The organism is Sphingomonas citricola (assembly GCF_019429535.1).
GTDB lineage: Bacteria > Pseudomonadota > Alphaproteobacteria > Sphingomonadales > Sphingomonadaceae > Sphingomonas > Sphingomonas citricola.
Map to the genome: position 1 here is coordinate 560,286 of NZ_JAHXZM010000002.1, position 54,102 is coordinate 614,387.

Annotated in this window: 70 protein-coding genes (2 of these 70 running past the window's edge); 60 read left to right on the forward strand and 10 right to left on the reverse strand. The window is 67.0% G+C overall.

Annotation, left to right across the window (positions count from 1 at the left end; all coding sequences use genetic code 11):
- The 39 genes from tuf to KZ810_RS06840 all read left to right on the forward strand — a co-directional run.
- Positions 1-162, forward strand: partial view of an elongation factor Tu gene (tuf, locus tag KZ810_RS06650; RefSeq protein WP_219768194.1) — the 3' end only. 1,035 nt of this gene lie to the left of the window's left edge; the window shows 162 of its 1,197 coding nt (coding positions 1,036-1,197); its start codon lies beyond the left edge, outside the window; its stop codon occupies positions 160-162.
- A 205-nt stretch (positions 163-367) separates the two neighbouring features.
- On the forward strand, positions 368-676 hold the full coding sequence (rpsJ, locus tag KZ810_RS06655; RefSeq protein WP_019516011.1) for a 30S ribosomal protein S10: 309 nt from the start codon (positions 368-370) through the stop codon (positions 674-676).
- Positions 677-963: 287 nt separating this feature from the next.
- Complete coding sequence (gene rplC, locus KZ810_RS06660; RefSeq protein ID WP_219768195.1) at positions 964-1,728, forward strand: 50S ribosomal protein L3; 765 nt, start codon at positions 964-966, stop codon at positions 1,726-1,728.
- A gap of 2 nt (positions 1,729-1,730) precedes the next feature.
- Positions 1,731-2,357, forward strand: a complete 627-nt coding sequence (gene rplD, locus KZ810_RS06665; protein ID WP_219768196.1) for a 50S ribosomal protein L4 — start codon at positions 1,731-1,733, stop codon at positions 2,355-2,357.
- A complete protein-coding gene (locus tag KZ810_RS06670) occupies positions 2,350-2,664 on the forward strand; it encodes a 50S ribosomal protein L23 (RefSeq protein ID WP_219768197.1) in 315 nt (104 codons plus the stop codon). Before rplD ends, KZ810_RS06670 begins: the two co-directional genes overlap by 8 nt.
- Before the next feature lies 1 nt (position 2,665).
- Positions 2,666-3,499, forward strand: coding sequence for a 50S ribosomal protein L2 (gene rplB, locus KZ810_RS06675; protein WP_219768198.1), 834 nt, complete (start codon positions 2,666-2,668; stop codon positions 3,497-3,499).
- Positions 3,499-3,774, forward strand: a complete 276-nt coding sequence (gene rpsS / locus KZ810_RS06680; protein ID WP_019516016.1) for a 30S ribosomal protein S19 — start codon at positions 3,499-3,501, stop codon at positions 3,772-3,774. Before rplB ends, rpsS begins: the two co-directional genes overlap by 1 nt.
- A complete protein-coding gene (gene rplV, locus KZ810_RS06685) occupies positions 3,774-4,151 on the forward strand; it encodes a 50S ribosomal protein L22 (RefSeq protein WP_019516017.1) in 378 nt (125 codons plus the stop codon). Before rpsS ends, rplV begins: the two co-directional genes overlap by 1 nt.
- Entirely contained in the window at positions 4,151-4,858 is a 708-nt protein-coding gene (gene rpsC, locus KZ810_RS06690) for a 30S ribosomal protein S3 (protein WP_219768199.1), read from the forward strand. Before rplV ends, rpsC begins: the two co-directional genes overlap by 1 nt.
- Before the next feature lie 15 nt (positions 4,859-4,873).
- Positions 4,874-5,308: a 50S ribosomal protein L16 gene (gene rplP / locus KZ810_RS06695; protein ID WP_019516019.1), complete on the forward strand. Its 435-nt coding sequence runs from the start codon at positions 4,874-4,876 to the stop codon at positions 5,306-5,308.
- Position 5,309: 1 nt separating this feature from the next.
- Positions 5,310-5,522, forward strand: a complete 213-nt coding sequence (gene rpmC / locus KZ810_RS06700; protein ID WP_219768200.1) for a 50S ribosomal protein L29 — start codon at positions 5,310-5,312, stop codon at positions 5,520-5,522.
- Between the two features lie 13 nt (positions 5,523-5,535).
- Positions 5,536-5,808, forward strand: coding sequence for a 30S ribosomal protein S17 (gene rpsQ, locus KZ810_RS06705; protein ID WP_219768201.1), 273 nt, complete (start codon positions 5,536-5,538; stop codon positions 5,806-5,808).
- A gap of 250 nt (positions 5,809-6,058) precedes the next feature.
- Positions 6,059-6,427, forward strand: a complete 369-nt coding sequence (gene rplN, locus KZ810_RS06710; RefSeq protein WP_019516022.1) for a 50S ribosomal protein L14 — start codon at positions 6,059-6,061, stop codon at positions 6,425-6,427.
- Positions 6,427-6,750, forward strand: coding sequence for a 50S ribosomal protein L24 (gene rplX / locus KZ810_RS06715; RefSeq protein WP_258044512.1), 324 nt, complete (start codon positions 6,427-6,429; stop codon positions 6,748-6,750). The genes rplN and rplX overlap by 1 nt, the downstream gene beginning before the upstream one ends.
- Entirely contained in the window at positions 6,743-7,330 is a 588-nt protein-coding gene (gene rplE, locus KZ810_RS06720) for a 50S ribosomal protein L5 (protein WP_219768202.1), read from the forward strand. The genes rplX and rplE overlap by 8 nt, the downstream gene beginning before the upstream one ends.
- Before the next feature lie 18 nt (positions 7,331-7,348).
- Positions 7,349-7,654 (forward strand): 30S ribosomal protein S14, encoded by a 306-nt coding sequence (gene rpsN / locus KZ810_RS06725; protein ID WP_026325812.1) that lies wholly within the window; start codon positions 7,349-7,351, stop codon positions 7,652-7,654.
- Between the two features lie 11 nt (positions 7,655-7,665).
- A complete protein-coding gene (rpsH, locus tag KZ810_RS06730; protein ID WP_093005713.1) occupies positions 7,666-8,061 on the forward strand; it encodes a 30S ribosomal protein S8 in 396 nt (131 codons plus the stop codon).
- A complete protein-coding gene (rplF, locus tag KZ810_RS06735; RefSeq protein ID WP_219768203.1) occupies positions 8,061-8,594 on the forward strand; it encodes a 50S ribosomal protein L6 in 534 nt (177 codons plus the stop codon). The genes rpsH and rplF overlap by 1 nt, the downstream gene beginning before the upstream one ends.
- A complete protein-coding gene (rplR, locus tag KZ810_RS06740; protein ID WP_219768204.1) occupies positions 8,591-8,947 on the forward strand; it encodes a 50S ribosomal protein L18 in 357 nt (118 codons plus the stop codon). The genes rplF and rplR overlap by 4 nt, the downstream gene beginning before the upstream one ends.
- Positions 8,948-8,950: 3 nt before the next feature.
- Positions 8,951-9,772, forward strand: coding sequence for a 30S ribosomal protein S5 (rpsE, locus tag KZ810_RS17200; RefSeq protein ID WP_258044513.1), 822 nt, complete (start codon positions 8,951-8,953; stop codon positions 9,770-9,772).
- A gap of 6 nt (positions 9,773-9,778) precedes the next feature.
- Complete coding sequence (gene rpmD, locus KZ810_RS06750; protein WP_219768205.1) at positions 9,779-9,958, forward strand: 50S ribosomal protein L30; 180 nt, start codon at positions 9,779-9,781, stop codon at positions 9,956-9,958.
- 98 nt (positions 9,959-10,056) lie between these two features.
- Positions 10,057-10,575, forward strand: coding sequence for a 50S ribosomal protein L15 (rplO, locus tag KZ810_RS06755; RefSeq protein WP_219768206.1), 519 nt, complete (start codon positions 10,057-10,059; stop codon positions 10,573-10,575).
- 180 nt (positions 10,576-10,755) lie between these two features.
- Entirely contained in the window at positions 10,756-12,120 is a 1,365-nt protein-coding gene (gene secY, locus KZ810_RS06760) for a preprotein translocase subunit SecY (protein ID WP_219768207.1), read from the forward strand.
- Positions 12,121-12,162: 42 nt separating this feature from the next.
- Positions 12,163-12,810, forward strand: a complete 648-nt coding sequence (locus tag KZ810_RS06765; protein ID WP_219768208.1) for an adenylate kinase — start codon at positions 12,163-12,165, stop codon at positions 12,808-12,810.
- Between the two features lie 298 nt (positions 12,811-13,108).
- Positions 13,109-13,342 carry a hypothetical protein gene (locus KZ810_RS06770; protein ID WP_219768209.1) on the forward strand — a complete coding sequence of 78 codons (234 nt, stop codon included), beginning with the start codon at positions 13,109-13,111 and terminating at the stop codon, positions 13,340-13,342.
- A gap of 172 nt (positions 13,343-13,514) precedes the next feature.
- Positions 13,515-13,883, forward strand: coding sequence for a 30S ribosomal protein S13 (gene rpsM, locus KZ810_RS06775; RefSeq protein ID WP_219768210.1), 369 nt, complete (start codon positions 13,515-13,517; stop codon positions 13,881-13,883).
- Between the two features lie 120 nt (positions 13,884-14,003).
- Positions 14,004-14,393 carry a 30S ribosomal protein S11 gene (gene rpsK, locus KZ810_RS06780; protein WP_019516037.1) on the forward strand — a complete coding sequence of 130 codons (390 nt, stop codon included), beginning with the start codon at positions 14,004-14,006 and terminating at the stop codon, positions 14,391-14,393.
- 91 nt (positions 14,394-14,484) lie between these two features.
- Complete coding sequence (locus KZ810_RS06785; protein WP_219768211.1) at positions 14,485-15,549, forward strand: DNA-directed RNA polymerase subunit alpha; 1,065 nt, start codon at positions 14,485-14,487, stop codon at positions 15,547-15,549.
- Positions 15,550-15,769: 220 nt separating this feature from the next.
- Positions 15,770-16,189: a 50S ribosomal protein L17 gene (gene rplQ / locus KZ810_RS06790; protein WP_219768212.1), complete on the forward strand. Its 420-nt coding sequence runs from the start codon at positions 15,770-15,772 to the stop codon at positions 16,187-16,189.
- A 155-nt stretch (positions 16,190-16,344) separates the two neighbouring features.
- Positions 16,345-16,974 (forward strand): LysE family translocator, encoded by a 630-nt coding sequence (locus tag KZ810_RS06795; protein WP_219768213.1) that lies wholly within the window; start codon positions 16,345-16,347, stop codon positions 16,972-16,974.
- A 136-nt stretch (positions 16,975-17,110) separates the two neighbouring features.
- Positions 17,111-18,667, forward strand: coding sequence for a glutamine-hydrolyzing GMP synthase (gene guaA, locus KZ810_RS06800; RefSeq protein WP_219768400.1), 1,557 nt, complete (start codon positions 17,111-17,113; stop codon positions 18,665-18,667).
- Between the two features lie 203 nt (positions 18,668-18,870).
- Positions 18,871-19,689: a subclass B3 metallo-beta-lactamase gene (gene bla / locus KZ810_RS06805; protein ID WP_258044514.1), complete on the forward strand. Its 819-nt coding sequence runs from the start codon at positions 18,871-18,873 to the stop codon at positions 19,687-19,689.
- A gap of 14 nt (positions 19,690-19,703) precedes the next feature.
- Positions 19,704-20,039 (forward strand): ArsC family reductase, encoded by a 336-nt coding sequence (locus KZ810_RS06810; RefSeq protein ID WP_219768402.1) that lies wholly within the window; start codon positions 19,704-19,706, stop codon positions 20,037-20,039.
- A gap of 52 nt (positions 20,040-20,091) precedes the next feature.
- Positions 20,092-20,526, forward strand: a complete 435-nt coding sequence (locus KZ810_RS06815) for a hypothetical protein (RefSeq protein WP_219768214.1) — start codon at positions 20,092-20,094, stop codon at positions 20,524-20,526.
- A gap of 22 nt (positions 20,527-20,548) precedes the next feature.
- A complete protein-coding gene (gene panB, locus KZ810_RS06820) occupies positions 20,549-21,427 on the forward strand; it encodes a 3-methyl-2-oxobutanoate hydroxymethyltransferase (protein WP_219768215.1) in 879 nt (292 codons plus the stop codon).
- A 73-nt stretch (positions 21,428-21,500) separates the two neighbouring features.
- Positions 21,501-22,211 carry a tetratricopeptide repeat protein gene (locus KZ810_RS06825; protein WP_219768216.1) on the forward strand — a complete coding sequence of 237 codons (711 nt, stop codon included), beginning with the start codon at positions 21,501-21,503 and terminating at the stop codon, positions 22,209-22,211.
- Positions 22,208-23,545: an outer membrane protein assembly factor BamB family protein gene (locus tag KZ810_RS06830; RefSeq protein WP_219768217.1), complete on the forward strand. Its 1,338-nt coding sequence runs from the start codon at positions 22,208-22,210 to the stop codon at positions 23,543-23,545. Before KZ810_RS06825 ends, KZ810_RS06830 begins: the two co-directional genes overlap by 4 nt.
- Positions 23,546-23,622: 77 nt before the next feature.
- A complete protein-coding gene (der, locus tag KZ810_RS06835) occupies positions 23,623-24,990 on the forward strand; it encodes a ribosome biogenesis GTPase Der (RefSeq protein WP_219768218.1) in 1,368 nt (455 codons plus the stop codon).
- A gap of 99 nt (positions 24,991-25,089) precedes the next feature.
- Positions 25,090-25,500, forward strand: a complete 411-nt coding sequence (locus KZ810_RS06840; protein WP_219768219.1) for an Hpt domain-containing protein — start codon at positions 25,090-25,092, stop codon at positions 25,498-25,500.
- Here the strand turns inward: KZ810_RS06840 and KZ810_RS06845 are convergent.
- The 8 genes from KZ810_RS06845 to aroQ all read right to left on the reverse strand — a co-directional run bounded on the left by KZ810_RS06845 (position 25,497) and on the right by aroQ (position 34,234).
- Positions 25,497-26,708 (reverse strand): DUF418 domain-containing protein, encoded by a 1,212-nt coding sequence (locus KZ810_RS06845; RefSeq protein WP_219768220.1) that lies wholly within the window; start codon positions 26,706-26,708, stop codon positions 25,497-25,499. The genes KZ810_RS06840 and KZ810_RS06845 overlap by 4 nt on opposite strands.
- A 5-nt stretch (positions 26,709-26,713) precedes the next feature.
- Entirely contained in the window at positions 26,714-27,511 is a 798-nt protein-coding gene (locus KZ810_RS06850) for an enoyl-CoA hydratase/isomerase family protein (RefSeq protein ID WP_219768221.1), read from the reverse strand.
- A gap of 65 nt (positions 27,512-27,576) precedes the next feature.
- Positions 27,577-29,793 (reverse strand): phosphoribosylformylglycinamidine synthase subunit PurL, encoded by a 2,217-nt coding sequence (purL, locus tag KZ810_RS06855; RefSeq protein ID WP_219768222.1) that lies wholly within the window; start codon positions 29,791-29,793, stop codon positions 27,577-27,579.
- Between the two features lie 223 nt (positions 29,794-30,016).
- Positions 30,017-31,447, reverse strand: a complete 1,431-nt coding sequence (locus tag KZ810_RS06860) for a phospholipase D-like domain-containing protein (protein ID WP_219768223.1) — start codon at positions 31,445-31,447, stop codon at positions 30,017-30,019.
- Complete coding sequence (locus KZ810_RS06865; RefSeq protein WP_219768224.1) at positions 31,444-31,764, reverse strand: ArsC/Spx/MgsR family protein; 321 nt, start codon at positions 31,762-31,764, stop codon at positions 31,444-31,446. Before KZ810_RS06865 ends, KZ810_RS06860 begins: the two co-directional genes overlap by 4 nt.
- A gap of 141 nt (positions 31,765-31,905) precedes the next feature.
- Entirely contained in the window at positions 31,906-33,258 is a 1,353-nt protein-coding gene (gene accC / locus KZ810_RS06870; protein WP_219768225.1) for an acetyl-CoA carboxylase biotin carboxylase subunit, read from the reverse strand.
- A gap of 6 nt (positions 33,259-33,264) precedes the next feature.
- Positions 33,265-33,744, reverse strand: a complete 480-nt coding sequence (accB, locus tag KZ810_RS06875; RefSeq protein ID WP_373369145.1) for an acetyl-CoA carboxylase biotin carboxyl carrier protein — start codon at positions 33,742-33,744, stop codon at positions 33,265-33,267.
- 43 nt (positions 33,745-33,787) lie between these two features.
- On the reverse strand, positions 33,788-34,234 hold the full coding sequence (gene aroQ, locus KZ810_RS06880) for a type II 3-dehydroquinate dehydratase (protein WP_219768227.1): 447 nt from the start codon (positions 34,232-34,234) through the stop codon (positions 33,788-33,790).
- 180 nt (positions 34,235-34,414) lie between these two features.
- Between aroQ and thiS the strand changes: the two genes are divergently transcribed.
- Together thiS and KZ810_RS06890 are read left to right on the forward strand one after the other, a co-directional pair.
- Positions 34,415-35,449: a sulfur carrier protein ThiS gene (thiS, locus tag KZ810_RS06885; RefSeq protein ID WP_219768403.1), complete on the forward strand. Its 1,035-nt coding sequence runs from the start codon at positions 34,415-34,417 to the stop codon at positions 35,447-35,449.
- Between the two features lie 85 nt (positions 35,450-35,534).
- A complete protein-coding gene (locus KZ810_RS06890; protein ID WP_219768228.1) occupies positions 35,535-35,717 on the forward strand; it encodes a CsbD family protein in 183 nt (60 codons plus the stop codon).
- Positions 35,718-35,813: 96 nt separating this feature from the next.
- Here KZ810_RS06890 and KZ810_RS06895 read toward each other — a convergent pair whose 3' ends face one another.
- A complete protein-coding gene (locus tag KZ810_RS06895; RefSeq protein ID WP_219768229.1) occupies positions 35,814-37,475 on the reverse strand; it encodes a thiamine pyrophosphate-binding protein in 1,662 nt (553 codons plus the stop codon).
- A 99-nt stretch (positions 37,476-37,574) separates the two neighbouring features.
- Between KZ810_RS06895 and KZ810_RS06900 the strand changes: the two genes are divergently transcribed.
- From KZ810_RS06900 to nadA, 18 genes are all read left to right on the forward strand, one after another.
- Entirely contained in the window at positions 37,575-38,495 is a 921-nt protein-coding gene (locus KZ810_RS06900; RefSeq protein ID WP_219768230.1) for an SMP-30/gluconolactonase/LRE family protein, read from the forward strand.
- Positions 38,496-38,554: 59 nt separating this feature from the next.
- On the forward strand, positions 38,555-39,220 hold the full coding sequence (locus KZ810_RS06905) for an HAD-IA family hydrolase (protein WP_219768404.1): 666 nt from the start codon (positions 38,555-38,557) through the stop codon (positions 39,218-39,220).
- Between the two features lie 65 nt (positions 39,221-39,285).
- Entirely contained in the window at positions 39,286-40,020 is a 735-nt protein-coding gene (locus KZ810_RS06910) for a CoA transferase subunit A (RefSeq protein ID WP_219768231.1), read from the forward strand.
- A 140-nt stretch (positions 40,021-40,160) separates the two neighbouring features.
- Positions 40,161-41,000, forward strand: a complete 840-nt coding sequence (locus KZ810_RS06915; protein WP_219768232.1) for an HAD family acid phosphatase — start codon at positions 40,161-40,163, stop codon at positions 40,998-41,000.
- The gene (locus KZ810_RS06920) at positions 41,000-41,662 is read left to right on the forward strand and encodes a 3-oxoacid CoA-transferase subunit B (RefSeq protein WP_219768233.1); all 663 of its coding nucleotides are present in this window, start codon (positions 41,000-41,002) and stop codon (positions 41,660-41,662) included. Before KZ810_RS06915 ends, KZ810_RS06920 begins: the two co-directional genes overlap by 1 nt.
- A 43-nt stretch (positions 41,663-41,705) precedes the next feature.
- The gene (locus tag KZ810_RS06925) at positions 41,706-42,584 is read left to right on the forward strand and encodes an alpha/beta hydrolase (RefSeq protein ID WP_219768234.1); all 879 of its coding nucleotides are present in this window, start codon (positions 41,706-41,708) and stop codon (positions 42,582-42,584) included.
- A gap of 70 nt (positions 42,585-42,654) precedes the next feature.
- Positions 42,655-44,082, forward strand: coding sequence for a 3-isopropylmalate dehydratase large subunit (gene leuC / locus KZ810_RS06930; protein WP_219768235.1), 1,428 nt, complete (start codon positions 42,655-42,657; stop codon positions 44,080-44,082).
- 23 nt (positions 44,083-44,105) lie between these two features.
- Positions 44,106-44,228 (forward strand): hypothetical protein, encoded by a 123-nt coding sequence (locus KZ810_RS17205; protein WP_258044518.1) that lies wholly within the window; start codon positions 44,106-44,108, stop codon positions 44,226-44,228.
- Positions 44,229-44,233: 5 nt separating this feature from the next.
- Positions 44,234-44,863, forward strand: a complete 630-nt coding sequence (gene leuD, locus KZ810_RS06935) for a 3-isopropylmalate dehydratase small subunit (RefSeq protein WP_219768236.1) — start codon at positions 44,234-44,236, stop codon at positions 44,861-44,863.
- Positions 44,826-45,827, forward strand: a complete 1,002-nt coding sequence (locus KZ810_RS06940; protein WP_219768237.1) for an NADPH:quinone oxidoreductase family protein — start codon at positions 44,826-44,828, stop codon at positions 45,825-45,827. Before leuD ends, KZ810_RS06940 begins: the two co-directional genes overlap by 38 nt.
- 82 nt (positions 45,828-45,909) lie before the next feature.
- Complete coding sequence (locus tag KZ810_RS06945) at positions 45,910-46,233, forward strand: DUF1476 domain-containing protein (RefSeq protein WP_219768238.1); 324 nt, start codon at positions 45,910-45,912, stop codon at positions 46,231-46,233.
- A 5-nt stretch (positions 46,234-46,238) separates the two neighbouring features.
- Positions 46,239-46,472, forward strand: a complete 234-nt coding sequence (locus tag KZ810_RS06950) for a BolA/IbaG family iron-sulfur metabolism protein (protein ID WP_219768239.1) — start codon at positions 46,239-46,241, stop codon at positions 46,470-46,472.
- Between the two features lie 44 nt (positions 46,473-46,516).
- Positions 46,517-46,843: a Grx4 family monothiol glutaredoxin gene (grxD, locus tag KZ810_RS06955; RefSeq protein ID WP_219768240.1), complete on the forward strand. Its 327-nt coding sequence runs from the start codon at positions 46,517-46,519 to the stop codon at positions 46,841-46,843.
- Between the two features lie 339 nt (positions 46,844-47,182).
- Complete coding sequence (locus KZ810_RS06960) at positions 47,183-47,551, forward strand: BlaI/MecI/CopY family transcriptional regulator (protein ID WP_219768241.1); 369 nt, start codon at positions 47,183-47,185, stop codon at positions 47,549-47,551.
- Entirely contained in the window at positions 47,548-49,224 is a 1,677-nt protein-coding gene (locus tag KZ810_RS06965) for a M56 family metallopeptidase (protein ID WP_219768242.1), read from the forward strand. The genes KZ810_RS06960 and KZ810_RS06965 overlap by 4 nt, the downstream gene beginning before the upstream one ends.
- Before the next feature lie 56 nt (positions 49,225-49,280).
- Positions 49,281-50,150 carry an MBL fold metallo-hydrolase gene (locus KZ810_RS06970; protein WP_219768243.1) on the forward strand — a complete coding sequence of 290 codons (870 nt, stop codon included), beginning with the start codon at positions 49,281-49,283 and terminating at the stop codon, positions 50,148-50,150.
- Positions 50,147-50,842: a DUF4230 domain-containing protein gene (locus KZ810_RS06975; RefSeq protein ID WP_219768244.1), complete on the forward strand. Its 696-nt coding sequence runs from the start codon at positions 50,147-50,149 to the stop codon at positions 50,840-50,842. The genes KZ810_RS06970 and KZ810_RS06975 overlap by 4 nt, the downstream gene beginning before the upstream one ends.
- Before the next feature lie 37 nt (positions 50,843-50,879).
- Positions 50,880-51,878, forward strand: a complete 999-nt coding sequence (nadA, locus tag KZ810_RS06980; RefSeq protein WP_219768245.1) for a quinolinate synthase NadA — start codon at positions 50,880-50,882, stop codon at positions 51,876-51,878.
- A gap of 348 nt (positions 51,879-52,226) precedes the next feature.
- Here nadA and ppk2 read toward each other — a convergent pair whose 3' ends face one another.
- Positions 52,227-52,976 (reverse strand): polyphosphate kinase 2, encoded by a 750-nt coding sequence (gene ppk2, locus KZ810_RS06985; RefSeq protein WP_219768246.1) that lies wholly within the window; start codon positions 52,974-52,976, stop codon positions 52,227-52,229.
- A gap of 71 nt (positions 52,977-53,047) precedes the next feature.
- On the opposite strand from ppk2, the gene KZ810_RS06990 reads away from it, so the two are divergent.
- Positions 53,048-54,102, forward strand: partial view of a prolyl oligopeptidase family serine peptidase gene (locus tag KZ810_RS06990; RefSeq protein WP_219768247.1) — the 5' portion only. The gene runs 1,027 nt beyond the window's last position; only the first 1,055 of its 2,082 coding nucleotides appear in the window; it begins with the start codon at positions 53,048-53,050; the stop codon falls past the right edge of the window.

Here is a 54,102-nt window from a genome sequence, read left to right on the forward strand (position 1 = left end):
GTCGAGCTGCCCGAGGGCACCGAGATGGTGATGCCGGGCGACAACGTCGCGCTGGGCATCAAGCTGATCGCGCCGATCGCGATGGACGTCGGCCAGCGCTTCACCATCCGCGAGGGCGGTCGTACCGTCGGCGCAGGGGTTGTCAGCTCGATCGACAAGTAATATAGGCGCCAGCCTTACGGAGATCGGCGGTTGGACCGCCGGCCTCTGGCAAAGCGGCCCGCACCGGCGACGGTGCGGGCCGTTCGCTTTTAGTAGGGACACCCTCACGCCGCGGCATCGCCCTGCGTGCTCGTGTCCGGTTACTCGCGTATCAAACCAGCAAGAGCCGCTTGCCGCGGCCCGCTCTTTCGCATCGGTAGGGAACATGGACACCAACATCCGCATCCGCCTGAAGGCATTCGATCACCGCGTGCTCGACCAGGCGACCGGCGACATCGCCGACACCGCGCGCCGCACCGGCGCGCTGATCCGTGGCCCGATCCCGCTTCCGACCCGTATCGAGAAGTTCACCGTCAACCGCGGCCCGCACGTCGACAAGAAGAGCCGCGAGCAGTTCGAGGTCCGCACTTACAAGCGGATGCTCGACATCGTGCAGCCGACGCCGCAGACCGTCGACGCGCTGATGAAGCTCGACCTCGCGGCCGGTGTTGACGTCGAGATCAAGCTGGCCTAATGCGCCGGCTCCCGCGGTCGACGTGAGTCCCGCGGGTTCGTCGTTTTCGCAGGTACGGGAACGACGGTGACGGCTCCGCCACGGCGGGGCTTGCCACAACAAAGAGATACCGCCGGCGGCAACGCCTCCGGGACAGCGTCTCCCGTCACGCCCTGAAAGGGGTGACCAGCCCGGGACGGGGGCACGCTTCGCTTATCCGGGTTGAACGGTCGTCCGTGCGAGAGCGCGGGCGGCACAAGCACCTGCGGGATGGGCTCGTGGGTGCCTCTGTCAAGGAGCACAAGATCATGCGCACTGGCGTGATCGCGAAGAAAATGGGCATGACGCGCCTGTTCCAGGATGATGGCCGGCACGTGCCCGTCACCGTTCTGCAACTCGAAGGCTTGCAGGTCATCGCCCGTCGCGAGATGGATCGTGACGGCTACACCGCCGTCCAGCTTGGTGCAGGTAGCGCCAAGGCAAAGAACGTCGCCAAGCCGCAGCGCGGCCACTTCGGCAAGGCCGAGGTCGAGCCGAAGGCGGTCGTCCACGAGTTCCGCGTAACCGAGGACAACCTCCTCGACGTCGGCGCCGAGCTGTCGGCCGACCACTACGTCGCCGGCCAGTACGTCGACATCCAGGGGCGCACGCAGGGCAAGGGCTTCGCCGGCGCCATGAAGCGCTGGAACTTCGGCGGTCTGCGCGCCACGCACGGCGTGTCGGTCAGCCACCGTTCGCACGGTTCGACCGGTAACCGCCAGGATCCGGGTCGCGTCTTCAAGAACAAGAAGATGGCCGGCCACATGGGCGACAAGAACCGCACCCAGCAGAACCTCGAGATCGTCGGCACCGACGTCGAGCGCGGCCTGATCTTCGTGAAGGGCTCGGTGCCCGGCTCGAAGGGCGGCTGGCTGTTCGTCAAGGACGCGGTCAAGCAGGGGCGCCACGAAGGTGCACCGTATCCGGCCAGCCTGAAGCAGGCTGCCAACAACAACACCGCCGCTGACACGCCGGCCGAGAACCAGAACGGTTCCGGGGCCGACACGCAGGCGACCGACGGCCAGGAGGGCTGAACGTGAAGGTCAAGGTTTCCTCCTTTGCCGGCCCAGGTAGCAATGGGGACGCTGCAGAGATCGAGCTTAACGACGAGGTCTTCGGCCTCGATCCGCGTGCCGACATCCTGCACCGCGTCGTGACCTGGCAGCTCGAGAAGCGTCGCGCCACCGCGCGCGGCACCCGCGAGCGCGCCGATGTCGCCCGGTCGGGCAAGAAGTTCGGTCGCCAGAAGGGCGGCGGTACGGCTCGTCACGGCGATCGTCGCGCGCCGGTGTTCATCGGCGGTGGTAAGGCGCACGGCGCCCGCGTCCGCGACTTCAATCCGGGGCTGAACAAGAAGGTTCGCGCACTGGGTCTGAAGATGGCGCTGTCGAGCCACGCGAAGAACGGTTCGCTGATCGTCCTCGACGGCTTCTCGGTCGCCAAGACCGCCGAGCTGAAGGGCCACTTCGCGACGCTCAACGCCGGCAAGCGCACGCTCGTCATCGACGGTGACGCGGGCGAGGGCTTCCGCGCCGGTCGCAATCTCGTCGGCGTCGACATGCTCCCCGCAGTGGGCGCGAACGTCTACGACATCATCAAGGCTGACACGCTGGTCCTGACCCGCGCGGCGGTCGAGAAGCTGGAGGCTCGCTTCAATGGCTAAGCAGGCAAAGGCGATCGACAACCGTCACTATGACGTGATTGTCGCGCCGCACATCACCGAGAAGGCGACCCTTCTCTCCGAGCAGAACGCGGTCGTGTTCAAGGTTGCCGGCAAGGCGACCAAGCCGGAGATCAAGGCAGCGGTCGAGGCGCTGTTCGACGTGTCCGTGAAGAGCGTGAACACGATCGTCCAGAAGGGCAAGACCAAGCGTTGGAAGGGTGCGCCCTACCAGCGGTCGGACATGAAGAAGGCGATCGTGACCCTCACCGAGGGTCAGTCGATCGACGTCACCGAGGGGGCCAAGTAAGATGGCACTCAAGCATTACAACCCGACCTCGCCCGCGCAGCGCGGCCTGATCCTCGTCGACAAGTCGGCGCTGTGGAAGGGCAAGCCCGTCAAGGCGCTGACCGAGGGCAAGAACAAGACCGGCGGCCGCAACAACAAGGGCCACGTGACCAGCCGCGGCATCGCGGGCGGCCACAAGCAGAAGTACCGCTTCATCGACTTCAAGCGTCGCAAGTGGGACGCTGAAGGCACGGTTGAGCGGCTCGAGTACGATCCCAACCGCACCGCGTTCATCGCGCTGGTGTCGTATGCGGACGGCGAGCAGGCCTATATCATCGCGCCGCAGCGTCTCGCGGTCGGTGACAAGGTGATCGCGGCGAAGAAGACCGACACCAAGCCCGGCAACGCGATGGAGATCGGTCAGGTCCCCGTCGGGACCATCGTCCACAACGTGGAGATGAAGCCGAACAAGGGTGGTCAGATCGCGCGCTCGGCCGGCACCTACGTGCAGGTCGTCGGTCGCGACCGCGGCATGGTCATCGTTCGTCTGAACTCGGGCGAGCAGCGCTACATCCGTGCCGAGTGCATGGCGACGGTCGGTGCGGTGTCCAACCCGGACAACCAGAACACCAACCTGGGCAAGGCCGGTCGTTCGCGCTGGCTGGGCAAGCGTCCGCTGACGCGCGGTGTTGCGAAGAACCCGGTCGACCACCCGCACGGCGGTGGTGAAGGCCGGACCTCGGGCGGCCGTCACCCGGTCACGCCGTGGGGCAAGCCGACCAAGGGTGCGCGCACCCGCCACAACAAGTCTACGGACAAGATGATCATCCGTAGCCGTCACGCGAGGAAGAAGTAATGGCGCGCTCCGTCTGGAAGGGCCCGTTCGTCGAATTGAGCCTGCTCAAGAAGGCCGAAGCCGCACAGGACGCGGGTGGCCGCGCACCGATCAAGACCTGGTCGCGTCGCTCCACCATCCTGCCGCAGTTCGTCGGTCTGACGTTCACCGTGTACAATGGCCGCAAGTTCGTGCCCGTCTCGATCAACGAGGACATGGTCGGCATGAAGCTCGGCGAGTTCGCACCGACCCGGTATTTCCCGGGTCACGCGGCTGACAAGAAGGGCAAGCGCTGATGTCGAAGCCAGCATCCCCTCGCAAGGTCGGCGACAAGGAAGCCTTGTCCGTCGGCACGCAGATCCGCGGATCGGCGCAGAAGCTTAACCTGGTCGCGGGCCTGATCCGCGGCCGCAAGGTGAGCGACGCGCTCAACATCCTGCAGTTCTCGACCAAGGCGATGGCCGTTGACGCGCGCAAGGTGCTCGCCTCCGCGATCGCCAACGCCGAGAACAACCACAACCTCGACGTCGACGCGCTCGTCGTTGCTGAGGCGTCGGTCGGCAAGTCGATCACCATGAAGCGGTTCGCCACGCGCGGCCGCGGCAAGTCCACCCGCATCCTGAAGCCGTTCTCGCGGCTGCGGATCGTCGTGCGCGAGCAGGAAGAAGCCTAATGGGTCACAAGAGCAACCCGATCGGTCTGCGCCTGCAGATCAACCGCACCTGGGACAGCCGCTGGTTCGCGGAAGGCCAGGACTATGGTCGCCTGCTGCTGGAGGATTTGAAGATCCGCCAGTACATCATGGACACGCTGCCGCAGGCGGCGATCTCCAAGGTGGTGATCGAGCGTCCGGCCAAGCTGTGCCGCATCTCCGTCTTCGCTGCACGCCCCGGCGTGATCATCGGCAAGAAGGGTTCGGACATCGAGAAGCTTCGCAAGAAGCTCGGCACGATGACCTCGTCCGACGTGTCGCTGAACATCGTCGAGATCCGCAAGCCCGAGGTCGACGCCAAGCTCGTCGCGCAGGGTATCGCCGATCAGCTCGAGCGTCGTATCGCCTTCCGCCGCGCGATGAAGCGTGCGGTGCAGTCGGCGATGCGCCTGGGTGCCGACGGCATCCGCGTCGCGTGCGGTGGTCGCCTGGGCGGCGCCGAGATCGCGCGTTCGGAGAGCTATCGTGAGGGCCGCGTGCCGCTGCACACGCTGCGCGCCAACCTCGACTATGCCGAAGCGCAGGCGCACACCGCTTACGGTGTCTGCGGCGTCAAGGTGTGGGTGTTCAAGGGCGAGATCCTGGGCCACGATCCGATGGCGCAGGACCGGCTGATGATGGAGGCTCAGACCTCCGGCGTGCGCCCGGCGCGCGACGATCGCCGCTAAGGTACTGGACAGAACATGCTGCAACCAAAGCGCACCAAGTTCCGCAAGGCGTTCAAGGGCCGCATTCACGGCGACGCCAAGGGCGGCACGGCTCTGAACTTCGGCTCGTACGGGCTGAAGGCGATGGAGCCGGAACGCATCACCGCGCGTCAGATCGAGGCGGCCCGCCGCGCGATCACGCGCCACATCAAGCGCCAGGGCCGTCTCTGGATCCGCATCTTCCCGGACGTTCCCGTCTCGTCGAAGCCGGCCGAAGTCCGCATGGGCTCGGGCAAGGGTAGCCCTGAGTTCTGGGCCGCCCGCGTGAAGCCGGGCCGGATCCTTTTCGAGCTCGACGGCGTCGAGGGCAAGATCGCCGCGGAAGCGTTCGAGCGCGCCGCGATGAAGCTGCCGATCAAGACCAAGGTGGTGGCGCGTCTGGGCGACACGTCGCACCTGGGAGGCGAGTGAGATGGCTAAGGCAAAGACCAAGACCGATTTCGTCGGCCAGACCGATGATCAGCTCAGCGAGAGCCTGGGCCAGCTGAAGCGCGAGCAGTTCAACCTGCGCTTCCAGGCTGCGACCAACCAGCTCGAGAAGCCGAGCCGCGTGCGCGAGGTCCGCAAGGACATCGCCCGCATCAAGACCCAGCAGGCGCAGCGCAACGCTGCCGCTGGCAAGTAAGAGGACGAGAGACATGCCGAAGCGCGTGCTGACCGGGGTGATCGTCTCGGACAAGGGCGAGAAGACGGTGGTCGTCAACGTGGAGCGCAAGGTCAAGCACCCGCTCTACGGCAAGATCATCCGCCGTTCGAAGAAGTACCACGCCCATGACGAGGCGAACGAGTACAAGCAGGGCGAGACCGTGCGCATCGAAGAGACTGCGCCGATGTCGAAGCTCAAGAACTGGACGGTGGTCGAGCGGGTCAACACCCACGCGACGCCGGAACGGGTCGACGTCGACGCGTAACGCGTCGGGCGTGAGAGCCCTTCGGTCGTTTCGTGCAGGGTCTGCGTAACGCAGAGACCACATGAGCGGGCGGAGGGGCGACGTAGCGATCGAGGCGTAGGTCCACCACGGGCTTGCGTTTCGTTGCCGGGGCGGTTACCGGACCGCTCCCCCTGGTGCAGGCCCGTCAAGAACGGTCGCCCGCGCCGGGGGTCGTTATTTTAGGCGGGGTTGGGTCGGTATCCACCCCATTTGATGAGGAATTGGGTCAATGATCCAGATGCAGTCGAACCTCGACGTCGCTGACAACAGCGGCGCGAAGCGCGTGCAGTGCATCAAGGTGCTGGGCGGCTCGAAGCGTCGCACGGCCGGCGTGGGCGACATCATCGTCGTCTCCGTCAAGGAAGCACAGCCGCGCGGCCGCGTGAAGAAGGGCGACGTTCACCGCGCCGTCATCGTGCGTACCGCCAAGGACATCCGCCGCGCCGACGGCTCGGTCATCCGCTTCGACGGCAACGCCGCGGTGCTGGTCAACAAGAACGAGGAGCCGATCGGCACCCGTATCTTCGGGCCGGTCGTGCGCGAGCTGCGTGGCCGCGGCCACATGAAGGTCATCAGCCTGGCGCCGGAGGTGCTGTGATGAGCAACGTGAAGATGAAGATCAAGAAGGGCGATCAGGTCATCGTCCTGTCGGGCAAGGACAAGGGCAAGACCGGCACGGTCACGCTCGCCAGCCCGCGCGACCAGAAGGTCGTGGTCGGCGGCATCAACGTCGCGACCCGTCACCGCAAGCCGAGCCAGGCGCAGCCGCAGGGCGGCCTGGAGCGCATCGAGGCGCCGCTGCACGTCTCCAAGGTCGCGCACGTGACCGCCGACGGCAAGCCGACGCGCGTGCGTTACGAGACGCAGGACGGAAAGAAGGTCCGTGTCGCGGTCAAGACCGGGAGCAAGATCGATGGCTGATTACAAGCCCCGCATGAAGTCGATGTACGACGACTCGATCGCGAAGGCGATGACCGAGAAGTTCGGGTACAAGAACGTGCTCGAGGTTCCGCGGATCGAGAAGATCGTGCTCAACATGGGCGTCGGTGAGGCGACCCAGGACAAGAAGAAGGTCGAGCAGGCGGCTTCCGAGATGGAGCTGATCGCCGGTCAGAAGCCTGTCATCACCAAGGCGAAGAAGTCGATCGCGCAGTTCAAGCTGCGCGAGGGCATGCCGATCGGCGTCAAGGTGACGCTGCGTCGCGAGCGCATGTACGAGTTCCTCGACCGCTTCATCACGATCGCTCTTCCGCGCGTCCGCGACTTCCGCGGCCTCAACCCGAAGAGCTTCGACGGCCGTGGCAACTACGCCTGCGGCATCAAGGAGCAGATCGTGTTCCCCGAGATCAACTATGACCGCATCGACAAGGTGCGCGGCATGGACGTGATCGTCACGACCAGCGCGAAGACCGACGACGAGGCGCGCGAGCTGCTCCGTCTGTTCGGCTTCCCGTTCCCGCAGCCCGAAGGCGAGGCCGAAGCGCCGCGTCAGGCCGCGTAACAAAGAGAGCTTAAGTCCATGGCGAAACTGAGTTCCGTGAACAAGAACGAGCGTCGCAAGAAGCTCGTCAAGCAATATGCCCCGAAGTTCGCGAAGCTGAAGGCGATCGCGAACGATGAGTCGCTCGACGAGACCGAGCGTCTCATCGCGCGCCTCAAGATGTCCGAGCTGCCGCGCAACGCGAACCCGACCCGTATCCGCAACCGCTGCGAGATCACCGGGCGCCCGCGCGCTTATTACCGCAAGTTCCGTCTCGCTCGCGTCATGCTGCGCGATCTGGCCAACAAGGGCCTGATCCCCGGCCTCACGAAGTCGAGCTGGTAAGGACACGACAGATGGCAGTGACCGATCCCCTGGGTGACCTGCTCACCCGCATCCGCAACGGCCAGCGCGCGCGCAAGGACAGCGTCCTGTCGCCCGCCAGCAAGCTGCGGACCCGCGTTCTCGATGTGCTCCAGCGCGAAGGCTACATCCGTGGCTACAGCGAAGAAGAGATGGGCCCCGCCAAGGGCGTCCGCATCGAGCTCAAGTATTTCGAAGGCCAGCCCGCGATCAAGCATGTCGCGCGCGTCTCGAAGCCCGGCCGCCGCGTGTATTCGGGCAGCCAGGAGCTTCCCCGCGTGATGAACGGCCTGGGCATCACCATCGTCTCGACGCCGCGCGGCGTGCTCTCGGATGCCGAGGCACGCGAGCAGAACGTCGGTGGCGAAGTGCTGGCGGAGGTGTTCTGATGAGCCGCATCGGTAAAAAGGCAGTCCCGGTTCCCGCCGGCGTCTCCGCCGACATCGCGGGCCGCGTCCTGAGCGTGAAGGGTCCCAAGGGCACCCTGACCATGCCGCTCGCCGACGAGATCACCTATGACGTCCAGCCGGACGGCATCTCGGTGCAGCCGGCGAACGACACCAAGCGCGCTCGCGCGTTCTGGGGCATGCAGCGCACGCTGGTGCAGAACCTGGTGACGGGCGTGACGACGGGCTTCTCGAAGAAGCTGGTCATCACCGGCGTCGGCTACCGCGCCGCGGCGCAGGGCCGCAACCTGAAGCTGCAGCTCGGCTACAGCCACGACGTCAACATCGACGTGCCCGAGGGCATCGAGGTGAAGACGCCGGACGCCACCACCGTCGAGATCAGCGGTTCGGACAAGCAGAAGGTGGGCCAGCTCGCCGCCGAGATCCGCCGCTGGCGCAAGCCGGAGCCGTACAAGGGCAAGGGCATCAAGTACGACGGCGAGTTCATCTTCCGTAAGGAAGGAAAGAAGAAGTGACCAAGGGCCTTTCGCTTTTCGAGAAGCGGCGTCGCCGCAACCGTACCGCGCTTCGCGCGCGGTCGGGCACGCGTCCGCGTCTGTCGATCCACCGCTCGGGCAAGCACATCTACGCCCAGGTCATCGACGACGAGGCCGGTCGCACGGTCGCTTCGGCTTCGACGCTGGAGAAGGACGTGCGCGACACGTCGGGCGCCAACGTCGCGGCTGCGACCGAGGTCGGTCGTCGCGTGGCCGAGAAGGCCAAGGCGGCGGGCGTGACGCAGGTCGTCTTCGACCGCGGCGGCTTCCTCTTTCACGGCCGGGTGAAGGCGCTTGCGGAAGCCGCGCGCGAAGCCGGACTGGAGTTCTAAGACATGGCTGACGACAACAACCAGACGGCGGGCGAGCCGATGGCGGCGACCGCGCCGCAGGACGCCGGCCAGAGCGCGAACACCAACGGCGGTGGTCAGAACGCGGGCGGTCAGGGCGGCGGCTTCGGCGGCGGTCAGGGCGGCGGATACCGCGGTGGTCAGGGCGGCGGACGCGGTGGCCCGGGTGGCAATCGCGGTCGCGGTGGCCCCGGCGGCAACCGTGGCGGCCGTGACGGCAACCGCGGTGGACGTCGCGACGATCGCCGTGGCGGTCAGGACGACGGCGGCGAGGAGCTGATTGAGAAGCTCGTCCACATCAACCGCGTGTCGAAGACGGTGAAGGGTGGCAAGCGCTTCGGCTTCGCGGCGCTGGTCGTCGTGGGCGACGGCAAGGGCCGCGTCGGCTTCGGTCACGGCAAGGCGCGCGAGGTGCCTGAGGCGATCTCGAAGGCGACCGCGTCGGCCAAGAAGAAGATGCTGCGCGTTCCGCTCAAGGACGGCCGCACGCTGCACCATGACGGCAATGGACACTTCGGCGCAGGCCGTGTGACCGTCCGCTCGGCGCCGTCGGGCACCGGGATCATCGCGGGTGGCCCGATGCGCGCCATCTTCGAGAGCCTGGGCGTTCACGACGTCGTGACCAAGTCGGTCGGCACGTCGAACCCGTACAACATGATCCGCGCGACGTTCGAGGCACTGGGCGAGCAGACCTCGCCCAAGGCCGTCGCACAGCGCCGCGGCAAGAAGATCGCGGACCTGCTCGGTCGCGGCCAGGGCGCTGACGCCCAGACCGCCGAGGCCGATGCCGCGGCGATCGTGGAGTAACGACCAATGGCTACCATCAAGGTCAAGCAGACCGGATCGCCGATCCGCCGTACCAAGGATCAGCGCGCGACGCTGATCGGTCTCGGCCTCAACAAGATGCACAAGGTCTCGGAGCTGCAGGACAGCCCCGAGGTCCGCGGGATGATCCGCAAGGTGCACCACATGGTCGAGGTGCAGGAGGGCTGAGCCTTCCCCACCTTTACCGGTGACAGATTGGGGGAAGGGGGCTAAGCGGCCCCCTTCCTTTTCCTTTAGCGCGACAAAAGCGAAAGCGAGTGCATATCATGAAGCTCAACGAACTCCGCGACAACCAGGGTGCCCGCAAGTCCCGCATGCGCGTGGGCCGCGGCATCGGCTCGGGCAAGGGCAAGACCGCGGGGCGCGGTGTGAAGGGTCAGAAGAGCCGCGAGGGCGTGTCCATCGCCGGCTTCGAGGGCGGCCAGATGCCGCTCCACATGCGTCTGCCGAAGCGCGGCTTCAACAACATCTTCGCCAAGGATTATGCCGAGGTGAACCTGGGCGCGATCCAGAAGGCGATCGAGTCGGGCAAGCTAACTGCGACCGATATCGACCATGCCGCGCTGAAGGCGGCTGGTCTGGCACGCGGTGGCAAGGACGGCGTCCGCCTGCTCGGAAAGGGCGAGCTGACCTCGGCGCTCAACTTCACCGTCGCGGGCGTCTCGGCCGGCGCGCGTGAGGCGGTCGAGAAGGCTGGCGGCTCGGTCAACGTGCCCGAGATCGTCCCGGCTGCGGAGAAGGCCAAGGCCAAGCACCGCACCGGCCGCGCGGCACCGCGCGCGTGATTGTTGCGCCCCGGCCACGCTGCCGGGGCAGACAACACCAGCCGCTCGGGCTCGAGAATAGACACGGCATGTGATGTGCCTATATGAGCGGCGGGGTGGCACGGGCTTCCCCGCCGCTTTTGTTTGGATTCGCGCGCCGTCGAGTGCCGCGACATCCCGGTTCCAGGACATGCGACAACGATGGCATCCGTAGCCAACAATATGGCCTCAAGCGTCAGTCTGGCGAAGTTCGCGCAGGCGACCGACCTCAAGAAGCGGCTGTGGTTCACGATCGGCGCGCTGATCGTCTTCCGTCTGCTCAGCTACGTGCCGCTGCCCGGCGTCGACGCGACCGCGCTCGGCCTGCTCGCCAACCAGACCAAGGGCGGCGTGCTCGACTTCTTCAACACCTTCTCGGGCGGCTCGCTCAGCCGGATGAGCCTGATCGCGCTCGGCGTGATGCCCTACATCACCGCCTCGATCGTGGTGCAGCTGGCGACCAGCCTCAGCCCGCAGCTCGCCGCGATCAAGAAGGAAGGCGAGAGCGGTCGCAAGAAGCTCAACCAGTACACCCGCTACGGCACCGTCGCGCTGACCGCGGTGCAAGGCTATTTCATCGCGGTGGGCCTCGAGACGCTGGGCGCGAACTCGGGCATCCAGGCGGTGGTCGAGCCGGGCATGTTGTTCCGCATCAACGCGGTCGTGTCGCTGATCGGCGGCACGATGTTCCTGATGTGGATCGGCGAGCAGATCACCAGCCGCGGCATCGGCAACGGCGTGTCGCTGATCATCATGGCGGGCATCGTCGCGCATCTGCCGACGACGATCGTCAACCTGCTCGAGGGTGGCCGTTCGGGTTCGATGAGCGCGTTCGTGCTGCTCGCGATCATCGCGGTTGTCGTCGGGCTCGTGCTGCTGATCTGCTTCATGGAGCGCGCGCAGCGCCGCATCCTGATCCAGTATCCCAAGCGCCAGACGCAGCGCGGCATGCAGGCCGATCGCAGCCACCTGCCGCTCAAGATCAACACCGCGGGCGTGATCCCGCCGATCTTCGCCTCGTCGCTGCTGCTGATGCCGCTGACGATCACGCAGTTCGCCGGCAACCGCGTCCAGGGTGACAGCTGGTGGGGCGACGTGATCATCAGCCTCAACCAGTATCTCCAGCACGGCGCGCCGCTGTACATGGCGCTCTACGCCGCGGGCATCATCTTTTTCTCGTTCTTCTACACCGCGGTCGTGTTCAACCCGGAGGAGACGGCGGAGAATCTGAAGCGCTACGGCGGGTTCATCCCGGGCATCCGTCCGGGTAAGAACACCGAGACGTATTTCGATTACGTGCTGACGCGCATCACCGTGATCGGTGCTGCATACCTGACGTTCATCTGCGTGGTGCCGGAATATCTCGTCTCGGCGCTGTCGATCCCCTTCTACCTGGGCGGCACCAGCTTGCTCATCGTCGTCAACGTGACCATGGACACGGTGACGCAGATCCAGTCGCACCTGCTGGCGCACCAGTATGGCGACCTGATCAAGAAGTCGAAGCTGAAGGGGGCGCGTCGCCGCTGACACGCGGTGACGGGCAGGCGACAAACGGGGAGAAACGCGCGCGTGAACATCATCCTGCTGGGGCCGCCGGGTGCGGGCAAGGGCACGCAGTCGGAACGGCTCGTCGCCGAACGCGGCATGGTCCAGCTGTCCACCGGCGACATGCTGCGCGCCGCGGTGAAGGCGGGGACGCCCGTCGGCGTCCAGGCGAAGACGGTGATGGACGCGGGCGAGCTCGTCTCCGACGCGATCGTCTCCGCGCTGATCGGCGAACGGATGGACGCGGGCACCGGTGCGGGGGCGATCTTCGACGGTTACCCGCGCACCGCCGCGCAGGCCGACGCACTCGACCTCCTTCTCGCCGAGCGCGGGCAGACGCTCGATCACGTCATCGAGCTGGAGGTGAACGAGGACGCGCTGGTCGAGCGGATCGTCGGCCGCTTCACCTGCGCCAATTGCGGCGCGGGCTATCACGACACGTTCAAGACGCCCCGCGAGGAAGGCGTGTGCGACGTGTGCGGGTCGACCGAGTTCAAGCGGCGCCCCGACGACAACGAACAGACCGTGCGGACCCGCATGGCCGAATATCGCGCCAAGACCGCGCCGATCATCCCGATCTACGAGGCGCGCGGGCTTGTCCGCCGTGTCGACGGCATGGCCGACATCGCGGTGGTGACCGCGTCGATCGAGGCGATCCTCAGCGCGGAGTGATCATCGCCGTGCCGCCCGCTACCGGATGATGCCCCGCTGCGGGACTTGCGCGCGGCGAGATGACGAAGAGTTCATGCGCGGGTCACCGCCACCGCGGGGCCGAACGGGTAGAGCAGGGACATCGGATCGCCGAACGCGATCGGCAGGCACCACCCCCGCCTGACGGTTCCGCGGCTCTGACTACCCGCCGCCCACACTCCCGGTGGCGTCGGGTTCGCCGGCGAGGGCCTCGCGCTCTCGCCGGCGCTTTCTTGTCTCCCGCTCGACAAGCATCCGCTCACGTGGCAGCGGATTTCACATGGATGGTCTGACCCTGTTCGGCTTCGCGGCGGTGCTGTTCATGCTCGTCTGCTACGTGCTGGAAGATCGTGCGCCGTTCTGGACCTTGCTGTTCGCGCTCGGTTGCGTGGCGAGCGGGGTGTACGGCTTCCTTCAGGGCGCATGGCCGTTCGCGATGGTGGAGATCATCTGGACCGTCGTCGCGCTGCAACGCTGGATGAAACTCAGGCGGCGCGCGGAACCACGCGCTTGACTCGGCGTTTGCGCGCGCCTAACTGCCTCAGCTTCCGACACACCGGTCCCGGCGGCGCTTGCTTGCGTGCGCCGCGCTTTGCGTAAGGATCGGTGCGACGGAAGTGCAATGCGACGAGATGGGGCGCGTGGCAGCCATGCCGCACCCCGTGGAGCACAGGAGAACGAATTTCATGGCACGTATCGCGGGTGTCAACATCCCGACCAACAAGCGCGTAATCATCGCGCTGACCTACATCCACGGCATCGGCCCGGCACACGCCAAGGCGCTGACCACCAAGCTGAACATCGCGGAAGACCGCCGCGTGCAGGACCTGACCGATCAGGAAGTGCTGCAGATCCGCGAGGCGATCGACGCCGATTACACCGTCGAGGGTGATCTTCGTCGCGAAACCGCGATGAACATCAAGCGTCTGATGGACCTCGCCTGCTACCGCGGCCTGCGTCACCGCAAGGGCCTGCCGGTCCGCGGCCAGCGCACGCACACCAACGCGCGCACCCGCAAGGGCAAGGCAAAGCCGATCGCCGGCAAGAAGAAGTAAATCGTCCGGGGGGCGATTTACTCCGCCGGAGGCAGCTATCCCGGCAGCGCAACCTCGGTCGCGCTCCGGTCGAACGGCTCCAGCCCGGCGTCACTTGGAATATAGGTCAGGAACTACCACATGGCTCAGGCACCGCAGCGCATTCGTCGGCGCGAGCGCAAGAACATCACCGCGGGCGTCGCACACGTGAACGCCAGCTTCAACAACACCATGATCACCATCACCGACGCGCAGGGCAATGCGATCAGCTGGTCCTCGGCGGGCATGATGGGCTTCAAGGGTTCGCGCAAGTCGACCCCGTATGCGGCGCAGGTCGCGGCCGAGGACGCGGGCAAGAAGGCCGCCGAGCACGGCGTCCGCACGCTCGAGGTCGAGGTCAAGGGTCCGGGTTCGGGCCGCGAGTCGGCGCTGCGCGCGCTCCAGGCGGTCGGTTTCCAGATCACGTCGATCCGCGACGTGACCTCGATCCCGCACAACGGCGTCCGCCCGTCCAAGCGTCGTCGCGTCTGATGCTCTCGCGCGGCCGCTGACGAGTGGCCGCGTTTCTTACCAGGCGGTGTCGCGTGCGCACGCGCTCCGCCCAACCCCAGGGGACGAGATCTTGTCTGTCAATGCAAAGAACTGGCAGGAACTGAAGAAGCCCAGCGGCCTCGAGAAGAAGAGCGGCGACGGGAAGCGCAAGGCGACGTTCATCGCCGAACCACTCGAGCGCGGCTTCGGCCTGACGCTCGGCAACGCGCTGCGGCGCGTGCTGCTGTCGAGTCTGCAGGGCGCGGCGGTGACCTCGATCAAGATCGAGAACGTATTGCACGAATTCAGCAGCCTGGCGGGCGTCCGCGAGGACGTGACCGACATCGTGCTGAACGTGAAGCAGATCGCGATCCGCATGCAGGGCGAGGGCGCGAAGCGGCTTCAGCTCTCCGCCACCGGTCCGGCCGAGGTGAAGGCGGGCGACATCGCGGTGTCGGGCGACATCGAGGTGATGAACCCAGAGCTGGTGATCTGCCACCTCGACGAGGGCGCGACGCTCAACATGGAGCTGACCGCCGACACGGGTAAGGGTTATGTCGCCGCGACCGCCAACCGTCCGGCCGATGCGCCGATCGGCCTGATCCCGGTTGACGCACTCTACTCGCCGGTGCGCCAGGTGTCGTACAAGGTCGATCCGACGCGCGTCGGTCAGGACCTCGACTATGACAAGCTGACGCTGACGATCGAGACCGACGGCACCGTTACGCCCGAGGACGCGGTTGGCTACGCCGGTCGCATCCTGCAGGACCAGCTCGCGCTGTTCGTCCACTTCGACGATTCGTCGGTCACTCGTTCGGCGCCGGTCGGCGTCGCGGCGCCGGCGGCGAGCATGGGCGAGGTCGCGGGCGATACCGCGCAGATCAACCGTTACCTGCTCAAGAAGGTCGACGAGCTCGAACTGTCGGTGCGTTCGGCCAACTGCCTCAAGAACGACAACATCATCTACATTGGCGATCTGGTCGGCAAGACCGAGGCTGAGATGCTGCGCACGCCGAACTTCGGTCGCAAGTCGCTCAACGAGATCAAGGAGGTGCTCTCCAGCATGGGGCTGCGCCTCGGCATGGAGATCCCCGGCTGGCCGCCCGAGAACATCGAGGAAATGGCCAAGAAGCTCGAGCAGGAAATTATGGGCTAGGCCGCATCGGGTTAGCACTGCTAACCCGAAGACGGCGCCAGCCCGGCCGGCGGATCGGCCCAGCCGATCCGTTCGACGTGGAGGCGCGGGACTTGCTCCCGCGGCCCGGCCGCAACGAACAGGGCTCCTCCCGGGGAGCGACGGACAACCGGTGGCCCACCGTCCCACCAGGCCCGGGGTACCTCATACGGCCCCCTGACGAACGAGAAGGAAGACACCCATGCGTCACCGTGTAGGCGGTCGTAAGCTTCAGCGTACCTCGGCACACCGCCAGGCGCTGTTCCGCAACATGTCGGCCGCGCTGATCAAGCACGAGCAGATCACCACCACCGTCGCCAAGGCGAAGGAGCTTCGCCCCTACGTCGAGAAGCTCGTCACGCTCGGCAAGAAGGGTGGCCTGTCGAACCGCCGTCTGGCGCACGCGCGCCTGCTCGACGACGCGCAGCTGGTGAAGCTGTTCGACACGCTCGCGACCCGCTACGCGTCGCGCAACGGCGGCTACACCCGCATCATCAAGGCCGGCATCCGCGCCTCGGATGCCTCGCCGATGGCGATCATCGAGTTCGTCGACCGCGACGTGGCGGCGAAGGGACAGGACTCGGGTCCGGTCCTGACCGAAGACGATTTCGACGGCGAGTGAGCGCATGTGAGTAGCCTCGGCTACTCACGAGGTGCACTTGCCCGGCCAGCGGCGCACTGCGCCGACTGACGGCGCGGCGTTGCCGCGGCGGGCTGACAAGAGGAGCCGCTCCAGCGATGGGGCGGCTCTTCTCGCATGAACTCAGGGAATTCCGGATGACGCTTCACACCTGGTGGCTGTTTGTCGTCGCGGTGTTCCTGTTGTGCGGCACGCCCGGCCCCAACATGCTCCATATCCTGTCGCGCAGCGTCGAGGTCGGCGTGCGGCGGACGACCTTCGCGATGGCGGGGTGTCTGTCGGCAATGCTGATCGTGCTCGCCGCGGCCGCGACGGGGTTGACGACCTTGCTGCGCGCGATCCCCGGCGCGTTCGACGTGCTCCGCTACGCGGGCGTCGCCTATCTGATCTTTCTCGGCATCAAGGCGTGGCGCAGCGACGAGGCGCCGGTCGACGTCGGCACGGGCACGCTGCCGAACGCGGTGTCGAAGCGCGCACTGTTCCGCGGCGGCTTCGCGATCGGGATCAGCAACCCCAAGCTTATCCTGTTCGCCGCGGCGTTCCTGCCGCAATTCGTGGCGCGCGGCGCGCCGCAGGCGCCGCAGTTCGCGATCCTCGTCGTCACCTTCGTCGCGATGGAATGCCTGTGGTACGCGGCCTACGCGCTCGGCGGGCGATCGCTGTCGCGTTACATGGCGCGGCCGAACGTACGGCGCGTGTTCGACCGCGTGACCGGCACGATCTTCATCGCATTCGGCGCTGCGTTGTTCACCGCGCGACTGGCGTAGCCGCTGTCCTACACGCGGATCGGCGCATAGGCTGCGCGCGTCTTTCTCATGTCGACCTCCGGCTCGCGCGCGCACGCGTAGGGGTGTGACCTTTGCGACCTTCCACGCGCGGCGCGCAGTCGCTACACGCGCGCGGATGGAGCATCCCGACAGTATCCTCATCGTCGATTTCGGCAGCCAGGTAACCCAGTTGATTGCGCGCCGCGTGCGCGAGGCGGGGGTCTACAGCGAGGTCGCGCCGTTCAATTCCGCCGCCGAGGCGTTCGAGCGGATGAAGCCCAAGGGGATCATCCTGTCGGGCGGGCCGTCGTCGGTCACGCTCGAGCACAGCCCGCGCGCGCCGCAAGCTTTTTTCGAGGCGGGGGTGCCGATCCTCGGCATCTGCTACGGCCAGCAGGTGATGAGCGCGCAACTGGGCGGCAACGTCATCGTCTCGGGCGACGGCGGCGAGTTCGGGCACGCGATGCTCGACGTGAAGGCCGAATGCGCGCTGTTCGACGGACTGTGGGAGGTCGGCTCGCGCCACCAGGTGTGGATGAGCCACGGCGATAAGGTCGACGCGCTGCCGCCCGGCTTCACGCCGGTCGCGACGTCGGAAGGCGCGCCCTTCGCGATGGTCGCCGACGAGGAACGACGCTTCTACGGCGTGCAATTCCATCCCGAGGTCGTTCACACCCCCGATGGTGCCAGGCTGATCGCCAATTTCGCGCGTCACGTCTGCGGTCTCGCCGGCGACTGGACGATGGCGGAGTTCCGCGAAACGAAGATCGCCGAGATCCGCGAACAGGTCGGCGCGGGCCGCGTCATCTGTGGGCTGTCGGGCGGCGTCGACTCGGCGGTGGCGGCGGTGCTGATCCACGAGGCGATCGGCGATCAGCTCACCTGCGTGTTCGTCGACCACGGCCTGATGCGCTCGGGCGAGGCCGAGCAGGTCGTGTCGCTGTTCCGCGGCGCGTACAACATTCCGCTGGTCCACGTGAACGCCGAAGAGCTGTTCATGGGCGGGCTCGCCGGCGTCACCGACCCCGAGGCGAAGCGCAAGTTCATCGGCAAGACCTTCATCGAGGTGTTCGAGGACGAGGCGAAGAAGATCGGCGGCGCGGATTTTCTCGCGCAGGGCACGCTCTACCCCGACGTGATCGAGAGCGTCAGCTTCACCGGCGGCCCGTCGGTAACGATCAAGAGCCACCACAATGTCGGCGGCTTGCCCGAACGCATGAACATGAAGCTGGTCGAGCCGCTGCGCGAATTGTTCAAGGACGAGGTCCGCGCGCTCGGTCGCGAACTCGGGCTGCCCGAACATTTCGTGGGTCGCCACCCGTTCCCCGGACCCGGCCTCGCGATCCGCATCCCCGGCGAAGTGACCAAGGAACGCTGCGACATCCTGCGCAAGGCCGACGCGATCTACCTCGAGGAAATCCGCAACGCCGGGCTGTACGATGCGATCTGGCAGGCGTTCGCGGTGCTGCTGCCGGTCCGCTCGGTCGGCGTGATGGGTGACGGGCGGACGTACGATTCGGTGTTGGCGCTGCGTGCGGTCACCTCGACCGACGGCATGACCGCGCAGGCGTTTGAATTCCCGGGCGGCTTCCTGGCGCGCGTCTCGACGCGGATCGTCAACGAGGTACGCGGCGTCAACCGCGTCACCTACGATTACACCTCGAAGCCGCCGGGCACGATCGAGTGGGAGTAAATCGGATCACGCGAGCAGCCGGGGGCTGCTCGCCCGATTTACTCGGCTACACAAGCGGCCGTGAGGGCGCTGGGGTAGCAGAAGGCCATCGCCACGCCCCGGTCTTCCGCGCGAACGACGGTGGTCGAAGCCAGCTCGGCGCATCGACCCGATCTACCGCCGCTCCCCGACTGGGGCGGATAGCCCGGCAAGCCGTCGCGCTGATGGCAGCGGTCGCGGTCCCGACATTCGCGACCGCGGCGACGCCGAATCCACCGGCATGGACGACTCCGACGGCGCCGTACCACCTCGTCGGCCCGATCTGGTACGTCGGCACGCAGGGCCTGGCGGCCTATCTCGTCAGGACACGCGACGGGGCGATCCTGCTCGATGCCACGATGGCGGAGAATGTGGCGGCGGTGACGCGCAACATCCGCGCTACCGGCGTCCCGCTCCACCGTGTGAAACTGCTGCTCGTCAGCCACGCGCACTTCGATCACGCGGGGGGCGACGCAGCGATGGTGCATGCGACGGGGGCGGCGGTCGTCGCGGGCGCCGGGGACGTGGCCGCGCTCGAAAGCGGCATTCCACCCGGTGAGACGAGCTACGGTGTCATCCGCTTTCCGCCGGTCAGGGTGGCGCGTGCGGTTCGCGACGGCGACCGCGTGACGCTCGGCGGCACGACGCTGACCGCGATCGCGACGCCGGGACATACGCCGGGTTGCACGAGCTGGACGATGCGCGTGGTCGATCACGGCCGCCCGCTCCGGGTGATCTTTCCGTGCAGCGTGTCGGTCGCAGGCAACCGATTGATCGGCAACCGGCGCTACCCGACGATCGTCGCCGATCTGCGCACCAGCATCGCCCGGCTGGCGCGCGAGCCCGCCGACGTGGTGTTGCCGTTCCATCCCGAACAAGCCGACGTGCGCGCCCGTGCCGCGGAGCATCGCCTGATCGCGCCGTCCCTGCTCCCCGCGCTGATGCGGACGGCCGGCGAAGATTTCGAGCGCGAACTGACGCGCCAGCGGGAGGAAGCACGGTGACCGACGCTGTTACGATGTACGGCATCCCCAATTGCGACACGATCAAGAAGGCGCGGGGATGGCTGGGCGAGCATGGAATCGCGTTCACCTTTCACGATTACCGAAAGGACGGTCTCGACCGGGCGCTTCTCGACGCGCTGATTGACCGGGTCGGTTGGGAAGTGCTGCTCAACCGCGCCGGCACGACGTTCCGCAAGCTGCCCGAGGCGGATCGTACCGAGCTGAACCGTGAACGCGCCACCGCACTGATGCTCGCGCAACCCGGCATGATCAAGCGTCCGGTGTTGATCGCTGGCGACCGGATCGAAGTCGGCTTCAAGCCCGATCGTTACGCCGCATTGTTCCCCTGATTGCATCGCTCGCTTGGTCGTCGCAGGATGCGAGATGGGGGAGGGGACGATGATGAATGACCGATCAAGCCGCGCGCCGACGTGGTTTCGCATCGTCTCGGTCGTGCTGCTGCTCTGGGCCATCGCGGGCTGCTACGCCTGCGCGCAGCAATTCCGGCTCGGTGCCGACGCGATGGGGTCCGCGAGTTCATACGATCGCGCGCTCTATGCCTCGCTGCCGGTGTGGTACAATGCAGTCTATGCCGTGGCGGTCGGTTGCGGATTGCTCGGCGCGGTCGCGCTGCTCGCGCGATCGGTTTTGGCGATCCCGCTCACCACCCTGTCACTGATCGGCGTCCTGCTCCAGTTCGGCTGGCTGTTCGCGACCAGCGACATCGTCGCGGCGAAAGGCGCGTGGACCGCGATCTTCCCGTTGGTGATCGTCGCGGTCGCCGGGCTGTCGGTGTTGCTCGCCCGTCATGCCCGATCACGCGGCTGGATCGCGTAACCGCACCCGCGTAAGGAGAGCCATGTCCACCACCTTCACGATCGACACCTCGACCAGCCGCGCGACCCCGGTGTCCGCGCCGATGAAGCGGCTGACCGTGCCCGCACTGCGCGCGCGCAAGGCAGCGATCGCGGCAGGTAAGGGCAAGCCGCTCGTCATGCTGACCGCGTACACCGTGCGGATGGCGCAATTGCTCGATCCGCACTGCGACATGCTCCTGGTCGGCGACAGTCTGGGTCAGGTGATCTACGGTTTGCCGTCGACCGTCCCGGTCACGCTCGCGATGATGGCGGCGCACGGCGCGGCGGTGGTGCGCGGCAGCTATCACGCGGTGGTCGTCATCGACATGCCGTTCGGCAGTTACGAAGCCTCGCCGCAGCAGGCGTTCGAGAGCGCGGCGTATTTGCTGAAGGAAACGGGCGCCGCCGCGGTCAAGCTGGAAGGGGGAGCGGCGATGGCGCCGACCGTCGCCTTCCTGTCGGAGCGCGGCATTCCCGTCGTCGGGCACGTCGGGCTGACGCCGCAGGCGGTCAATGCGCTCGGCGGCTACGGCGCACGCGGACGATCGGAGGCGGAAGCGCAGAAGATCGTCTCCGACGCGGAGAGCATCGCTGCGGCGGGTGCGTTCGCCGTCGTGATCGAGGGCGTGGTCGAGACGATCGCGCAGGCGATCACGCGCAGCATCGCGGTGCCGACGATCGGCATCGGCGCCTCCGCCGATTGCGACGGGCAGGTGCTCGTCGCGGAAGACATGCTGGGCCTGTTCGAGCGCACGCCCCGCTTCGTCAAACGCTACGGTGATCTGGCGGGTTACGTGTCGGAACGCGTCGAAAGCTATGCCGCGGAGGTTCGCACGCGTGCCTTCCCGACGGCGGAGCAGGTCTACGCCCCCAAGGGGTGAGGCGCGCGGCCCTTTTGTTTCGCCCGGTGACCGGCTAAGGCGCGGCGACTTTTTTGAGCATGTGGAGCAAGACGTGGCCCTGACGCCGCAGAATAACGAGGCGTTCCTGCGCGAGGTCGACGAGGAATATCGTCGCGAGCAGATGATCGGGTTGTGGCAGCGCTACGGCCGCCTGATCGTGATCGGGGTCGTCGCCCTGCTCGTCGCTTTCGCGGGCTATCTGTTCTGGCAACACCGCGAGCGTGCAGCGGCGGAGAAAGAGGGTGAGACGCTCCAGACCGCCTACGACTATCTTGGCGCCAACGATTTCAAGGGCGCGGCCAAGCCGCTCGCCGAACTCGCGCAGTCGAAGCGCGATGGATACCGGACGCTCGCCTTGTTTTCGCAGGGCGACGTGCTGCTTGCCAAGAACGATCTGAAGGGCGCCGCGGCCAAGTTCGCCGGCGTCGCGAACGATGCGAGCATCGCCAAGCCGTTCCGCGACCTCGCGCTGATCCGCCAGACCGCGGCCGAGTATGACACGCTCAAGCCCGACGTCGTGATCCAGCGGCTGAGCCCGCTGGCGGTGCAGGGCAATGCGTACATGGGAAGCGCCGGCGAGATGGTTGGCGCGGCGTATCTGGCACAGGGCAAGCGCGACCTGGCGGGGCAGACGTTCGCCCGGATCGCCCGCGACACGACCGCGCCCGCATCGCTGCGTCAACGTGCGGTTCAGATGGCGGGTGTATTGGGAATCGACGCACTGCCGCAGGATGTCGCGGCCAGCAGGGGCATGACGGAATGAAGGTTGGCAAGGCGGCGCGGATCGCGCTTGGCCCCGTTGCGCTGAGCATCGCGCTGACGCTGGGCGGCTGCGGCGTGTTCAAGAGCGCGCCGAAGAAGACGCCGACGGTCGGCAACCGCGTATCGATCCTCGCGGGCGAGAACCGCGCCGAGATCGACCCCTCGCTCGCCAGCGTGCAGGTGTTGCTGCCGACGCCGGACGTGAACACCGACTGGTCGCAGTCGGGCGGCAGCGCAGACAAGTCGATGGGGCATCTGGCACTCGCCGCCTCGCCGACGCGCGCGTGGACCGCGCAGATCGACGGCGGCAGCAACCGGCAGCGCCTAGGTGCGGCGCCGGTCGTGGCCGAGAACAGGCTGTTCGTCGTCGACGTCGACGCGACGCTGCACGCCTTTGCCGCCGACACCGGCGCCAAGCTGTGGACTGCCGCGGTTCCCGAGGGCGACAACAACCGTTCGGCACGTTTCGGCGGCGGGGCGAGCTACGACGACGGGAAGGTGTTCGCGACCGACGGGCTGGGCGACGTGGTCGCGTTCAACGCGGCCGATGGCAAGCAGCTGTGGCGTGCGAAGCCGGGCGGCCCGCTGCGCGGCGCGCCGACGATCGCGAACGGCCAGGTCTACGTGCTGAGCCAGGACAATCAGATCTTCGCGCTCGATCAGGCCGACGGCAAGGTGGTGTGGACGCAGAGCGCCAGCCTAGAAACGCAGGGGCTGTTCGGCGTCGCCGCGCCCGCGGTCAGTTCGGGCACGATCGTCGCGGGCTTCTCCTCGGGCGAACTGAACGCCTATCGTTACGAGAACGGCCGCAACCTGTGGCAGGACGCGCTGTCGCGCACCGCGATCTCGACCTCGGTGTCGAGCTTGGCCGACATCAACGCCGACGCGGTGATCGAGGACGGTCGCGTCTATGCGATCGGAGAGGGCGGGCGCATGGTGTCGCTCGATCTCGGCACCGGGCAGCGGTTGTGGGAACAGAACTTCGCGGGCATCTCGACGCCGTGGCTCGCGGGCGAATGGCTGTTCGTCGTCACCGACGACGCACGGGTCGTCAGCCTGTCGCGCGCCAACGGCAAGGTGCGCTGGATCGGACAGCTCCCCGCATTCAAGAACGAGAAGAAGCGCGAGAACGCTTACACTTGGTTCGGCCCGGTGCTGGCGGGCGAGCGGTTGTGGCTGACCAATTCGCGCGGGCAATTGGTCGCGGTATCGCCGGCGGACGGCAGCCAGCAGGCGACGATCGAGGCGGGCAACGCCTTCTCGCTGCCGCCGATCGTCGCGAACAAGACGCTCTACGTGCTCGACGACAAGGGGCAGCTCTCCGCCTACCGCTGAGCGCCTTTAGCCGACCGACTGGGAACGGTCCGAGGTGAGGTGACGGGAACGGCATGATGCGCTAGGTGCGGCGCATCATGTCCCGTTTACCTGTGGTCGCGATTGTCGGCCGTCCCAACGTCGGCAAGTCGACGCTGTTCAACCGCCTTGTCGGCAAGAAGCTCGCGCTGGTCGATGATCGTCCAGGCGTGACGCGCGACCGGCGTGAGGGTGAGGCGCATCTCCTTGGCCTCGATTTCCGCATCATCGATACCGCCGGCTACGAGGACGAGGATCTCGATACGCTGCCCGGCCGGATGCGGCGCCAGACGCAGGCTGCGGTCGACAGCGCCGACGTCGCGCTGTTCCTGTTCGATGCGCGCGCCGGGGTGATCCCGCTCGACGAAGAGATTGCGCGCTGGCTGCGCAGTTCGTCGACGCCGATCGTGCTCGTCGCCAACAAGGCCGAGGGGCGTAGCGGCGAGCAGGGCGTGCTCGAATCGCTCTCGCTCGGCTTCGGCGATCCGGTGCAGCTCTCGGCCGAACATGGCGAGGGGATCGCCGATCTGTTCGAAGCCCTGCTGCCGCACATTGAGCGCGACGACGACACGTTCGAGCAGGAGGAAGAGGACGAAAGCCCCGACGCGCCGCTCAAGCTCGCGATCGTCGGGCGCCCCAACGCCGGCAAGTCGACACTGGTCAACCGGATGCTCGGCGAGGACCGGATGATCACCGGCCCCGAAGCCGGGATCACGCGCGATTCGATCGCGGTCGATTGGGAATGGCTCGGCAGCCCGATGGGCCCGCGCCAGGTGCGGCTGATCGACACCGCGGGGATGCGCAAGCGCGCCAAGGTGCAGGACAAGCTGGAGAAGCTGTCGGTCGCCGATGCGCTCCACGCGGTCGATTTCGCCGAGGTCGTGGTGTTGTTGCTCGATGCGACGCTGGGGCTCGAATCGCAGGATCTGCGCATCGCCGACCGCGTACTGGAAGAAGGCCGCGCACTCGTCATCGCACTCAACAAATGGGACGTATCCGAGGAGCCGTCGAAGACCTTCAACGGCGTCAAGGCGGCGCTGGAGGAAGGGCTGGCGCAGGTAAAGGGTGTGCCCTTGCTGACCGTGTCGGCGGCAACGGGGAAGGGGATCGACCAGTTGATCGCCGCCGCGTTCGAGACCCGCGACGCCTGGTCGCGCCGTGTCGGCACCGGCGAGCTCAACCGCTGGTTCGAGCGAGCGGTCGAGGCGAACCCCCCGCCCGCGCCTGGCGGCAAGCGCATCAAGCTGCGCTACATCACGCAAGCGAAAACGCGGCCGCCGGGCTTCGTCCTGTTCGGCACGCGCGTCGACCAATTGCCGATGAGCTACCAGCGCTACCTGATCAACGGCATTCGCCGCGAACTGGGCTTCGGTGCGGTGCCCGTGCGCCTCACGTTGCGTGCACCCAAGAACCCGTTCGACAGCTGACCCAATTGTAGGAAAGCCCGCCCTCTTCCTTACCGTCCGTTTACCCTCGGGCGGCTAACGTCGGCGTACGACTGTTCTAGAGTGCGAGGGAGGCGGTTAGTGTCGTTCGAAGGAGGAGTGCTGGTCGACCGCGTCGCGCTGGCGCGCGCGCGGGCCGAACTGGGCGGTGATTTTGCGCGTATCCTCGGCTATTTCCGCGAGGATGGGATCAAGTCGCTCGACGCGATCGAGGCGGCGTCGCGCGATGGGAATGCGGCGGCGCTGGTGCTGCCCGCGCACACGCTGAAGGGCGAGGCGAGCCAATTCGGCGCGACGCCGCTCGCCGCGCTGGCGGAGAAGCTTGAAACGCTCGCGCGCGAGTGCGTTGAACTGCATACCAGCCCAGTTGCGGGGGTGTCCGACGTGCTCGCGCTGCGTCCGCTGTTCGAGGCAACGATCAACCTGCTGGAGCGCGAGGCGGCGGCGACCCCGCTGCGCCGCGGCGGCGGCTTCGGTCGCCGCGTCGGCTAACGCCGAAGCGCAGCCGGCCGCCCGCGGACTACGCTGCGCCACAGCCACTCGAGCGGACCGTAGCGATAGCGCGCGAGCCACGCGGGCGACCAGACGAGCATGATCGCCCACACCAGCGGCACGATCGCGTAGAGCCACGTGCGACCGATCACGCCGAACAGGCCGAGGCCCCACCCGGCGAAGACCAGATCCATCAGCAAAGTGGTGCCGAGATAATTGCTGAACGCCATCCGCCCAGCGGCGCCGATCCGCGTCGACAGCGCTCCATCGGGACGAAGCAGCAGGATCACGAGCGCGGCATAACCGACGTAGCCGATCGTCCGGAACGGCTCGCTCACCACCAGTGAACCCAGATATACGTAACGCTGGTCGAAGCCGGTTGCCATCGTGTGCGAGCCGATCGCGGCATAACCGATCAGCGAGAGCGGCACGCAGACGAGGGCGACCCGCGCATAGGCATGGCGAGACCATTCGCCCGTCACGAAGCCCGTGCGAAGTGCCGCCATGCCAAGTAGCATCGCGCCCAGCGTCTCCGCCCCGCCGATGGGGAGGAAGGTGAGGGGATCGAGCGCGTGGTTCCACCGCCACGCCGCGGCCGCGCCGAAACTACCGCGCATCGCGGCGATCTGCTCGAGCAGTTCGGCGCGCGGCGGCACACCGAAGGCGCTGGCGAACCCTTTCCACAACGCGACGTCGCCGGCGGTGGCACGCGCCGCCGCGGCGAACAGGGCGCTGGCAGTCGCCGCATTTAAGAGAAGCGCGACGACGAGCAGGGCGAGCGACAGCAGCACCAGCGTGCGCGTGCTCTGCCGGCCGAAGAACAGCGCAAGCACCCCGACCAGCGCGTAATGCGCCAGAATGTCACCCCACCAGAACAGGTAGAGGTGAATGCAGCCGAAGACGAACAGCCAGAACATTCGTCGCAGGTGCAGCTCAGCACCATTCTCACCTGCCGCGTCGGCGCGCTCGATCACCAGCAGCATCGATGCGCCGAACAGGAACGAGAACAGGCCGCGGAAACGCCCCTCGACGAAAACGAAGTTGAGGAACCACGCGGTCTTTTCGGGCAACTCCGATCCACCCCAGGCGAGCGGGGAGAAATACGCCGCCTCGGGCAGGCCGAACGCGACGATGTTGGCGAGCAGGATGCCCATCACCGCGACCCCGCGGATGACGTCGAGCGATGGGAAACGCGGGGTCGCCTCCACGCGCGTCAGCGTCCCGCGAACGTTGGCGCGCGCTTATCTAGGAACGAGCGCATGCCCTCCTGGAAATCGTCCGAGGCGAACAGCGGCAGCAATTGCAGATAGACGTGCTGGACGTGCGTCTCGAACGTCTCGTTCAGGCCCATCCGCATCATTCGTTTCGACGCCTGTACCGCGAGCGGCGCGTTGGCGGCGATCTCGCGCGCGATCTGCCGTGCCCGGACCAGCACCTCGTCATCGGGAACGACATGGTTGGCGAGGCCGAGCGCGAGGCTTTCGGCAGCGTCAAGCGTGCGGCCGGTGAAGATCAACTCAGCCGCCTTTGCCCCGCCGATCATCCGCGGCAACAGCCAGGTCCCGCCCGATTCGGGGACGATCCCGCGTTTGACGAAGGGGGGGGCGAGCTTCGCATTCTCGGCCATCACCCGGATATCGCAACCGATCGCGAGGTCCATGCCATAGCCCGCGGCCGAGCCGTTGAGCGCGCAGACGACAGGCTTGTCCATCGCGAACAGCACGGTCGGCGGTGCGGTGCGCAGGTCGATCGTCGGCGGGTGCCGCGCGTCGCTGGCACCGATCCCGTCGCCGCTCGTGGCGGCGTTGAGGTCGAGCCCGGCGCAGAACGCCCGCCCCGTGCCCGTCAGGATGACGACGCGCACCGCGGGATCGTCGTTCGCGCGCGTCAGCAACGCGCCAAGCATATCGAGCATCGCGTGCGAGATCGTGTTGAGCCTCTCGGGCCGATCGAGCGTCAGCGTCGCAATACCATCCGCCACATCGTAGCGGACATCCTGATCGTCACTCATGGCACCATCCTCCCCGGTCACGCCAGCGTTGTGCGGCAGACCGGGGCGAAGGTACAGCGGCTCGCCTACAGCGCGGCCTCGCTCGCCATCAGCGCGGGGAAGAAACCCTCGTGCGCGCGGCGCAGGTCGGCGAGCGAGACCGCATAATCACCGTCGCGCAACTCGAAGATTACGCGCGCGCCGATCGCGCGCCCGAGCGGTTCGGCATCGATCCCGGCGTCGAGCGCGGATTGCAGGAAATCGAGCAAGGCATGGTCGTGGACCGTCGCGACATAGACGCCCTGATCCTCCGCGAAGAGCGAGGCGGCGGTATCGAACGGCAGCGCGCGGTCGATCATCGCGCCGATGTTGCCCGCGAGCGCCATCTCCGCGATCGTGACCGCCAGGCCACCGTCGGACACGTCGTGGACCGCGGAGAGCTGGCCTGCATCGATCGCGCGGCGGACGAAGTCGCCGGTGCGGCGCTCCGCGTCCAGGTCGACGCGCGGCGGCGGCCCTTCCTCGCGCGCGTGCAGTTCGCGCAGCCACAGCGACTGGCCGAGATCGCCGCGGCGCTTTCCGATGACGATGATGATGTCGCCCGCCTGCTTGAACGCGATCGTCGCGCTCTTGTCCCATCGCTTCAGCAGCCCGACGCCGCCGATCGCGGGGGTGGGCAGGATCGCCGAGCCACCGCCGGTCGCCTTCGACTCGTTATAGAGGCTGACGTTCCCCGACACGATCGGGAAATCGAGCGCGCGGCACGCCTCGCTCATCCCCTCCAGACATCCGACGATCTGCCCCATGATCTCCGGCCGCTGCGGGTTGGCGAAATTGAGGCAGTTGGTGACCGCGAGCGGCAATGCGCCGACTGCGGTCAGGTTGCGCCACGCCTCCGCCACCGCCTGCTTCCCGCCCTCGACCGGGTCGGCGTAGCAGTAGCGCGGGGTGCAGTCGGTGGTCATCGCCAGCGCCTTGGCGGTGCCGTGGACGCGCACGACCGCGGCATCGCCGCCGGGGCGCTGCACCGTGTCGGCGCCGACCATGTGGTCGTACTGCTCCCAGATCCAGCGGCGGCTGGCGATGTCGGGCGAACCCATCAACCTCAGCAGATCGGCGGCGGGGTCGCGGCACTCGGGCACGTTCACCAGCGCCTTGGCCGGCGGCGTGGGCACGTGCGGGCGGTCGTAGAGCGGCGCGTCGTCGGCGAGGGGGCCGAGCGGAATGTCGCAGACGGTCTCGCCCTGCCATTTGAGCACCATCCGCCCGGTATCGGTGACGTGGCCGATGACCGCGAAGTCGAGCTCCCATTTCTCGAAGATCGCTTGCGCGAACGCCTCGCGGCCGGGTTTCAGCACCATGAGCATCCGCTCCTGGCTTTCCGACAGCATCATCTCGTACGGCGTCATGCCGGTTTCACGTTGCGGCACGTCGTCCATGATCAGTTCGATGCCGACGCCGCCCTTCGATGCCATCTCGACCGATGACGAGGTGAGCCCGGCCGCACCCATGTCCTGGATCGCGACGATCGCGTCCGACGCCATCAATTCGAGGCACGCCTCGATCAACAGCTTCTCGGTAAAGGGATCGCCGACCTGGACGGTCGGGCGCTTGGCATCGGCATCCTCGCCGAAATCGGCCGAGGCCATCGTCGCGCCGTGGATGCCGTCGCGCCCGGTCTTCGACCCGACGTAAACGATCGGATTGCCGACGCCGGATGCGGCCGAATAGAAAATCTTGTCCGTGTCGGCGACGCCGACGGTCATCGCGTTGACGAGGATGTTGCCATCGTAGGCCGGGTGGAAGTTCACCTCGCCGCCGACCGTCGGCACGCCGACGCAATTGCCGTAGCCGCCGATACCGTGAACGACGCCCGAGATCAGGTGGCGCATCTTGGGGTGGTCGGGCCGCCCGAAGCGCAGCGCATTCAGGTTCGCGACCGGGCGCGCGCCCATCGTGAACACGTCGCGCAGGATGCCGCCGACGCCGGTCGCCGCGCCCTGATAAGGCTCGATGTACGACGGGTGATTGTGCGACTCCATCTTGAAGATAGCCGCCTGGCCATCCCCGATGTCGATCACGCCGGCGTTCTCGCCCGGACCGCAGATCACCCAGGGCGCTTCCGTCGGCAACTTCTTCAGGTGGATGCGGCTCGACTTGTACGAGCAATGCTCGCTCCACATCACCGAGAAGATGCCGAGTTCGACGAGGTTCGGCTCGCGGCCGAGCGCGTGGAGCACGCGGTCATATTCCTCGGGCGACAGGCCGTGTTCGGCGACGATCTCGGGGGTAATCGAAGTCATGTGGGCGCGCATAGCGGGGGAGGCGTGCCGATGCCAGCGCAGCCGATCGTGATGTTCGCGCGTTCCTGTCTGAGAAGGAGAATATCCGATGACCGATCCGACCGAGCTGACGCCCGAGGAACTGAAAGACGTCGCCGCCGAGGAAGAGCACGAAGGCGTGGTCGATCAGCAGAGCGCGAACGAGGCCGCGACCGAGGGCTGAGCCGCGGCGCGGGCCTCTCGGTCAGCGGCGGCGGTGCCGACGACGCTTGAGACGACGCAGCAATCCGCGTTTCTCGAACGCCTCGAACATCTCCGCCGGGCCCTCGGGATCGAGCACCTCGTTCTCGGCGAGCCACGCCTCGACACCATTCAGATCGGGAATTTCGTACGGGATCAGCGTCTTGCCGTCGCCGCGCAGCCGCTCGATCGTGGCGATCAATCCGTCGCGCCTTATGCCGCCGCTGACCTGCGCCACCTCGACTGCAAGGTGTTCGGCAAGCAGGTCGTCGCGGATCGCCGCGATCCGATCACCGTCGTCCGCGATCGTCACGTCGCATTCGGTGTCCAGCCGCAGCGAACGGTTGTTGAAGTTGGACGAGCCTATGCGGATCACGTCGTCGTCGATCACCATCACCTTGGCATGGCAGTAGATGCCGGTGCCGTCGGTCGTCACCGGATGATACATGCGAAACCGCTTGGCATGGTCGCGGTGCTGCAATTCGGCGACTAGCCGGGCGCGCGCGGTGTCCATCGCGATCGGTTCCAGCCAGCCTTGCGCGCTCGTCGGATTGATGACGACGATCTCGGGCGGATCGGGCTCGGCGAGACGCTTGGCGATCGCCTCGGCGATGCGGCGCGAGGCGAAATACTGGCTCTCGGCGTAGATGCGATGCTTCGCGCGCGCGATCAGCGCGAGGTAGAGTTCCTCGATCTCTAGAATTTCCTCCTGCCCGTCGTGCAACGGTTGCGAGCGGGAGATGGCGACGTCAACGTCGGAGAATTCGACGGGCAGGCTTTCGGGCCAGCATTCGCCGATGTGCGACGGCGGCGTGATCTCGCCACCACCCGCGATCATCCACCGCGCGCGGCACAACTCACCGAGCGCGCGCGCAACCGGACCCTGGAGCGCGGTGGTGACATCGTGCCACGGCTTGTACGAGAAGCCGTTGGGCGAGCGGCGGCGATCGTCGTCCGCGACATGGTCGCGCGTATCCCAGCGCTCGTCGGTCATGTCGATCCCGCCGCAGAATGCCATGCAATCGTCGATCACGACGATCTTCTGGTGTTGCGACGCGGCGGTCGGGTGGTGGCCGTCGAGCTTCAGGTGGATGCGTTTCTCGCGGAAGCGCCAGCGCGTCAGCATCCACAGGGTGCGCCCGCGAAACAGCGTCTTGATCGCGCCCTTGTCCCAGCGAAGAATATAGACCTGGAGCGTCGGGGTACGCTTCACCAGCCACTGGATGAAGTCGCCGACCGTCGTCGGCGCCTCGGGATGATCGTCTTCGTAGGCGAGCGTGATTCGCGCGTCGAAATCCCAGCCGACCAGCATGATCTGCTGCTTGGCATTCAGCATCGCCTCGCGCGCGACGCGGAAGTAGGCGTCGGCATCGATGATCACCGCGGCCCTCGTCGCGCGCTCGACGCGCCAGCGGGTCTTCTCCGGCAGCGTCACAGGATCGCCCGGATCGCGGAGGGCGGGCGGCCGAGGCGCACGCCCTTGTCGGTCTCGACGAGCGGACGCTCGATCGTGCGCGGGTCACGCACCATCAGGTCGAGCGCGGCGGCGTCATCGGCGACGGCCGGCGCATCCTTGCGCAGCGCGTCGCGCGGATTGATCCCGGCGACCGCGTAGAGCCGAGTAAGTTCGTCGCGCGTCGGCGGCTGCTTGAGATAGTCGATCACCGTCACCTCGGCGTTCGCCCCGTGAAGGATTGCGAGCGCCTCGCGCGATTTGGAACAGCGTGGGTTGTGGAGGATCGTCGCCTTCATCGCCGGGTCTCGTGCATGACGCCTTCTACTGCGCATCGGTCGGCGGTCCAGAGCGTCACGGTCTTGTGCGTGCGTACGCAACAAAAAGCCGGGGCAAGCTCAACGACTTGCCCCGGCGATAATCTTTCTCGCTGATGCAGATCAGGCGTCCTGACGCGCCAGCCAGTCCTCGAGCCATTTGATCGTGTAATCGCCGGTCTGGAACTCGGGATCGTCGAGCAGCGCCTGGTGGAGCGGGATGGTGGTCTTCATCCCCTCGATCACGAACTCCTCCAACGCACGGCGCAGGCGGCGCAGCGCACCCTGGCGCGTGGTGCCGTAGACGATCAGCTTGGCGATCATGCTGTCGTAGTAAGGCGGCACCTTGTAGCCGGCGTAGAGCCCCGAATCGACGCGGACGTGCATGCCGCCGGGCGCGTGATATTGCTTCACGAGGCCGGGCGAGGGCGCGAAGGTGCGTGGGTCCTCGGCGTTGATGCGGCACTCGATGGCGTGGCCGCGGAAGACGACGTCTTCCTGCCTGAGCGTCAGCGGCTCACCCTCGGCGATGCGGATCTGCTCGCGCACGAGATCGAGCCCGGTGATCGCCTCGGTCACCGGATGCTCCACCTGCAGTCGGGTGTTCATCTCGATGAAGTAGAACTCGCCGTTCTCCCACAGGAACTCGATCGTGCCCGCACCGCGATAGCCCATGTCGGCCATTGCGCGCGCGCAGATGCCGCCCATGCGCGCGCGTTCCTCGGGCGTGATGACGGGGGAGGGCGCTTCCTCCAGAACCTTCTGATGGCGGCGCTGGAGCGAGCAGTCGCGCTCGCCCAGGTGGATCGCGTTGCCTTTGCCGTCACCGAAAATCTGAAACTCGATGTGGCGCGGATTGCCGAGATACTTCTCGATATAGACGGTCGCGTCGCCAAACGCGGCCTTCGCCTCGCTGCCCGCCTGCGCCATCAGCGTTTCGAGCTGGTCGGGCGAGGTGCAGACCTTCATGCCGCGTCCGCCGCCGCCCGAGGCCGCCTTGATGATCACGGGATAGCCCGCGCGCTCGGCGATCACCTTTCCTTCGTCGACGTCGCTGACCGCGCCGTCCGAGCCGGGGACGAGCGGAAGCCCAAGCGCGCCCGCGGTGCGCTTCGCCTCGATCTTGTCGCCCATCGTGCGGATGTGCTCGGGCTTGGGCCCGACGAAGATCAGGTTATGCAGCTCGACGATCTCGGCGAACTTGGCGTTCTCGCTGAGGAATCCGTAGCCCGGATGGATCGCGTCGGCGCCCGAAATCTCGGCTGCCGAGATGATGTTGGGGATGTTCAGATAGCTTTCCGCCGCGGACGGCGGGCCGATGCAGATCGCCTGATCGGCGAGCCGCACGTGCATCGCGTCGGCGTCGGCGGTGGAGTGCACCGCGACCGTCTTGATCCCCATTTCATGGCAGGCACGGTGGATGCGGAGCGCGATCTCGCCGCGATTGGCGATCAGCAGTTTCTTGATCTGCGGCACGCGTGCTTACTCGACCACCACGAGCGGCTGGTCGAACTCGACCGGCTGGCCGTTGTCGACCAGCACCGCCTTGACCGTGCCCGCTGACGGCGCCGTGATCGGGTTCATCACCTTCATCGCCTCGACGATCAGCAGCGTGTCGCCCGCCGCCACGGTTTGCCCGACGCTCGCGAACGGCTTAGCACCCGGTTCGGCCGCCAGATAGACGGTGCCGACCATCGGCGAGCGCACGGCGTTGGCGTGATCGGGCGCGGACGGGCCGGCGTTGTCGACCTGGGGCGCAGCGGCGGGAGCCGGGGCGGGCGCAGGCGCGGCGGCATAGTGCATCGGCGCGGCGGCGACCTGCGCCGCTTTCCGCGCGACGCGGATCTTGCGATCGCCGTCCTCAACCTCAATCTCGGTCAATTGCGTGGTGTCAAGCAACTCGGCGAGCTGGCGCACGAGGTTCACGTCGACCTGCATTGCCCCGCCATTTGCGTCATTCATGTCGGCCATCAGCCTTGATTCCCCTTCAAGGGCGCGCGCTGTGTCAGAACTGTGCCGCCGCTTCAAGCGCGAGGGCGTAGGACAGCGCGCCGAATCCCGCAATGGTTCCGCGCGCGGCACGACTGACGAACGAGGTGTGGCGGAATTCCTCGCGCGTGTGCGGGTTGGACAGGTGGACCTCGATCACCGGCGTGCGGATCGCCTTGATCGCGTCGTGGATCGCGATCGAGGTGTGGGTGAACGCTCCCGCGTTCAGGATCACCGCGCGTGCGTCATATGCCTGCGCCTCGTGTAGCCAGTCGACCAGATGCCCCTCGTGGTTCGACTGCCGCAGGTCGATCGCGAGCCCGAGCTCGCGTGCGCGATCCTCCAGCCGCCCGGCGATGTCGTCGAGCGTGTCGTGGCCGTAGATCTCCGGCTCGCGCGTACCGAGCAGGTTCAAATTGGGGCCGTTCAGCACGTAAACGGTGGCGTGGTCGGGTGCGGGCATGGGCTGCTTTCTTGAACAAGGGGCAGGGGGGGATTAGGTGCCGGTGCATCACCGCGCTAGCCCGCTTGCCCGTTCGTTGTCGAAGGGCCGCGCTCCGTTTCGCCGGGAAGGCGGGGCGTGGGGCCAGCGATCATCCAGCCCGACGACGGACGGGGGCGTGCGCCCTCGATGCACATGACCATGCCCCATTCCGACGGAACCGTCTCGATTGTCGTCAACGGCGAGCACAAGCGCGTGAAGGCGGGGTTGTCGATCGCTGCACTCGCCGAGCAACTCGGGCTGGTGCCGGAGAAGGTGGCGGTGGAACGCAACCTCGAGATCGTGCCGCGCTCGACGCTGGCGCAGGTCTGCGTCGAGGACGGCGATGAGCTGGAGATCGTCCATTTTGTCGGCGGTGGCGACCATCCGGTCGCGGGGGGCGGCGGCGATCACGCGAAGCCGATCGCGGACGACACGTGGAGCGTCGCGGGCAAGACCTTCCGGTCGCGGCTGATCGTCGGCACGGGCAAGTACAAGGATTTCGCGCAGAACGCCGCCGCGCTCGAGGCGTCGGGCGCGGAGATGGTCACGGTCGCGGTGCGCCGCGTCAACGTGTCCGATCCGACTGCACCGATGCTGACCGACTTCATCGATCCCGCGCGCGTCACCTATCTGCCTAACACCGCGGGCTGTTTCACGGCCGACGAGGCGATCCGCACGCTCCGGCTGGCGCGCGAGGCGGGCGGCTGGGATCTGGTCAAGCTGGAGGTGCTGGGTGAGGCGCGAACGCTCTACCCCGACATGCGCGAAACGCTGAAGGCGACCGAGGTGCTGGTGCGCGAGGGTTTCAAGCCAATGGTCTATTGCGTCGACGATCCAATCGCGGCGAAGCAATTGGAAGAGGCGGGTGCGGTCGCGATCATGCCGCTCGGCGCGCCGATCGGGTCGGGGTTGGGCATCCAGAACCGGGTCACGATCCGGCTGATCGTCGAAGGCGCCAAGGTGCCGGTCGTCGTCGACGCGGGGGTCGGATGCGCATCCGACGCTGCGATCGCGATGGAGCTGGGCTGCGACGCGGTCTTGATGAACACGGCGATCGCCGAGGCGAAGGACCCGATCATGATGGCGGCTGCGATGAAGGCGGCGGTCGAGGCGGGGCGGATGAGCTACCGGGCCGGGCGCATGGGGCAACGCCGCTATGCCGACCCGTCGAGCCCGCTCGCGGGCCTGATCTGAATCAAACCGGGCGCGGAACAACCCACGGGCATCCTCGTTTCCTCCTCACCGGGTTCAATCAGCCTGAAACGAAGGAGTAATCGCGATGGGTGAACTGACCGACAAGATCAAGGGCAACGTAAACGAGCTGGTCGGCAAGGCCAAGGAAGCTCTCGGCGAGCACAACAACGACGCCAGCCTGAAGGCCGAAGGCGAAGCCCAGCAGGCCAAGGGCAAGGGCGAGCAGATGAAGGGCAGCGTCAAGGGCGCGCTTGGCGACGACATCTGATCGCAGCGATCATTCGCTTATGAAGGGGCCGCTCCACGTCGTGGGGCGGCCCTTCTTCTTTGCGCCTACGGCGGGATAACTGCTCCCGCCGACCGATCAACGGTTGCGAATCGCCTCTAGCGTCGTCGCCGCGGTGATGACTTCGACGTCGGTCTTCAGGTGGAGCAATCGGACGCCACCCTGCGCCATCGCGCGGTCGAGTGCGGGCGCGAAATCGGCAGTCGCTTCGACCGTCTCCGACCAGCAGCCGTACGCCCGCGCGAGCGCGGCGAAGTCGGGATTGTGCAATCGGGTGGCCGAGACGCGCCGAGGAAACTCGCGCTCCTGATGCATGCGGATCGTGCCATAGGCGCCGTTGTCGACGACGATGACCAGCAGCGATGCGTCGTGCTGGACCGCAGTTGCCAGTTCCTGACCGTTCATCAGGAAGTCGCCGTCTCCCGCCACCGCAACCACCATGCGCTCCGGCCGCCGCAAGCTTGCGGCGACCGCCGCTGGAACGCCGTATCCCATCGCGCCTGACGTAGGGGCAAGCTGCGTGCCCGGCCCTGCATAGCGCCAATAACGGTGCCACCAGCCCGAGAAATTACCCGCGCCGTTGCAGATGATCGTGTCGGCGGGCAGCCGCTCGCGCATGGCCGCGACGCAGGGGCCGAGATCGAGCGCGACGCCTTCGCGCGGCGCGGGCGTGGTCCACGCCTCATATTCCGCGCGCGCGTCCGACGCGGCCGGGTGCGCAGGGCCGTCGAGTGCGAGAAGCGCCTCGGCAAACTCCGCCATGCCGGCACAGATCGCGAGGTCGGTGCGGTATGTCATGCCCAGCTCGTTGGCGTCGGGATGGACGTGGACCAGCCGCTGGCCCGAATGGTCGGGCGTGACGAGCGTGTAGCCGTCGGTCGTCGCCTCCCCAAGCCGAGGGCCGACGACCAGCAGCAGATCGGCGGCCTTCACCCGCGCAACGAGCCTGGGGTTGGGGCCGTAACCGAGATTGCCGGCATAAGCGGGGCAGTCGTTCGGCACCGCATCCTGCCGCCGGAATGCGGCGACGAGCGGCACGCCGACACGGTCGGCCCAGGCTGCAATGTCCTCGGCGGCGCGCTCGTCCCAGCCCGCGCCACCGAGAATCGCGACGGGGCGCTCCGCGGTCGCGAGTAGGTCGGCAAGCTGCGCCATGGCGGCCGCGTCGGGCGCCTGCGCGGCTCGCTCGACGCGCGGTCGGTCGATTGCCTCGACCCGGTCGAGCAGCATGTCCTCGGGCAGTGCGAGCACGACGGGGCCGGGACGCCCGTTCATCGCGACCGAATAGGCGCGCGCGACATATTCGGGGATACGGCGCGCATCATCGATCCGCGCGACCCATTTGGCGACCGGCGCGAACATCGCCTCGAAATTGATCTCCTGAAACGCCTCGCGGTCGCGCGTGCCGCGGTCGACGTCGCCGACGAACAGGATCATCGGCTGCGAATCCTGCCGGGCGACGTGGACGCCGATGCTGGCGTTCGTCGCGCCCGGCCCGCGCGTCACGAACGCAATGCCGGGGCGGTGCGTCAGTGCGCCGTCGGCGCAAGCCATGAACGCGACTCCGCCTTCCTGTCGGCATACGACGGTGTCGATCGCGGGCGCGTCGTGCAGCGCGTCGAGCACCGCGAGGAAACTCTCCCCCGGCACGGTGAAGATCCGCTCGCATCCTTGCGCGACGAGTTGGTCGACGAGGATGCGGCCACCGGTCCGGCTCTTTTGAATTTCGATGGTCTCCATGACCGGTGCCTAGCCCGTGCGGCGTCGTGGCAGCAAGCGCTTGCGCTTCGCCGCAACGTGCCCGATCCTCCCCGGCAAAAGAGCGAGAGGATCACGATCATGGCGGCATTCGAGCTGGTGGCGGATGGGTTGCGCTTTCCCGAGGGGCCGGTCGTCATGCCCGACGGCAGCGTCATTCTTGTCGAGATCGAGCCCGGCCGCATCACGCGCGTGACGCCTGACGGGCGCAAGGACGTGATGGCGACGCCCGGTGGTGGCCCGAACGGCCTCGCGCTCGGGCCCGACGGAATGCTCTATTGCTGCAACAACGGCGGCTTTCACTACGTCGAGAACAACGGGATGCTCGCGCCCCACGGGATCGCGGCGGACTATTCGGGCGGGCGGATTGAGCGGATCGACCCCGCGACGGGGCGGGTCGAGGTGCTGTACAAATCGGGCGACCACGGCGTCACGTTGCGCGGACCCAACGACATCGTCTTCGACGCGCATGGCGGCTTCTGGTTCACCGACCACGGCAAGGTCGATTACACCGCGCGCTGCCACGACGTGGTCGGGATCTTCTACGCGAAGGCCGACGGCAGTTTCATCGAGGAGGTGATCTTTCCGTCGATGAATCCGAACGGCATCGGCCTATCACCCGACGGCAACACGCTTTACGCCGCGGAAACCTACACGTGCCGGCTGATGAAGTTCAACGTGACCGCACCCGGCAAGGTCGCGCCGGACGCAGGGCCGGGCGGTCCGGGCATCCCGCTGTACCGCCCGGCGGGATATAAATTCTTCGACTCGCTGGGGATGGAGGCATCGGGCAACATCTGCGTCGCGACGATCGGCGAATGTGGGATCAGCGTCGTCTCTCCCGGCGGGGAACTGGTCGAATTCGTCTCGACCGACGACATATTCACGACCAACATCGCCTTCGGCGGTTCCGACATGATGGACGCATACATCACGCTGTCGGGCACCGGACGCCTCGTGAAGACGCGATGGGCGCGGCCGGGACTGAAGCTTCGGTATTGAGCTTGCGCGCCGGGCGCGTGGACAAGCGCCGCGCGAGCGGCGATGAGCACCGGCGAACGATGGGGGACAAGCAGGTGCGCGACACGGTGATCTTCGATTTCGGCGGCGTGATCACGTCGTCGCCCTTCGAGGCGTTCGCGCGGTTGGAGCGCGAGCGCGGGCTGCCGCATGATCTCATCCGCCGCATCAACGCGACTGACCCCGACACGAACGCCTGGGCAAGGTTCGAGCGCGCCGAGCTCGATGCGACGGGGTTCGATGCAGCTTTCGCTGGGGAAGCTCGCATATTGGGGCACGAGGTTCGCGGCGAGGATGTGCTCGCGCTGCTCTCGGGCGATATCCGCCCGCGCATGGTTCACGCGCTCGATTGGTTGAAACGGAACGGCTATCATCTCGGCTGCATCACCAACAACGTGCCCGCGGGCGAGGGCGCGGGTATGTCGCGCTCGGCGGAGAAGGCGGCGCTGGTCGCCGAGGTGCTCGAACGATTCGATCATGTGATCGAATCGAGCAAGGTGGGGGTGCGCAAGCCCGACCCGAAGATCTACCGGATGATGCTCGACACGCTCGGCAAGGCAGCCGACCAGTGCGTTTATCTCGACGACCTGGGCATCAACTGCAAACCGGCCGCCGCGCTCGGCATGACCGCGATCAAGGTGACGAGCGAAGGCCAGGCGCTCGACGATCTGGCGCGCGTTCTGGGTGTGATGCCGGGTTCGTTCTGACGCGGGGGCGTTGACCGGTTCGGTTGCGCCTCGCTAAGCGGCGACGCGAGAGAGAGGCGTAGCCGATGAAGAAGCTTTACCCCGATGCGGCGGCGGCGCTGGAAGGCCTGCTGTTCGACGGCATGACGATCTGCGCCGGCGGCTTCGGCCTGTGCGGCGTGCCCGAACGATTGATCGACGCGATCCGTGACGCCGGCACACGCGACCTGACGATCGCTAGCAACAACGCCGGGATCGATGGCGAGGGGCTCGGCAAGCTGCTGCGCACGCGCCAGGTCAGGAAGATGATCTCGAGCTACGTCGGCGAGAACAAGGAGTTCGAGCGGCAGTATCTGTCGGGAGAGTTGGAGGTCGAGTTCTGTCCGCAGGGGACGCTCGCCGAGCGTTGCCGTGCGGGCGGCGCGGGCATCCCCGGCTTCTACACCAAGACCGGCGTCGGCACGTTGGTGGCCGAGGGCAAGGAGGTTAAGGCGTTCGACGGCGAGGAATATATCCTCGAACGCGGCATCCGCGCCGACATCTCGATCATCAAGGGATGGAAGGCGGACGAGAGCGGCAACCTGATCTTCCGCAAGACCGCGCGCAACTTCAACCAGCCGATGGCGACCGCGGGCCGTGTCTGCGTCGCCGAGGTGGAGGAAGTGGTGCCGGTGGGCACGCTCGATCCCGACCACATCCATCTGCCGGGTATCTATGTGAAGCGGATGATCGTCGGCGCGCCCTACGACAAGAAGATCGAGTTCCGCCTGACGCGTCCCCGGCCGGAGGCGAGTGCGGCTGTGGCAGGGTCGGAGGTGTGAAACCGCTAGTCGCGCTGTTGGCGGTGACGGCCCTTGCCGGGTGCGTCTCGCAGACCGTTGAAGAGCGCCTCGCGAACCAGGTGCACAACGCGACGCACCCTCACATTTTTCGCATGGTCCCTGAGGCTCCGCCGTCCGGCATGGCGTACCTCTACGGTTCGGCCGAAGCGGATGCGCTTAGCGAACAGGCGTATAACGGCATGCTCGGCTACGTCCGCGCGCTCGTCGACCGCGCGCGTGATTCGCGCGGGCGACTGCCGCACCAGCGCGCGGGCGGAACGCTGCCGCGCTGGGCGGCGACCGCCTCGGCGGTGCTCGCGGCGGGGTCGACCGCGGCGGTGCCGCAGCCGGCGTCGTGCGGTGCGCTGCCGCCCGCGGTGGTGCTCGACATGGACGAGACCACCGTCCTGAACCTCGGGTACGAATATAACGATGCGCAGACTGGTCAGCCGTACGACGCGAAACGCTGGGACGCGTGGGAGCGCGAAGGCGCGGACAAGCTGGTCGCGGTGCCGGGCGCGGTGGCCGCATTCCGGCAATTGCGCGCGATGGGCGTCGCGGTCGTCATCAACACCAACCGCAGCGCGGCGAACGCCGCCGATACCGCGCAGGCGCTCGCCGACGCCGGCCTCGGCACGTTCGAGCACGGCACGACCCTGTGGCTGAAGGGCGACGTCGACGGCAAGTCGGGCAAGGACGGCAGGCGACTGGCAATCGCCAAGCGCTACTGCGTCGTCGCGCAGATGGGCGACCAGCTCGGCGACTTCGCCGATTTCTTCAACCCGCCCGGCCCTGCGCCCGCCTCTGGCCGCCGCCTGCTGCCGAGCACCAGCCGCCTCGTCGCGCGCTGGGGTTCGGGGTGGTTTATCCTGCCCAATCCCGTCTACGGCACCGGTCTCGGCTCGGGCTGGGACGATACCTTTCCCGCGGCGCGCCGCTGGGCCTCTCAACCGGCTCCCGAGCCCCAAGGAGTGAAGTAATGGCCGACCCAAAGAGGGCTGATGTGGCGGGCTGGGATCGCAATGGCATGGCTGCGCGCGCAGCGAAGGAGCTTGAGGACGGCTTCTACGTCAATCTCGGCATCGGAATCCCGACGCTGGTTGCGAACAACATCCCCGAGGGCATGACCGTCACGCTCCAGTCGGAGAACGGGATGCTCGGCATCGGCCCGTTCCCGTACGAGGGCGAGGAGGACGCCGACCTGATCAACGCGGGGAAGCAGACGATCAGCGAGCTGCCGCAATCGGCCTATTTCGGCTCGGAGCAGAGTTTCGCGATGATCCGCGGCGGGCACATCGACCTGACCGTGCTCGGCGCGATGGAGGTGGCGGAGAACGGCGACATCGCGAACTGGATGATCCCGGGCAAGATGATCAAGGGCATGGGCGGCGCGATGGACCTGGTCGCGGGCGTCAAGAAGATCATCGTCGTGATGGAACATACCTCGAAGGACGGCAGCCCGAAGTTCATCCCGACGTGTTCGCTGCCGCTGACGGGGCGGAACGTGGTCGACATGATAGTGACCGATCTGGCGGTGTTCCAGCGTCCCGATCACCAGTCACCGTTCCGGCTGATCGAATTGGCGCCCGGCGTTACCGCGGACGAGGTCGCGGCGAAGACGACGGCGCATTACGACGCCTGAGCCTGGGCGCGCGGCAGTGATCTGGCGCTGGCTAGCGGGCGCGATGGCAGCGCTACTTCTGGCGGCCGCAGCGATCTACCTTTTCGTGCCCGCGCCACGCGTGCTGAGCTGGCTCGATGCCGCGATGGGCGGCGGGCGCGGGGTCGAGTTGGTCGGCGACGCAGTGTCGTTCGGAAGCGACGGACAGACGCTCGACGTCTGGCGCCCGGCTGCGACGGCGGCGGGCAGGCGGCCGGTAATCGTGTTTATCTACGGCGGCGGGTGGGCGAACGGGGATCGCCGCAGCTACGCCTTTGCCGCCCGCGCATTCGCGCGCGCCGGCTTCGTCGTCGTCGTGCCCGATTATCGCAAGGTACCCGAGGTCCGCTTCCCCGCTTTCGTTCAGGACGGCGCGGCGGCAGTGCACTGGGTGCGCGACCATGTTGCCGAATATGGTGGCGACCCGGCGCGCGTCGCGCTCGCGGGGCATTCGGCGGGCGCGTACAATGCGGTGATGCTGGCCCTCGACCGCCGTTGGTTAGGCGCGGAGGGTGTCGACCCGGCGATCGTCAAAGCAACGGTGGGGCTGAGCGGACCGTACGACTTCTATCCCTTCGACAAGCCGCGTTCGCGCGCGGCGATGATGGGGGTCACCGATCCGATGGCGACGCAGCCGATCAGCTTCGCGCGCGCCGATGCGCCGCCGCTGCTCCTCGTAACCAGCAGCCGCGACACGCAGGTGCGCCCTTACAATGCCTATCACCTGTTCGAGCGCGTTAGGGCCGCGGGCGGGCGTGCCAAGCTGGTCGAGCACGACGGGCTCAGCCACGAAAATGTCGTCATGGCGCTGTCAGTGCCGTTCCGGCGACTGGCCCCAGTGCTGGAGGAGAGCATCACCTTCATCGACGCAGCAATGGGGCAGGGCGAGACTGCGGTGAAATAAAGAAATGAATGTGGGGGCTTCCGCATTGTTTCCTTTCGCCTCCTGTCGATCGCGGTTAAGGCGCATCCCGATGTCACCTCAACCACGCACCTTGTACGAGAAGGTCTGGGGCGCCCATGTCGTGGAGCGCCGCGACGACGGCTCCTGCCTGATCTACATCGACCGTCACCTCGTCCACGAAGTCACCAGCCCGCAGGCATTCGAGGGGCTGCGCAGTGCCGGGCGTCGCGTGCGCCGACCCGACCTGACGCTGGCGGTGCCCGACCATAATCTGCCGACCACCGCGCGTGTCGATGCCGCCGGGCGCGAGCTGCCGATCGCCGATGCCGAAAGCGCCGAACAGCTCGGCGCGCTGCGCAGCAACGTGGCGGAGTTCGGCGTGCCGTATATAGACGCGCTCGCAGTCGAACAGGGGATCGTTCATGTCGTGGGGCCCGAGCAGGGCTTCACGCTGCCCGGCACCACCGTGGTGTGCGGCGATAGCCATACCTCGGCGCACGGTGCGCTCGGCGCGATCGCGTTCGGGATCGGGACGAGCGAGGTCGAGCACGTGCTCGCCACGCAGACGCTAATTCTGTCGCCGTCGAAGACGATGGAGGTGCGTGTCGACGGCAGCCTGGGCTTCGGCGTGTCGGCGAAGGACGTGGTGCTCGCGATCATCGGGCGGATCGGCGCGGCGGGCGGCACCGGTTACGTGATCGAATTCACCGGCGAGGTGATCCGCGACCTGTCGGTCGAGGGACGGCTGACGATCGCCAACATGAGCATCGAGGGCGGCGCGCGCGCCGGCATGATAGCACCCGACGAGACGACCTTCGCATACCTGAAGGGTCGCATGATGGCGCCGAAAGGGGCCGAGTGGGACCGCGCTGTCGAATGGTGGCGTACGCTGCCGAGCGACGTAGGCGCGCGCTACGATCGCACCGTCACCTTGTCGGCGAGCGACATAGCGCCCGCGCTCACCTGGGGCACAAGCCCGGAGGACGTGGTGCCGATCACCGGCGTCGTGCCCGCGCCCGAGAGCTTCGCCGATCCGTCGAAGCAGGCGGCGGCGCGTAAGTCGCTCGATTACATGGGTCTCGTGCCGGGCATGCGGATGCAGGACGTCGCGGTACAGCACGTCTTTATCGGCAGCTGCACCAACAGCCGGATCGAGGATCTGCGCGCCGCGGCGCGTGTTGCGAGCGGCCGCCGCGTCGCCGACGGCGTGCGCGCGATGGTCGTGCCGGGATCGGGACTGGTCAAGCGGCAGGCGGAGGCCGAGGGGCTGGACCGCATCTTCGCGGAGGCCGGGTTCGAGTGGCGCGAGCCAGGGTGTTCGATGTGCCTGGCGATGAACCCAGACAAGGTGCCGCCGGGCGAGCGCTGCGCGTCGACGTCGAACCGAAATTTCGTCGGGCGGCAGGGTCCCGGCGCGCGCACGCATCTGCTATCCCCGGCGATGGCGGCGGCGGCGGCGGTCAACGGTCGGTTAACCGACGTGCGCGAGCTGATCTGAACCAAAACAAACGGGGTCTTTCGATGAAGATGGTTCTGGCATTCCTCGTCGCGGGTGCGGCGGTGAGCGGCGTCGCAGCCTATGCGGCGGTGGCGAAGACGCACGCGGGCCCCGCCCCGGCACGACCCGCCAAGCCGGCGCGCTGACGCCCATGGAGCCGGTGACGCGCGTGTCGGGGAGCGCCTATCCCTGGGGGCAAAAGAACGTCGACACCGACGTCATCATCCCCGCGCACTGGCTCAAGACGATCAAGCGGTCGGGGCTGGGGCGCGGCGCGTTCGAGACGGTGCGCAGTGCTCCGGGCAACATCTTCGACGATCCCCGCTACGCCGGCAGCCCGATCCTGATCGCGGGCGATAATTTCGGCTGCGGATCGAGCCGCGAACATGCCGCCTGGGCACTTGCCGACATGGGCGTGCGCGCGGTCATCGCGCCAAGCTTTTCGGACATCTTCTCGGGCAACGCGTTCAAGAACGGCATCGTCGCGGTGGTACTGCCGCAGGAGGCGATCGACCGCTTGCTCGTGGTGGCCACGGATCAGCCGGTCACGATCGACCTGGAGACGATGACGGTCACGACGCCGTTCCAGGGCCGCTTTACCTTCACGCTCGATCCCTTTCGCCGACGCTGCCTGATGGAAGGGCTGGACGAGGTCGGTCTGACGCTGTCAAAGGATACCGCGATTTCGAAATTCGAGGAGGCGATGCACCAGCAGCGCCCCTGGATCGACCAAAGGAGCGGAAATGCGGGCATTGCTGTCGAGGGCGCCGGGCGGACCTGAAACTCTGGAGATCGGCGACCTGCCCGATCCGACGCCTAGCGTGGGTGAGGTCGTGATCGCGGTCAAGGCTTGCGCGATCAATTATCCCGACGTGCTCGTCATCGAGGACAAGTATCAGTTCAAGCCGCCGCGCCCGTTCGCGCCGGGAGGCGAGGTGTCGGGCGTGGTCGATCAGGTCGGCGAGGGGGTGACGCGGCTGAAGGTCGGTGACCGCGTGATGGGTAACACCGGGATGGGCGGCCTGTCTGAGCGATTGCTTTTCAAAGAAGCCGCGCTCTACCCGATTCCCGACGAGCGCAGTTTCGAGGAAGCCGCCGCGCTGCTGCTGACTTACGGCACGACGATCCACGCGCTGATCGACCGCGGTCACATCAAGGAAGGCGACAATCTGCTGGTGCTGGGTGCCGCGGGCGGGGTGGGGCTCGCCGCGGTCGAGCTTGGCAAGGCGTTCGGAGCGCGCGTCGTCGGGGCGGTGTCGAGCGAGGAGAAGGCGCAGGCTGTGCGCGATGCGGGCGCCGACGAGGTCATTATCTACGATCGCGGCCCGTTCGGAAAGGACGAGTCGAAGTCGCTCGCCGAGCAGTTCAAGGATAAGGGCGGCAAGGCCGGATACCAGTTGATCTACGATGCGGTCGGCGGCGACTATGCCGAGCCCGCGCTGCGTTCGATCGGGTGGGAGGGGCGATACCTCGTCATCGGTTTCCCCGCGGGTATCCCCAAGCTGCCGCTCAACCTGACGTTGCTCAAGAGCTGCGACGTGTGCGGCGTGTTCTGGGGTGCGTTCGCGGCGCGCGATCCCGAGGCCAATCGCGCCAACATCCAGCGCCTGTTCGATCTGTGGAAGGACGGGCGCATCGCACCGCGCGTGACCGAGGTCTTCCCGTTCGAGCGCGGCGGCGAAGCGATCGCGAAGATGGCGGCGCGCGCCGCCATCGGCAAGCTGGTGGTGCGCGTCGCCGACTGAGCGTCCGGCCGCACGGGGGCAGCCCCGTTGCTTGTGCGGGCGGCGCGTTCTATCTCCGCCGACACGAGCAACGGGAGCTGCCATGACCACCTTCGACGACCGCGCACGCGGGTTCGAGAACCAGTTTTCGCGCGACGAGGAAATGGCCTTCCGCGTCACCGCGCGGCGTAACCGACTGGTCGGGCAATGGGCAGCGGCGCTGATGAAGCTGACGCCCGAGGAGACTGACGCCTATGCCAAGTCGGTCGTACAGGCCGATTTCGAGGAAGCGGGAGACGAGGACGTCGTGCGCAAGCTGTTGGGCGATCTGACGGCCGCAGGCGTCGACATCGACGAGGCGGCGGTACGCCAGGCATTGACCCAGGAAACGATCGAGGCGCGCCGGCAGCTCCTCAAGGCGGAGTAGGCGCGATGCCGATGGAAGGTGACGAGATCGCCGCGCTGATCCGCGCCGGCATCCCCGATGCCGAGGTCGAGATGACCGATCTGGCGGGCGACAAGGATCATTGGTCGGCGCGCGTGACCAGTGCATCGTTCGCCGGCATGCCGCGCGTGCGCCAGCATCAGGCGGTTTATGCCGCGCTCGGCGACCGGATGGGTGGCGTGCTCCACGCCTTGCAGCTCACCACCGCCGTACCGAAGTAAAAGGCACATCAGGCAGATAGCCTTTCGATAGGAACGACCAGACCATGACCGACGACACCAACGCCCGCATCGATGCCGTGGTGAAGAACAATCCCGTCGTGTTGTTCATGAAGGGCACGCCGTTGTTCCCACAGTGTGGCTTCTCCAGCCGTGCGATTGCGATCCTTGAGCGGCTAGGCGTCGAGTTCGAGAGCGTCGACGTGCTGCAGGATCAGGGGATCCGCCAAGGCATCAAGGCTTATTCGGACTGGCCGACGATTCCGCAGCTCTACGTCAACGGCGAGTTCGTCGGCGGATCGGACATCATGATGGAAATGTACGAGAGCGGCGAGCTGGCCGAGCTGTTCGCAGGCAAAACTGCCGCTCAGTGAGATGATCGAACGACGGGCGCTGCTCGCGGCGGCGCCCGATCACCGACGTACGTATCAGGTTTGGTGAAGATTGCGGGCGAGACCGGGTTGGACGGGCGCCGAGAGATCGAGAAAGCGGCGGCCCGTCCAGCTGAAGCGTCGATGCGCTCGGTAGCGTAGTGTACGTCGCATGGCGCGTGCCAAATTATCAATACCGCGGTTTTCCTCATATAGAATGGTTAAGCCATCTGACCGGAGACACTTAGGTGTAAAGCAGGTCGACATTGTGCCCGCGCCGTTGACAACAGGTGTAGTCGATGCGAGAAGACTACATCTGTAAGCGGGACGAGGATGGCGCCGATGGCCGAGCGTATCAGTGATGCCGAGCATGCGGTGATGGAGGTACTGTGGGACGAGAGCCCGCTCACCGCGCAGGACGTGACCGAGCGCGTCGATCCCAACCGCGCGTGGAGTGCCGCCACGGTCAAGACATTGCTCGGACGGTTGCTCGGCAAGGGCGCGGTACGGCACGAAGTCGATGGCAGGCGCTACCTTTATTCGCCCGCGGTCGCGCGCGAAGACTATGTTGCGGGCGAGTCGCGCAAGCTGATCGATCGATTGTTCGGCGGCAAGCTGACCCCGCTCGTCGCGCATCTGGCCGAGCGTGACGAACTGTCGCGGCAGGATATCGCCGAGATTGAGGCGCTGCTCAAGGCGTTGAAACAGTGATCGCGCTGGCCGTGGAGGCGCTGATCGCCTCGACCGCGCTGATGCTGCTGGTCCTAGCGCTTCGCGGACCCGTGCGCCGCGCCTTCGGCGCCGAAATGGCGTATCTACTGTGGTCGTTGCCGGTGTTGCGGTTGTTGCTGCCGCCGCTGCCGAGCGGGTGGAGTCCGCTCGAGGCCGCGCCAATCGCCGACGTCAGCGAGCGCGCCGCGGTGCTGATGACCCCGGCCGTGCCGGTGGACGTCGCCGCGATCGCGACGCCGGCTGCGTCGGCAAGCGGCGCCGTGCCGTGGCTCGCGCTCGTGTGGATTTCTGGTGCGGTGGCAATTCTGGGTTTCCAGCTCGCAGCGTACCTGCGCTTCCGCGCGCGGGTGCTGCGCGGCGCCGAGGCGGTGACGCGCGTCGGATCGGTCGAGGTGGTTGAGAGTGCGGGCGCGAGCGGGCCGCTCGCCTTCGGGTTGATCCGCCGCATCGTCGCTTTTCCGGCGGATTTCGCCGAGCGGTACGATGCGCAGGAACGCGAGCTCGCACTCGCGCACGAGATCGGCCATCATCGCCGCGGCGACCTGTGGGCGAACTGGGTCGCGCTCGCACTGCTGGCGCTGCACTGGTTCAATCCGGTCGCCTGGATCGCCTTCCGCGCCTTTCGCGCTGATCAGGAGATGGCGAACGACGCCGGCGTGCTCGCCCGCGCAGGCGTCGCGCAACGCCACGCCTATGGTTGTGCGATCGTCAAGGCGGCGCATGGTCGCGCGCTGACCCCGGCCTGTCACCTGAACACCATCAACGACCTGAAAGGGCGCTTGCGGATGCTGGCGCGCGGTCGCGTGTCGGGTCGGCGCGTAGCGGCGGGGGGGGCCGCGATCACCGCGCTCGCGGGTGCCGGTCTGGTGCTGACCGCGTCGGGAATGCCGGCGGCCGCGCGCGTGCGCGCCGGGGTGGAGCAGGTGACGGGCGTGCCACTCGACTCGCTCGATCGCACCTTCGCCGAGGTGATGGCGCCGATCACGCGCGTCCGCACGACGCACCGGGTGACGATCGTCGAGAATGGCCGCGCGACCGTATTAAGCGGCCGTGACGCCGCCGCCTATGTCGCGGCGCATCCTGTCCCGGTGACGCCGGTGCCGCCAGTCCCACCGATGCCCCCCGTGCAGGGCGGACGCAGCCAGCCGCCCGTCACACCCGCGCCGCCGCCGATCCCCGCGGCGGTGAGTGTCAGCCGCGGCGGGTGCGAGGATGGTGCCGCGATCACTACTCGTTCCGGCAACGGTCGCGCGGTGGTGATCTGCGATAGTGGAAGCGAGGGCTACGCCACGAACGTCAACCGCGAGGCGCTGGACGAGGCACGCGAGGCGCGGCGCGAAGCGATGCAGACCGCGATGGAAGCCCGCCGCGAGGGGCTGCGTGCCAGCATGGAGGCGCAACGGGAAGCGATGGAGGCGCAGAAGGAGGCACAGCGCGAGGCGATGGACGCGCGGCGTGAGGCGATGCGCGAGCAGATGGAGGCGCAGCGCGAAAATCAGGCCGCATTGCGCTCGGCGATGGCGGACCTCGCGAGAACGCGCGCGAGTCTTGCAGGTGACCGCGACCTGACCGGCGACGTTCGGACGAAGGCGCTGCGTCAGGTCGACAAGGCGCTGGCAAATGTGCGCGCGCAGATGGCGGCGATCGATTAGTGGGTCTCGGGCGCGGCGCTTGCGTCGCTGCGCCCGACCCGCCATCTCGGTGCGCAATGAACGATGCGTCACCGCCGCCGACCGGGCTCGCGATCGAGCTCGAGCCGCTCGTCACCCGCGTGCTGGCGCCCAATGCCTCGCCGTACACGTTCACGGGGACGCAGACGCATCTGGTCGGGACGACCGATCTCGCGATCATCGATCCGGGACCGGCGGACGAGGCGCATCACGCCGCACTGCTGCGGACGATCGCGGGGCGGCGGGTGCACGCGATCGTCATCACGCATCATCACCGCGATCACAGCCCCGGCGCGCGGCGGCTGGCGGAGGAGACGGGTGCGCCGATCATGGGCGCAGCGCCGTTCGCGCTCAGCGACGACAGCCCGCGCGGCGACGCGGCGTTCGACGCCGATTACGCCCCCGATCGCGTGCTGGCCGAGGGTGAGCGGGTGAGCGGCGAGGGGTGGACGCTGGAGGCAATCGCGACGCCCGGCCACACCAGCAACCATCTCGCCTTTGCACTCGCGGAGACGGGTGCGCTGTTCTCGGGCGATCACGTGATGGGCTGGGCAACCAGCGTCGTCTCACCGCCCGACGGCGACATGGGCGACTATATGGCGAGCCTGGAGAAGCTGCTCGCACGCAGTGACCGCATTTATTATCCCGGCCATGGCCTGGAGATTGAGCGACCGCAGCGGCTGGTGCGCGGGCTGCTCGGGCACCGCAAGCAGCGTGAGGGGCAAATCCTGCGGCTGCTCGGCGAGGGGGTCGGCACCGTGCCGGGCATGGTGGAGCGGATGTACGTGGGGCTCGACCGACGGCTGCTGCCCGCGGCCGAGCGATCGGTGTTGGCGCATCTGATCGATCTCGATCGCCGCGCGCTGGTGCGGGCCGATGGTGCAGCGTGGAGCATCGAGGCGTCGTGAACAATCTGGTCAAGACTGCGCTCGGCCTCGCACTGTCCGTGGCGATCGTCGTCGTGTCGGTCGCGGGCTATCGACGCTACACCGACAGCTACACCGTCGCGACTGACGAGAACGGGTTGGCGGTTGCGCGCGTCGTGACGGGGAAGCTCTACGGCAGCAGCGACCTGCGCGTCAGTCGCCTGTCGGGTATCGTGCAGGCGACCGCGGCAACCAGCCGTTTGTGGGGCTGGCTGAAATCGACGCGGGTGGTGAAGGCGCCGTACGAGGTCGATTACTTCGTCGCGCTGCAATCGCTGTCGCCGCGCGACTTCCACTACGACGAGGCAAACCGCCGCCTATTAGTCGAGGTGCCCGACGTGGTGGTCGGGCGTCCCAATGTCGACGAAGCGAACGTGACAATCGACCAGACCAGCGGCGCGTTCGTCTCGCGCGACGCGATGGCGGAACTGCAGCGCCGTGTGTCGGGCACGGCGACGCGCGTGGTGGCGGCCAAGGCGCACGAGCCGCAGAATATCCTCAAGGCGCGCGAGAACGGATGCGTCGCGCTCGAACGGCTGTTCGGCGGGACGCTGGCGGCGGCGGGGCTGCCGGTTAGCGTGCAGGTGCGCTTTCAGGGTGAGCCGCGTGGAGGCGATGTCACGCAGTGGGATCTGACACGCAGCCTCGAAGAGGTGCTCGGCAACGGGCGCTGACTTGATCGCGCGCGCGCGCTGGGCCACATCCGCGCGCATGGAACAGCCCACCAACCTCTCCGGCCTCGACCTGCGCGCCGAGATCGACCGCCTCCGCCGTGAGCGCAACGCGGTGATCCTCGCGCATTATTACCAGAAGCCCGAGATTCAGGATCTGGCCGATTTCGTCGGTGACAGCTTGGACCTCAGCCGCAAGGCGGCGGACACCGACGCCGACGTGATCGCATTCTGCGGGGTGCGCTTCATGGCGGAGACGGCGAAGATCCTCAGCCCGCAGAAGACGGTGGTGCTGCCCGACATGGACGCAGGCTGCAGCCTGGAGGATAGCTGCCCACCCGAGCAGTTCGCTGCTTTCCGCAAGCAGCATCCGGACGCGATTGCGCTGACCTACATCAACTGCTCGGCCGAGGTGAAGGGGCTGTCCGACGTCATCGTGACGAGCAGTTCGGCGGAAAAGATTTTGAGCCAGATCCCGCCCGAACAGCCGATCATCTTCGGCCCCGATCGCAATCTTGGCGGATACCTCGCGCGCAAGACCGGGCGCGACCTGATCCTGTGGCCGGGTGTGTGCATCGTCCACGAGGCGTTCAGCGAGACGGAACTGCTGAAGCTCAAGGCGCAGCATCCGGGCGCACCGGTCGCGGCGCACCCGGAATGCCCGGCGGTGATCGTCGACCACGCCGATTACGTCGGCTCGACGCGCGGCATCCTCGATTACGCGATGGCGATGCCCGGCGACACGCTGATCGTCGCGACCGAGCCGCACATCATCCACCAGATGGTAAAGGCGCTGCCAAACAAGACCTTCATCGGAGCGCCGGGCGCGGACGGCAACTGCAACTGCAACATTTGCCCCTACATGGCGCTGAACACGATGGAGAAGCTGTACGTCGCGCTGCGTGACTTGAGCCCCAGGATCGAGATTGAGGAAGGTCTGCGGCTGCGCGCGAAGAAGAGCCTCGACGCGATGCTGGCGATGGCGAACGGTTCGGTCGGGCTGGGTGATCTCGGGCCGGTGCGGGTCACCGGCGACTGAGCCGCTATGGCCCGCTTCGTCGCTGGTCCAGATCAGGGGCGGGGCACGCACTCCCGCCAACTAGCTGAGGCGATGCAGAATGGATCGCCGGCAGGCTGTTGGCCTTGCGCGGCGCTTCGAGGCGATGATGACCACGCCGAGAATACGAGCGGCCCTAATGAAAACCGTCGAATAGATTACTTCGAAGCGCGTTTTAGCAGCGAGGTAGCCGCGCCTCGCCGACGCGTGGGCGGCGGGTGCGCTAACCGGCTACCACGACGAGCCAGGCTACTGCGGGGACAACGAGGGCAACGGTAACTGGATCGCCGGGGGGGGGGGGGCAGATCAACGCGCTGTTGGCTCTTCGCTTCAATCGGCGAGCCGCCCGTCCTTGATCGCGTCGGGTTCGAACGGGAGCAGCACGTCGGGGTCGGGCTGCTTGATCTCGCGCGCGATCCCCTCGTCGGCGATTTCGTGGAGGAGATGGCGGATCACCGCCTTGTGCGCGGCAGGTTTGTCGTCGGCGCGCACGCAGGTCCAAGGTGCCCAGACGCTGTGCGTCCGCTCCAGCATCGTGTCGCGCGCGGCCGAATAATCCGCCCATTTGTCCTGCGCGACTGCGTCCAGCGCGGAAACTTTCAATGCCTTGAGCGGATCGGTGCGGCGCTTCTCTAGCCGGCGAGCCTGCTCGTCCTTCTCGATGTCGAGCCACAGCTTCACCAACGTGATCCCGTTCTCAACCAGCATACGCTCGAAATCGGGCACGTCGCGCAGGAATTGCGCCTGCTGCGCGGGGGTGGAGAAGCCGTTCACCACCTCGACGCCGGCGCGGTTATACCAGCTACGGTTGAAGATCACGAACTCGCCCGCGGCGGGCAGATGCGCGACGTAACGCTGGAAATACCACTGTGTCGCCTCGCGGTCGTTCGGTTTGGGCAGCGCCACGACGCGGGTGTTACGGACCGACAGGTGCTGCGTGATCGCCTTGATCGTGCCGTCCTTGCCAGCGGCGTCGCGACCTTCGAGCACGACGACTGCACGTTCGCCGCTCTTCGCCATTGCCGCCTGCATCCGGACGAGTCCCAATTGCAGCTTGTGGTGGTGTTTGGCCTTCCCCATCGGTCCTCCGTCACTTGGTCCCCTGCGACACACCGGTTGAGCGGGGCCAACAGGGACGCTACGCATCGGCGATGAAATCGCTCCTTCCGCTCGTGTCGCTGCTCGCGATTGCCGCTGCGCCCGCCGCCGATCCTTATGCGTGGCTGGAGGATATCGAGGGCAGCCGCGCGCTCGGGCAGGTCAAGGCGTGGAATGCCGAGACCGAGCAACTACTGACGCGCAACCCGCGCTACGAAGAGGATCGGGCGCGTGCGAAGGCGATCCTCGACGACGAGGCACAGATCGCTGAGCCCGAAACCGTGATGGGGGCGCAGGTCACCAATCTGTGGCGTGATGCGGCGCATCCGCGCGGGCTGTGGCGGATCGCGAGCCTTTCCAGCTACACCGCGGGAAAGCCCGAGTGGCGGACGCTGATAGACGTCGATGCGCTCGGCAAGGCAGAAGGCAAGAGCTGGGTCTGGCACGGCGCGCAGTGTCTGGAGCCCGCATACACCCGCTGCATGGTCGCGCTGAGTGCGGGCGGCACCGACGCGCAAGTGGTGCGTGAGTTCGACCTGACGGCGGGGGCGTTCGTACCCGGCGGCTTCGTCCTGCCCGAGGCGAAGAGCCGCTACACGTGGATCGACCGCGATCACCTGCTGGTTGCGAGCGACTGGGGCGCGGGATCGCTGACCGTATCGGGCTATCCGCGGATCGCGAAGGTGTGGACGCGCGGTACCGCCATCACCGCGGCGAAGACGGTGCATGAGGCGCCGGCGTCGATCGTGGGGCTAGAGGTGCGCGCCCCCGTCGACGCGACGCAGCGCTGGCCGATGATCGCAGTCAACACGACCTTCTTCCAGAGCGATTATATCGTGCGGCTGCCCGATGGCCGCTTCGCGCCACTGCCCTTGCCGCCGGGCACGGACGTGCGCGACGTGATCGATGGCCGCGCGATCGTGTCGTACAGCAAGCCTGCGGGCGGCTTCGACGCGGGCGTGCTGGTCGCCTACTCGCTCGCCGACGTGGCGGCCGGACGGCGTGCGGTCCCCGAGCTGGTGATGGCGCCGACCGCGAGCCAGGCAGTCGAGGAAGTCAGCGCGACCGACCATGTGTTGTGGGTCAAGGTGCTCGACGACGTATCGGG

Coding starts and splice junctions, on each gene's coding strand:
- rpsJ (WP_019516011.1), top strand. CDS start 368: ATGGACACCAACATCCGCATCCGCCTGAAGGCATTCGATCACCGCGTG.
- rplC (WP_219768195.1), top strand. CDS start 964: ATGCGCACTGGCGTGATCGCGAAGAAAATGGGCATGACGCGCCTGTTC.
- KZ810_RS06670 (WP_219768197.1), top strand. CDS start 2,350: ATGGCTAAGCAGGCAAAGGCGATCGACAACCGTCACTATGACGTGATT.
- rplB (WP_219768198.1), top strand. CDS start 2,666: ATGGCACTCAAGCATTACAACCCGACCTCGCCCGCGCAGCGCGGCCTG.
- rpsS (WP_019516016.1), top strand. CDS start 3,499: ATGGCGCGCTCCGTCTGGAAGGGCCCGTTCGTCGAATTGAGCCTGCTC.
- rplV (WP_019516017.1), top strand. CDS start 3,774: ATGTCGAAGCCAGCATCCCCTCGCAAGGTCGGCGACAAGGAAGCCTTG.
- rpsC (WP_219768199.1), top strand. CDS start 4,151: ATGGGTCACAAGAGCAACCCGATCGGTCTGCGCCTGCAGATCAACCGC.
- rplP (WP_019516019.1), top strand. CDS start 4,874: ATGCTGCAACCAAAGCGCACCAAGTTCCGCAAGGCGTTCAAGGGCCGC.
- rpmC (WP_219768200.1), top strand. CDS start 5,310: ATGGCTAAGGCAAAGACCAAGACCGATTTCGTCGGCCAGACCGATGAT.
- rpsQ (WP_219768201.1), top strand. CDS start 5,536: ATGCCGAAGCGCGTGCTGACCGGGGTGATCGTCTCGGACAAGGGCGAG.
- rplN (WP_019516022.1), top strand. CDS start 6,059: ATGATCCAGATGCAGTCGAACCTCGACGTCGCTGACAACAGCGGCGCG.
- rplX (WP_258044512.1), top strand. CDS start 6,427: ATGAGCAACGTGAAGATGAAGATCAAGAAGGGCGATCAGGTCATCGTC.
- rplE (WP_219768202.1), top strand. CDS start 6,743: ATGGCTGATTACAAGCCCCGCATGAAGTCGATGTACGACGACTCGATC.
- rpsN (WP_026325812.1), top strand. CDS start 7,349: ATGGCGAAACTGAGTTCCGTGAACAAGAACGAGCGTCGCAAGAAGCTC.
- rpsH (WP_093005713.1), top strand. CDS start 7,666: ATGGCAGTGACCGATCCCCTGGGTGACCTGCTCACCCGCATCCGCAAC.
- rplF (WP_219768203.1), top strand. CDS start 8,061: ATGAGCCGCATCGGTAAAAAGGCAGTCCCGGTTCCCGCCGGCGTCTCC.
- rpsE (WP_258044513.1), top strand. CDS start 8,951: ATGGCTGACGACAACAACCAGACGGCGGGCGAGCCGATGGCGGCGACC.
- rpmD (WP_219768205.1), top strand. CDS start 9,779: ATGGCTACCATCAAGGTCAAGCAGACCGGATCGCCGATCCGCCGTACC.
- rplO (WP_219768206.1), top strand. CDS start 10,057: ATGAAGCTCAACGAACTCCGCGACAACCAGGGTGCCCGCAAGTCCCGC.
- secY (WP_219768207.1), top strand. CDS start 10,756: ATGGCATCCGTAGCCAACAATATGGCCTCAAGCGTCAGTCTGGCGAAG.
- KZ810_RS06770 (WP_219768209.1), top strand. CDS start 13,109: ATGGATGGTCTGACCCTGTTCGGCTTCGCGGCGGTGCTGTTCATGCTC.
- rpsM (WP_219768210.1), top strand. CDS start 13,515: ATGGCACGTATCGCGGGTGTCAACATCCCGACCAACAAGCGCGTAATC.
- rpsK (WP_019516037.1), top strand. CDS start 14,004: ATGGCTCAGGCACCGCAGCGCATTCGTCGGCGCGAGCGCAAGAACATC.
- rplQ (WP_219768212.1), top strand. CDS start 15,770: ATGCGTCACCGTGTAGGCGGTCGTAAGCTTCAGCGTACCTCGGCACAC.
- KZ810_RS06795 (WP_219768213.1), top strand. CDS start 16,345: ATGACGCTTCACACCTGGTGGCTGTTTGTCGTCGCGGTGTTCCTGTTG.
- guaA (WP_219768400.1), top strand. CDS start 17,111: ATGGAGCATCCCGACAGTATCCTCATCGTCGATTTCGGCAGCCAGGTA.
- bla (WP_258044514.1), top strand. CDS start 18,871: ATGGCAGCGGTCGCGGTCCCGACATTCGCGACCGCGGCGACGCCGAAT.
- KZ810_RS06810 (WP_219768402.1), top strand. CDS start 19,704: ATGTACGGCATCCCCAATTGCGACACGATCAAGAAGGCGCGGGGATGG.
- KZ810_RS06815 (WP_219768214.1), top strand. CDS start 20,092: ATGAATGACCGATCAAGCCGCGCGCCGACGTGGTTTCGCATCGTCTCG.
- panB (WP_219768215.1), top strand. CDS start 20,549: ATGTCCACCACCTTCACGATCGACACCTCGACCAGCCGCGCGACCCCG.
- KZ810_RS06830 (WP_219768217.1), top strand. CDS start 22,208: ATGAAGGTTGGCAAGGCGGCGCGGATCGCGCTTGGCCCCGTTGCGCTG.
- der (WP_219768218.1), top strand. CDS start 23,623: ATGTCCCGTTTACCTGTGGTCGCGATTGTCGGCCGTCCCAACGTCGGC.
- KZ810_RS06850 (WP_219768221.1), bottom strand. CDS start 27,511: ATGAGTGACGATCAGGATGTCCGCTACGATGTGGCGGATGGTATTGCG.
- purL (WP_219768222.1), bottom strand. CDS start 29,793: ATGACTTCGATTACCCCCGAGATCGTCGCCGAACACGGCCTGTCGCCC.
- KZ810_RS06865 (WP_219768224.1), bottom strand. CDS start 31,764: ATGAAGGCGACGATCCTCCACAACCCACGCTGTTCCAAATCGCGCGAG.
- accB (WP_373369145.1), bottom strand. CDS start 33,744: ATGAATGACGCAAATGGCGGGGCAATGCAGGTCGACGTGAACCTCGTG.
- aroQ (WP_219768227.1), bottom strand. CDS start 34,234: ATGCCCGCACCCGACCACGCCACCGTTTACGTGCTGAACGGCCCCAAT.
- thiS (WP_219768403.1), top strand. CDS start 34,415: ATGCCCCATTCCGACGGAACCGTCTCGATTGTCGTCAACGGCGAGCAC.
- KZ810_RS06890 (WP_219768228.1), top strand. CDS start 35,535: ATGGGTGAACTGACCGACAAGATCAAGGGCAACGTAAACGAGCTGGTC.
- KZ810_RS06895 (WP_219768229.1), bottom strand. CDS start 37,475: ATGGAGACCATCGAAATTCAAAAGAGCCGGACCGGTGGCCGCATCCTC.
- KZ810_RS06900 (WP_219768230.1), top strand. CDS start 37,575: ATGGCGGCATTCGAGCTGGTGGCGGATGGGTTGCGCTTTCCCGAGGGG.
- KZ810_RS06905 (WP_219768404.1), top strand. CDS start 38,555: ATGGGGGACAAGCAGGTGCGCGACACGGTGATCTTCGATTTCGGCGGC.
- KZ810_RS06910 (WP_219768231.1), top strand. CDS start 39,286: ATGAAGAAGCTTTACCCCGATGCGGCGGCGGCGCTGGAAGGCCTGCTG.
- KZ810_RS06915 (WP_219768232.1), top strand. CDS start 40,161: ATGGCGTACCTCTACGGTTCGGCCGAAGCGGATGCGCTTAGCGAACAG.
- KZ810_RS06920 (WP_219768233.1), top strand. CDS start 41,000: ATGGCCGACCCAAAGAGGGCTGATGTGGCGGGCTGGGATCGCAATGGC.
- KZ810_RS06925 (WP_219768234.1), top strand. CDS start 41,706: ATGGCAGCGCTACTTCTGGCGGCCGCAGCGATCTACCTTTTCGTGCCC.
- leuC (WP_219768235.1), top strand. CDS start 42,655: ATGTCACCTCAACCACGCACCTTGTACGAGAAGGTCTGGGGCGCCCAT.
- KZ810_RS17205 (WP_258044518.1), top strand. CDS start 44,106: ATGAAGATGGTTCTGGCATTCCTCGTCGCGGGTGCGGCGGTGAGCGGC.
- leuD (WP_219768236.1), top strand. CDS start 44,234: ATGGAGCCGGTGACGCGCGTGTCGGGGAGCGCCTATCCCTGGGGGCAA.
- KZ810_RS06940 (WP_219768237.1), top strand. CDS start 44,826: ATGCGGGCATTGCTGTCGAGGGCGCCGGGCGGACCTGAAACTCTGGAG.
- KZ810_RS06945 (WP_219768238.1), top strand. CDS start 45,910: ATGACCACCTTCGACGACCGCGCACGCGGGTTCGAGAACCAGTTTTCG.
- KZ810_RS06950 (WP_219768239.1), top strand. CDS start 46,239: ATGCCGATGGAAGGTGACGAGATCGCCGCGCTGATCCGCGCCGGCATC.
- grxD (WP_219768240.1), top strand. CDS start 46,517: ATGACCGACGACACCAACGCCCGCATCGATGCCGTGGTGAAGAACAAT.
- KZ810_RS06960 (WP_219768241.1), top strand. CDS start 47,183: ATGGCCGAGCGTATCAGTGATGCCGAGCATGCGGTGATGGAGGTACTG.
- KZ810_RS06970 (WP_219768243.1), top strand. CDS start 49,281: ATGAACGATGCGTCACCGCCGCCGACCGGGCTCGCGATCGAGCTCGAG.
- nadA (WP_219768245.1), top strand. CDS start 50,880: ATGGAACAGCCCACCAACCTCTCCGGCCTCGACCTGCGCGCCGAGATC.
- ppk2 (WP_219768246.1), bottom strand. CDS start 52,976: ATGGGGAAGGCCAAACACCACCACAAGCTGCAATTGGGACTCGTCCGG.